This window comes from Reyranella sp. (assembly GCF_052439685.1).
Classification (GTDB): domain Bacteria; phylum Pseudomonadota; class Alphaproteobacteria; order Reyranellales; family Reyranellaceae; genus Reyranella.
Window position 1 is genome coordinate 223,584 of the sequence record NZ_JBQVQG010000001.1, and the last position, 57,671, is coordinate 281,254.

46 protein-coding genes (2 of these 46 cut by a window edge) are annotated in these 57,671 nt (G+C 63.9%); 26 read left to right on the plus strand and 20 right to left on the minus strand.

Going from position 1 to position 57,671, the window contains the following annotated elements:
* Together ACT6UX_RS01105 and ACT6UX_RS01110 are read left to right on the plus strand one after the other, a co-directional pair.
* Positions 1 to 333, plus strand: partial view of an FMN-binding glutamate synthase family protein gene (locus tag ACT6UX_RS01105; RefSeq protein WP_444773290.1) — the end only. 1,290 nt of this gene lie to the left of the window's left edge; the window shows 333 of its 1,623 coding nt (coding positions 1,291-1,623); the start codon falls outside the window, past its left edge; it ends in the stop codon at positions 331 to 333.
* Positions 334 to 402: 69 nt separating this feature from the next.
* Positions 403 to 1,632: an aminotransferase-like domain-containing protein gene (locus ACT6UX_RS01110; RefSeq protein ID WP_444773291.1), complete on the plus strand. Its 1,230-nt coding sequence runs from the start codon at positions 403 to 405 to the stop codon at positions 1,630 to 1,632.
* Between the two features lie 70 nt (positions 1,633 to 1,702).
* On the opposite strand, the gene ACT6UX_RS01115 is transcribed toward ACT6UX_RS01110, so the two are convergent.
* From ACT6UX_RS01115 to ACT6UX_RS01130, 4 genes are all read right to left on the minus strand, one after another.
* Positions 1,703 to 2,122 (minus strand): VOC family protein, encoded by a 420-nt coding sequence (locus ACT6UX_RS01115; protein ID WP_444773292.1) that lies wholly within the window; start codon positions 2,120 to 2,122, stop codon positions 1,703 to 1,705.
* Positions 2,123 to 2,136: 14 nt separating this feature from the next.
* Positions 2,137 to 2,763 (minus strand): YceI family protein, encoded by a 627-nt coding sequence (locus ACT6UX_RS01120; RefSeq protein WP_444773293.1) that lies wholly within the window; start codon positions 2,761 to 2,763, stop codon positions 2,137 to 2,139.
* Positions 2,764 to 2,788: 25 nt separating this feature from the next.
* Positions 2,789 to 3,325 (minus strand): SRPBCC family protein, encoded by a 537-nt coding sequence (locus ACT6UX_RS01125; protein ID WP_444773294.1) that lies wholly within the window; start codon positions 3,323 to 3,325, stop codon positions 2,789 to 2,791.
* Between the two features lie 160 nt (positions 3,326 to 3,485).
* Positions 3,486 to 5,090 carry a flavin-containing monooxygenase gene (locus ACT6UX_RS01130; protein ID WP_444773295.1) on the minus strand — a complete coding sequence of 535 codons (1,605 nt, stop codon included), beginning with the start codon at positions 5,088 to 5,090 and terminating at the stop codon, positions 3,486 to 3,488.
* Between the two features lie 113 nt (positions 5,091 to 5,203).
* On the opposite strand from ACT6UX_RS01130, the gene ACT6UX_RS01135 reads away from it, so the two are divergent.
* The 5 genes from ACT6UX_RS01135 (at position 5,204) to ACT6UX_RS01155 (ending at position 14,017) form a co-directional block, all read left to right on the plus strand.
* Positions 5,204 to 6,517: an NAD(P)/FAD-dependent oxidoreductase gene (locus ACT6UX_RS01135; protein ID WP_444773296.1), complete on the plus strand. Its 1,314-nt coding sequence runs from the start codon at positions 5,204 to 5,206 to the stop codon at positions 6,515 to 6,517.
* A complete protein-coding gene (locus tag ACT6UX_RS01140) occupies positions 6,514 to 8,904 on the plus strand; it encodes a xanthine dehydrogenase family protein molybdopterin-binding subunit (RefSeq protein ID WP_444773297.1) in 2,391 nt (796 codons plus the stop codon). The genes ACT6UX_RS01135 and ACT6UX_RS01140 overlap by 4 nt, the downstream gene beginning before the upstream one ends.
* On the plus strand, positions 8,901 to 9,494 hold the full coding sequence (locus ACT6UX_RS01145; protein WP_444773298.1) for a DUF938 domain-containing protein: 594 nt from the start codon (positions 8,901 to 8,903) through the stop codon (positions 9,492 to 9,494). The genes ACT6UX_RS01140 and ACT6UX_RS01145 overlap by 4 nt, the downstream gene beginning before the upstream one ends.
* A 136-nt stretch (positions 9,495 to 9,630) precedes the next feature.
* Complete coding sequence (locus ACT6UX_RS01150) at positions 9,631 to 10,821, plus strand: efflux RND transporter periplasmic adaptor subunit (RefSeq protein WP_444773299.1); 1,191 nt, start codon at positions 9,631 to 9,633, stop codon at positions 10,819 to 10,821.
* A 19-nt stretch (positions 10,822 to 10,840) separates the two neighbouring features.
* Positions 10,841 to 14,017, plus strand: coding sequence for an efflux RND transporter permease subunit (locus ACT6UX_RS01155; RefSeq protein WP_444773300.1), 3,177 nt, complete (start codon positions 10,841 to 10,843; stop codon positions 14,015 to 14,017).
* Positions 14,018 to 14,038: 21 nt separating this feature from the next.
* On the opposite strand, the gene ACT6UX_RS01160 is transcribed toward ACT6UX_RS01155, so the two are convergent.
* The 4 genes from ACT6UX_RS01160 to ACT6UX_RS01175 form a co-directional block, all read right to left on the minus strand.
* Entirely contained in the window at positions 14,039 to 14,488 is a 450-nt protein-coding gene (locus ACT6UX_RS01160) for a hypothetical protein (protein WP_444773301.1), read from the minus strand.
* A gap of 2 nt (positions 14,489 to 14,490) precedes the next feature.
* Positions 14,491 to 14,985 carry a pyridoxamine 5'-phosphate oxidase family protein gene (locus tag ACT6UX_RS01165; protein ID WP_444773302.1) on the minus strand — a complete coding sequence of 165 codons (495 nt, stop codon included), beginning with the start codon at positions 14,983 to 14,985 and terminating at the stop codon, positions 14,491 to 14,493.
* A gap of 76 nt (positions 14,986 to 15,061) precedes the next feature.
* Positions 15,062 to 16,459 carry a sensor histidine kinase gene (locus tag ACT6UX_RS01170; RefSeq protein ID WP_444773303.1) on the minus strand — a complete coding sequence of 466 codons (1,398 nt, stop codon included), beginning with the start codon at positions 16,457 to 16,459 and terminating at the stop codon, positions 15,062 to 15,064.
* On the minus strand, positions 16,456 to 17,118 hold the full coding sequence (locus tag ACT6UX_RS01175) for a response regulator transcription factor (protein WP_444773304.1): 663 nt from the start codon (positions 17,116 to 17,118) through the stop codon (positions 16,456 to 16,458). Before ACT6UX_RS01175 ends, ACT6UX_RS01170 begins: the two co-directional genes overlap by 4 nt.
* 160 nt (positions 17,119 to 17,278) lie before the next feature.
* Between ACT6UX_RS01175 and ACT6UX_RS01180 the strand changes: the two genes are divergently transcribed.
* The 4 genes from ACT6UX_RS01180 (at position 17,279) to ACT6UX_RS01195 (ending at position 21,527) form a co-directional block, all read left to right on the plus strand.
* On the plus strand, positions 17,279 to 17,677 hold the full coding sequence (locus ACT6UX_RS01180; RefSeq protein ID WP_444773305.1) for a PepSY domain-containing protein: 399 nt from the start codon (positions 17,279 to 17,281) through the stop codon (positions 17,675 to 17,677).
* Between the two features lie 146 nt (positions 17,678 to 17,823).
* Complete coding sequence (locus ACT6UX_RS01185; RefSeq protein WP_444773306.1) at positions 17,824 to 18,294, plus strand: DUF2271 domain-containing protein; 471 nt, start codon at positions 17,824 to 17,826, stop codon at positions 18,292 to 18,294.
* A gap of 25 nt (positions 18,295 to 18,319) precedes the next feature.
* On the plus strand, positions 18,320 to 20,530 hold the full coding sequence (locus tag ACT6UX_RS01190; RefSeq protein ID WP_444773307.1) for a PepSY domain-containing protein: 2,211 nt from the start codon (positions 18,320 to 18,322) through the stop codon (positions 20,528 to 20,530).
* A complete protein-coding gene (locus ACT6UX_RS01195) occupies positions 20,520 to 21,527 on the plus strand; it encodes an FAD:protein FMN transferase (protein WP_444773308.1) in 1,008 nt (335 codons plus the stop codon). The genes ACT6UX_RS01190 and ACT6UX_RS01195 overlap by 11 nt, the downstream gene beginning before the upstream one ends.
* On the opposite strand, the gene ACT6UX_RS01200 is transcribed toward ACT6UX_RS01195, so the two are convergent.
* On the minus strand, positions 21,524 to 21,901 hold the full coding sequence (locus ACT6UX_RS01200; protein WP_444773309.1) for a response regulator: 378 nt from the start codon (positions 21,899 to 21,901) through the stop codon (positions 21,524 to 21,526). The genes ACT6UX_RS01195 and ACT6UX_RS01200 overlap by 4 nt on opposite strands.
* 1,227 nt (positions 21,902 to 23,128) lie before the next feature.
* Here ACT6UX_RS01200 and ACT6UX_RS01205 point away from each other — a divergent pair.
* From ACT6UX_RS01205 to ACT6UX_RS01230, 6 genes are all read left to right on the plus strand, one after another.
* Positions 23,129 to 28,582: a hypothetical protein gene (locus tag ACT6UX_RS01205; RefSeq protein ID WP_444773310.1), complete on the plus strand. Its 5,454-nt coding sequence runs from the start codon at positions 23,129 to 23,131 to the stop codon at positions 28,580 to 28,582.
* 307 nt (positions 28,583 to 28,889) lie between these two features.
* Positions 28,890 to 29,045, plus strand: coding sequence for a hypothetical protein (locus tag ACT6UX_RS01210; protein WP_444773311.1), 156 nt, complete (start codon positions 28,890 to 28,892; stop codon positions 29,043 to 29,045).
* 488 nt (positions 29,046 to 29,533) lie between these two features.
* Complete coding sequence (locus ACT6UX_RS01215; RefSeq protein WP_444773312.1) at positions 29,534 to 29,920, plus strand: hypothetical protein; 387 nt, start codon at positions 29,534 to 29,536, stop codon at positions 29,918 to 29,920.
* Positions 29,921 to 30,106: 186 nt separating this feature from the next.
* Positions 30,107 to 32,083, plus strand: a complete 1,977-nt coding sequence (locus ACT6UX_RS01220) for a DUF4214 domain-containing protein (protein WP_444773313.1) — start codon at positions 30,107 to 30,109, stop codon at positions 32,081 to 32,083.
* 171 nt (positions 32,084 to 32,254) lie between these two features.
* Positions 32,255 to 32,602: a hypothetical protein gene (locus tag ACT6UX_RS01225; RefSeq protein WP_444773314.1), complete on the plus strand. Its 348-nt coding sequence runs from the start codon at positions 32,255 to 32,257 to the stop codon at positions 32,600 to 32,602.
* A 209-nt stretch (positions 32,603 to 32,811) separates the two neighbouring features.
* Positions 32,812 to 33,963: an acyltransferase family protein gene (locus tag ACT6UX_RS01230; protein ID WP_444773315.1), complete on the plus strand. Its 1,152-nt coding sequence runs from the start codon at positions 32,812 to 32,814 to the stop codon at positions 33,961 to 33,963.
* A 26-nt stretch (positions 33,964 to 33,989) separates the two neighbouring features.
* Here the strand turns inward: ACT6UX_RS01230 and ACT6UX_RS01235 are convergent, their stop codons facing one another.
* Together ACT6UX_RS01235 and ACT6UX_RS01240 are read right to left on the minus strand one after the other, a co-directional pair.
* Positions 33,990 to 35,192 (minus strand): methyltransferase domain-containing protein, encoded by a 1,203-nt coding sequence (locus ACT6UX_RS01235; protein ID WP_444773316.1) that lies wholly within the window; start codon positions 35,190 to 35,192, stop codon positions 33,990 to 33,992.
* Between the two features lie 35 nt (positions 35,193 to 35,227).
* Entirely contained in the window at positions 35,228 to 35,668 is a 441-nt protein-coding gene (locus ACT6UX_RS01240) for a hypothetical protein (protein WP_444773317.1), read from the minus strand.
* A 347-nt stretch (positions 35,669 to 36,015) separates the two neighbouring features.
* On the opposite strand from ACT6UX_RS01240, the gene ACT6UX_RS01245 reads away from it, so the two are divergent.
* The 3 genes from ACT6UX_RS01245 (at position 36,016) to ACT6UX_RS01255 (ending at position 37,962) form a co-directional block, all read left to right on the plus strand.
* On the plus strand, positions 36,016 to 36,144 hold the full coding sequence (locus ACT6UX_RS01245; protein WP_444773318.1) for a hypothetical protein: 129 nt from the start codon (positions 36,016 to 36,018) through the stop codon (positions 36,142 to 36,144).
* A 629-nt stretch (positions 36,145 to 36,773) separates the two neighbouring features.
* Positions 36,774 to 37,163, plus strand: a complete 390-nt coding sequence (locus ACT6UX_RS01250) for a hypothetical protein (protein ID WP_444773319.1) — start codon at positions 36,774 to 36,776, stop codon at positions 37,161 to 37,163.
* A gap of 262 nt (positions 37,164 to 37,425) precedes the next feature.
* Positions 37,426 to 37,962 (plus strand): hypothetical protein, encoded by a 537-nt coding sequence (locus tag ACT6UX_RS01255; protein WP_444773320.1) that lies wholly within the window; start codon positions 37,426 to 37,428, stop codon positions 37,960 to 37,962.
* A 259-nt stretch (positions 37,963 to 38,221) separates the two neighbouring features.
* On the opposite strand, the gene ACT6UX_RS01260 is transcribed toward ACT6UX_RS01255, so the two are convergent.
* From ACT6UX_RS01260 to ACT6UX_RS01280, 5 genes are all read right to left on the minus strand, one after another.
* The gene (locus ACT6UX_RS01260; protein WP_444773321.1) at positions 38,222 to 39,214 is read right to left on the minus strand and encodes an HlyD family secretion protein; all 993 of its coding nucleotides are present in this window, start codon (positions 39,212 to 39,214) and stop codon (positions 38,222 to 38,224) included.
* A 129-nt stretch (positions 39,215 to 39,343) separates the two neighbouring features.
* The gene (locus ACT6UX_RS01265; protein WP_444773322.1) at positions 39,344 to 39,553 is read right to left on the minus strand and encodes a hypothetical protein; all 210 of its coding nucleotides are present in this window, start codon (positions 39,551 to 39,553) and stop codon (positions 39,344 to 39,346) included.
* 105 nt (positions 39,554 to 39,658) lie between these two features.
* Positions 39,659 to 40,201 (minus strand): hypothetical protein, encoded by a 543-nt coding sequence (locus tag ACT6UX_RS01270; RefSeq protein ID WP_444773323.1) that lies wholly within the window; start codon positions 40,199 to 40,201, stop codon positions 39,659 to 39,661.
* A 70-nt stretch (positions 40,202 to 40,271) separates the two neighbouring features.
* Complete coding sequence (locus tag ACT6UX_RS01275) at positions 40,272 to 41,042, minus strand: SapC family protein (protein WP_444773324.1); 771 nt, start codon at positions 41,040 to 41,042, stop codon at positions 40,272 to 40,274.
* A gap of 63 nt (positions 41,043 to 41,105) precedes the next feature.
* Positions 41,106 to 44,210 (minus strand): DUF4214 domain-containing protein, encoded by a 3,105-nt coding sequence (locus ACT6UX_RS01280; protein WP_444773325.1) that lies wholly within the window; start codon positions 44,208 to 44,210, stop codon positions 41,106 to 41,108.
* 316 nt (positions 44,211 to 44,526) lie between these two features.
* Between ACT6UX_RS01280 and ACT6UX_RS01285 the strand changes: the two genes are divergently transcribed.
* The 3 genes from ACT6UX_RS01285 to ACT6UX_RS01295 all read left to right on the plus strand — a co-directional run bounded on the left by ACT6UX_RS01285 (position 44,527) and on the right by ACT6UX_RS01295 (position 49,418).
* Positions 44,527 to 45,666: a class I SAM-dependent methyltransferase gene (locus ACT6UX_RS01285; RefSeq protein WP_444773326.1), complete on the plus strand. Its 1,140-nt coding sequence runs from the start codon at positions 44,527 to 44,529 to the stop codon at positions 45,664 to 45,666.
* A complete protein-coding gene (locus ACT6UX_RS01290; protein ID WP_444773327.1) occupies positions 45,666 to 49,163 on the plus strand; it encodes a glycosyltransferase in 3,498 nt (1,165 codons plus the stop codon). Before ACT6UX_RS01285 ends, ACT6UX_RS01290 begins: the two co-directional genes overlap by 1 nt.
* A gap of 63 nt (positions 49,164 to 49,226) precedes the next feature.
* Positions 49,227 to 49,418 carry a hypothetical protein gene (locus ACT6UX_RS01295; RefSeq protein WP_444773328.1) on the plus strand — a complete coding sequence of 64 codons (192 nt, stop codon included), beginning with the start codon at positions 49,227 to 49,229 and terminating at the stop codon, positions 49,416 to 49,418.
* A 15-nt stretch (positions 49,419 to 49,433) separates the two neighbouring features.
* Here the strand turns inward: ACT6UX_RS01295 and ACT6UX_RS01300 are convergent, their stop codons facing one another.
* Positions 49,434 to 50,789: an HlyD family type I secretion periplasmic adaptor subunit gene (locus ACT6UX_RS01300; protein ID WP_444773329.1), complete on the minus strand. Its 1,356-nt coding sequence runs from the start codon at positions 50,787 to 50,789 to the stop codon at positions 49,434 to 49,436.
* 9 nt (positions 50,790 to 50,798) lie between these two features.
* Positions 50,799 to 52,562 (minus strand): type I secretion system permease/ATPase, encoded by a 1,764-nt coding sequence (locus ACT6UX_RS01305; RefSeq protein ID WP_444773330.1) that lies wholly within the window; start codon positions 52,560 to 52,562, stop codon positions 50,799 to 50,801.
* A gap of 240 nt (positions 52,563 to 52,802) precedes the next feature.
* Here ACT6UX_RS01305 and ACT6UX_RS01310 point away from each other — a divergent pair, with 240 nt between their 5' ends.
* The 3 genes from ACT6UX_RS01310 to ACT6UX_RS01320 all read left to right on the plus strand — a co-directional run bounded on the left by ACT6UX_RS01310 (position 52,803) and on the right by ACT6UX_RS01320 (position 56,187).
* The gene (locus ACT6UX_RS01310; RefSeq protein WP_444773331.1) at positions 52,803 to 53,120 is read left to right on the plus strand and encodes a helix-turn-helix domain-containing protein; all 318 of its coding nucleotides are present in this window, start codon (positions 52,803 to 52,805) and stop codon (positions 53,118 to 53,120) included.
* A gap of 23 nt (positions 53,121 to 53,143) precedes the next feature.
* On the plus strand, positions 53,144 to 54,748 hold the full coding sequence (locus ACT6UX_RS01315; RefSeq protein WP_444773332.1) for a hypothetical protein: 1,605 nt from the start codon (positions 53,144 to 53,146) through the stop codon (positions 54,746 to 54,748).
* A gap of 83 nt (positions 54,749 to 54,831) precedes the next feature.
* Entirely contained in the window at positions 54,832 to 56,187 is a 1,356-nt protein-coding gene (locus ACT6UX_RS01320; RefSeq protein WP_444773333.1) for a glycosyltransferase family 4 protein, read from the plus strand.
* Here ACT6UX_RS01320 and ACT6UX_RS01325 read toward each other — a convergent pair.
* Together ACT6UX_RS01325 and ACT6UX_RS01330 are read right to left on the minus strand one after the other, a co-directional pair.
* Positions 56,184 to 57,410 (minus strand): glycosyltransferase, encoded by a 1,227-nt coding sequence (locus tag ACT6UX_RS01325; RefSeq protein ID WP_444773334.1) that lies wholly within the window; start codon positions 57,408 to 57,410, stop codon positions 56,184 to 56,186. The genes ACT6UX_RS01320 and ACT6UX_RS01325 overlap by 4 nt on opposite strands.
* Positions 57,404 to 57,671: the end of a hypothetical protein gene (locus ACT6UX_RS01330; RefSeq protein WP_444773335.1), read on the minus strand. It continues 329 nt past the right edge of the window; only the last 268 of its 597 coding nucleotides appear in the window; the start codon falls outside the window, past its right edge — the gene reads right to left on this strand; it ends in the stop codon at positions 57,404 to 57,406. The genes ACT6UX_RS01325 and ACT6UX_RS01330 overlap by 7 nt, the downstream gene beginning before the upstream one ends.

The following is a 57,671-nucleotide window of genomic DNA, read 5'->3' on the forward strand; positions in this document are numbered from 1 at the left end:
TGCCACACCGACCGCTGCCCCACCGGGGTCGCGACCCAGGACCCGACGCGCCAGCGCGCCCTGGTCGTGCCGGACAAGATGGAGAGGGTGGCGAACTTCCATCGCGCCACCCTGCAGGAGCTGGCCGAGCTCACCGCCGCCGCGGGCCTCGACCATCCCACGGACTTCAAGCCCATCCATATCACCCGCCGCGTCTCGCCGAGCGTCGTGGCGACCTATGCCGATCTCTATCCGGCGCTGGCCGAGAACGAGCTCGTGTCGGGCACGAGCGACAAGAGGTGGCGGCGGGCCTGGGACATGGCCCATGCCGGTTCGTTCCGCGCGACGGCCTGAGCGAGCGCAAACCTGTTGCGAATCCTCTTTGGTTGGCCCAGCAATTGGCCAACCAAAGAGGAAACGACCATGACCGCTCCGTTCGATTTCGCGCCCCTGCTGGCGCCCGGCACACCCGCTCCCGCCGCCAAGTGGAACGGATTCCCGAAGTACAACTTCATCGGCGGCCATAACGACGCAGGCAATGTGCCCGTCCAGGCCCTGATCGATGCCGCGACTTCGGTGCTGAGGCGCGAGGGCGCGACGCTCGCGACCTACGGCCTCAACAGCGGGCCACTGGGCTACAAGCCGCTGCGGGAGTTCCTCTCGGCCAAACTCAAGGACCATGCCGGCATCGAGTGCGCCTCGGACGAGATCCTGATTACTTCGGGATCGATGCAGGGCCTCGACCTGATCAACAGCCTGCTGGTGAGGAAGGGCGACACCGTCATCATCGAGCAGGAGACCTATGGTGGCGCGCTGACCAAGCTGAACAAGCTGGGCGCCAACGTGATCGGCATCCCGCTCGACGACGAGGGCCTGCGGCTCGACGTGCTGAAGCAGAAGCTCGAAGAGCTGAAGCAGAAGGGCATCAAGCCCAAGTACATCTACACGATCCCGACGGTGCAGAATCCGACCGGCGCCATCATGGGCGAGGCGCGGCGTGCCGAACTGCTGAAGATCGCCGCCGAGTACGGCGTCATGATCTTCGAGGATGAGTGCTATTCCGACCTGATCTGGAGCGGCAAGCGCCCGAAATCGCTCTACGCCATGGCCAAGGGCGAGGGCGTCATCTTCGTCGGCTCCTTCTCCAAGTCGATCGCGCCGGCGCTACGGGTCGGCTACATCGTGGCCAAGTGGGACATTCTCGGCCGCATTCTCGGCCTCAAGCAGGATGCGGGCTCCGGCGCGCTCGAACAGATGGTGCTAGCGGAGTTCTGCACGCAGCATTTCGCCAATCACGTGCCGAAGCTCAACAAGACCCTGGCAGCCAAGCTGCAGGTCCTGCGCGAGGCGCTGGCCGAGCAGTTCGGCACCGATGCCGAGTTCGGCGATCCCGAGGGCGGCATCTATCTATGGATCAAGCTGCCCGACAACGTGGACACGACGAAGCTCGCCCAGGCCGCCCTGGCCGCCGGCGTCTCGCTCAATCCCGGCCAGGAATGGTCGACGAACAAGGACTATGCCCGCTCGCGCCTGCGGCTCTGCTTCGCCAATCCCGAGCCCGAGACGATCCGCAAGGGCGTCGAGGTTCTGGCCGAGGTCTGCCGCCGCGAATTCGGCGTGCCGCTGCGCTCGGCCAACATCGAGAAGAAGTAGATATTGCTTCAAGCAGAAAGGCCCGGCGGATCACTCCGCCGGGCCTTTTCGTTTTTCAAGATCGCGACGCTCACATCGGCTGCGGCACCATCACCATCCACGAAACGCCGAACTTGTCGGCGACGCAGCCGAAGCGCGGCGAGAAGAACGTCTTGCCGATCGGCATCTGGATCTGGCCGTCCCTGGCCAGCGCCTCGAAGGCCCTGTCGGCCTCCGCTTCGGTCGCGACATCCAAGGCAAGAGAGAAGCCCTGGAAGTTCGTCCTGCCGTCGCCGCCCATACCGTCGGAACACATGATCATCGCATCGCCGATCCGCAGACTGGCGTGCATGACGGCCTCGGGATTCACCTTCATGTGCTCCATGGCGCCCGCGTCGGGATTCTCCTTGAAGCGCATCATCATCTCGACTTTGGCGCCGAGCCTCTCCTTGTAGAAGGCGAGCGCTTCCTCGCAACGGCCGTTGAAAAACAGATAAGGCTGAACCGCCATTTCATCCTCCCCGGTTACTGGCTTTTCTCGAATTCGGTATCGATCTGGATCTGGATGGGATCGGTAAACGGCGCCGGCAGCCCGTAATCCTGCGGATTGATCGTCGCGACGGCATGGACGCCGATCCGCGGCTTGCCCTCGAACCCCTTGCCCGCGCCGCCGAGTTCGACGTCGAAGGTGACCGGCCTGGTCTTGCCCATCAAGGTGAACTGCCCCTCGACCTTGCCGCGCGTCTTGTCGACCGGCTTGAACGACGTCGAGACGAAGGTGGCTTCGGGAAAGGCCTTCGACTTCAGGAAATTGTCGCCCGCCAGCTCCTCGGCGAAGCCCTTCACGTTGGTCGTGATGGAGGCCGTCTCGACCGAGGCGGAGAGCTTCGACGTCTCGATCGCCGCCGGATTCCAGGTGAGCGATCCCTTGGCGCGATCGAAGCGGAACACGCTCTGCGAATAGCCGATATGGGAGACGCGGACGATCACTGCCGTATGCTGCTCGTCGAGCGTATAGGTGCCGGCCGTCGCCAGCGCGATATCGCGCTCCGCGGCGAAGACTCCCGGCGGCAGGGTTGCAGGCGCCTGGGCCAGCGCCATCACCGGACTCATCGCCAGAACGACGGCGAGCGTGCGCAATGTGCGGTTCATGTGATCCTCCTCGACAAGCGTGATTTCACTTCTCGACGACGGTCTTCAGCTTCGCCAATCCGGCCGCGAAATCCCGGCCGATCATGTCGTCCATGTCCATGAAGGTACCGATCAGCTTGGTCATGAAAGTGCTGGGACCGTACATCGCCCAAGTGACAATCGTCTGGCCGCCCTTCGGTTGCACCGTCAGCTCGGCCGTGTTGTGACCTTCGAAGGGTTTCAGGAAATCGAGCTTGATCACCACCTTGCTGGGCGGCGTCGATTCGACGATCTCCATGCGGCCCTTGCCGACATTGTCGTTGCCGTCCCATTCGTAGACGGCGCCCTTGCCGCTCTCGGCGCCGCCGTAGGTGCGCTTCATCGCCGGATCACGGCCCTCGTAGGGCGACCATTCGGCCCAGCGCTTCAGCCCGTCGATATAAGGGAAGATCTTCTCAGGCGGCGCGTTCATCGCCGTCGAGCGCTCGACGCGAAACGAATCGGGCCGGGTCGAGGCGTAGATCAGGATCGCGGCGACGGCGACCAGCAGGACCGCGCCGACGATCTTCAAAAGCTTCCGCATTCGCTTCGCACCGCTTAAGTTAACCTATCGGTTAACACTAAGATCGCACGCGTGCATCGTCAACGATCCATGACGATACTTCCATATCCAGAGCGCCCTCTCCGCCCGCGTCAACGCGGGGGGAGAGGGCATTTTGGTCTAACGCGGGACTGAAGAGCGGTCAGGCCAGCGCGAAGCCCTCGTAGCCGTTGGCGACCACCTTCTCGCAGGCCTGGATGTAGGCCGGCAGGCCACCGATATAGGGCATGAACACGCGCGGCTTGCCCGGGATGTTGGCGCCGACATACCAGGAGCTGCAGGTCGAGCGCAGGGTGATGTTGGATACGTCGCCGACATGGCCGACCCATTCCTCCTGCGCCTCCGGCACCGGCTCGATCACCGTCTTGCCCTTGGCGCGCAGCGCCTCGAGACAGTCGGCGATGAAATCGACATGCTGTTCGATCGAGGGCAGCATGTTGGTCAACACCGAGGGGCTGCCCGGGCCAGTGATCATGAACAGGTTAGGGAAGTCCACCACGGTCAGGCCGAGATAGGTCTTCGGTCCCTCGTTCCAGCGCTCCTTCAGGGTGACGCCCCCCCGACCCCGGAAGTCGACCTTGAGCAGCGCGCCGGTCATGGCGTCGAAGCCGGTCGCCAGGACCAGGCAGTCGAAGGTGAAATCCTGTCCCTTGGCGCGCAGACCGGTCGGCGTGATGCGTTCGATCGGCTCGTCGCTGATGTCGACGAGCGTCACGTTCGGACGGTTGAAGGTCGCCCAGTAGCCGGTGTCGACGCACAGCCGCTTGCAGCCGATGATGTTCTTCGGCACCAGCGCCGCCGCGGTCATCGGGTCCTTCACCACCTCGCCGATCTTGGCGCGTACGAAATCGGCCGCGGCCTTGTTCGAATCGTCGTTCAGTAGAAGATCGGAGAAGGAGGCCATGAAGCCCAGGCCGCCATAGTCCCACCGTGCCTGGAACTGGCGATTGCGCTCTTCCTCCGGCGTCTCGGCGGCAGAGGCGGGATTGATCGTGAAGTCGATGCCGGCCGGCTTGGTCTTGGCGCGCCTGCGCATCTCGGGATAGTTCGCCTTCACCTCGCGCACATAGTCGGGGTCGAGCGGCTTGTTGTGCGCCGGCACCGTGTAGTTGGCGGTGCGCTGAAACACGGTGAGATGCTTCGCCTGCTCGGCCATCACCGGAATCGACTGGATCGCCGAGGAGCCGGTGCCGATCACGCCCACCGTCTTGCCGGTGAAGTCGACACCCTCGTGGGGCCAGTTGCCGGTGTGATAGGTCGGGCCCTTGAAATCCTCGAGACCGGGGATCTTCGGCGTGTTGGGCGAGGACAGGCAGCCCATCGCGGTGATCACGAAGCGGGCCGTGATCTTGTCGCCAGGGCGGCCGTCGACCTTCTCGGTCTCGACCCGCCACAGGTTGGCCGTCTCGTCGAACGTCGCCTTGCTCACCCGCGTTTCGAAGCGGATGTCGCGGCGCAGGTCATAGCGGTCGGCAACGTGGTTGGCGTAGCGCAGCAGCTCGGGCTGGGTGGCGTAGCGCTCGCTCCACTCCCACTCCTGCTCCAGCTCGGGCGAGAACTGATAGGAATACTGGACACTCTCGACGTCGCAGCGCGCACCGGGATAGCGGTTCCAGTACCAGGTCCCGCCCACGCCCTTGCCGGCCTCGAACACGCGCGCCGTAAAGCCCTTCTGGCGGAGCTTGTGCAGCATGTACATGCCGCCAAACCCTGCGCCGATGATCACCGCATCGAAATCGACCGACATGTATCCTCCGGAATTGCGCAAGCGGGTAGAAAGTCTCCGGCAAAATTAGTGCGGGAGAGGAGGTGGCCGCGCAAGCCTTCCCATGGCACCTCTTCTCGCGGAGAAGAATGCAAATGACCGAATCCGACTATCCGGCCAGCTGGTATGCCGCCACGCGAGACGCGGACACGATGCGCGCGCCGCTCGCCTCACAGGAAGAGGCCGATGTCGCAGTCGTGGGCGGCGGCTTCGCGGGCCTGCACACGGCGCGACTGCTGGCGCAGCAGGGCAAGCGGGTGCTCCTGGTGGAGCGCCAGCGCATCGGCTGGGGCGCCTCGGGCCGCAACGGCGGCTTCGTCGGGCCGGGCTATGCCCAGCGATCCGGCGCATTGATCGACCGGCTGGGACTCGATCATGCCCGCCGCCTCTATGCCCAGTCGCAGCGCGGCGTCGCGATCGTGCGCGACGCGATCGGAGAGCTCGGCCGGCCCGACATCCTGATGGGCAACGGCAAGCTCAGCGTTTCGCGCACCGACCAGGGCGCGGGCTTCGCCGACCGCACACGGAAACTGGCGGAGCAACTTGGCGCTTCGTTCGAACCCTGGCCGACCGAGCGCACACGCAGCGTCCTGGACACGATGCGTTACCATCAGGCGATCCACGACCCGACCTCGTTCCATATCCACCCGCTCAACTTCGCGCTGACGCTGGCGGACGATATCGAACGGATGGACGGCAAGGTCTGCGAGCGGACGGAAGCCGTCGGGCTCACGCGCGACGGCAGCGGCTGGCGACTTCGCGCCCTGCACGGCACCATCAAAGCGCAGCACATCGTACTGGCCGGCAATGCCGATCTCGGCGCCGTGCAGCCGCGGATCGCGCGGGCGGTGCTACCCGTGGCGACCTATGTCGCCGTCACCGCGAAGCTCGGGCCCCGCCTCGGCGAAGCGATCCGCTGGACCGGCGCGATCTCCGACACGCGCCGCGCCGGCGACTATTACCGCGTCGTCGATGGCGACCGCCTGTTGTGGGGCGGCCGCATCACGACCGACACGACGGAGCCGCGGCGGCTGCGCGACATGATGCGGAGCGACATTCTCTCGGTCTATCCGCAGCTCGGCGAGATCGACATCGCCTATGCTTGGCCCGGCATCATGGGATACGCGCCACACAAGATGCCCCAGGTCGGCGAGATCGAGCCCGGGCTCTGGGTCTGCTCGGCCTTCGGCGGTCATGGCGTCGCCCAGACGGCCGCTGGCGCCGATGCGGTCGCGGCGGGCATCCTGGGCGACCCGTCGCGCTGCCGCCTGTTCGCGCCCTTCGGCACCGGCTGGGCCGGGGGGCCCGCCGGCCGTGCGGCGACGCAGCTTGCCTATTGGGGCCTCCAGATGCGTGACTGGTGGGACGAGAAGCGCCAGGCCCAGAACGCGGAGACGCTGCGCACATGACAATCGAACGGATGGGGGACTCGCCCCGGCGGCGCGAGGACGCGCGCTTCGTCACCGGACACGGCGCCTATCTCGACGATCTGAAATTCGAGCGGCTGACCCACGCCGTCGTGCTGCGCTCCCCGCACGCCCATGCGCTCATCCGGTCGATCGACGCTACAGCCGCCCGCGCGGCTCCCGGCGTCCTGACCGTCTTCACCGCCGCCGAGGCAATGGTGGACGGGCTGAAGCCGCTGCGACCCTATGCCGAAGCGAACGTCCAAACGGGCGAGCCCTTCGCCTTCGCAGCCCAGCCGCTGCTGGCCTCCGACAAAGTACGTTTCGCCGGTGAGCCGGTTGCCTTGATCGTGGCGGAGACGCACGCGCAGGCCCTCGATGCGGCGGAGCTGGTGATCGTCGACTACGAGCCACTATCGGCTGTAGCCTCGGCCCATGCCGCCCGTGCACCGGATGCGCCGCAGCTTGCGGACGAGATTCCCGGCAATACCTGCCTCGACTGGCACACCGGCGACACGGCAGGTACCGAAGCCGCCTTCGCCGCGGCGGCGCATGTCGTGTCGCTCGACCTCGACAACCATCGCATCGTGATGAACCCGATGGAGCCGCGGGGCGGCGTCGGCACGTTCGATCCCGCGACCGGCCGCTACACGCTCCACGTCTCCAGCCAGAACATCCACATCAACCGCAATCACGTCGCCCGCTCGCTCGGCGCCGAGCCGAAGGACGTGCGGTTCGTGGCGCCCGACGTGGGCGGCGGCTTCGGCGCCAAGAACTTCGCCTATGTCGAACACGCGCTGATCCTGTGGGCGGCGCGCCGGGTCGGCCGGCCGGTGAAATGGATCGCGAGCCGCAGCGAAGTCTTCCTGTCGGATCATGCCGCTCGCGACATGCAGGCCAGGGCGTCGCTGGCGCTCGATGCCCAGGGCAGGTTCCTCGCCCTCCGGATTTCGAGCCTCGCCAATCTCGGCGCCTACATGGCCGGTGCCGGCGGCGGCGTGCAGACCTTCCAGTACATCCACCTGCAGGGCTCGGTGTACCGCATTCCCTCGATCGCGCTGCATGTCGTGGCGGTCGTCACCAACACCGCACCGATCGGCGTGACGCGCGGGCCAGGCTTCGCCGAGGCGATCAACGTCGTCGAACGGCTGATCGATGCCGCAGCCCGCCAGACCGGCTTCGACCGCGCCGACCTCAGGCGATCGAACATGGTGCCGCCCGAGGCGATGCCGATGACCAATGCGTTCGGCTTCGAGGTCGACAGCGGCCACTTCGCCGAATCGCTCGACCTTGCGCTGGTTCGTGCCGATCGCGCGGGATTCGAGGCGCGGCGGCGCGAGAGCGAGGAACGCGGCCGGCTGCGCGGGCTGGGCTTCGCCTATCACATCAAGGCGACGGGCGGCCCGCCCGACGAGAATGTCGACGTGCGCTTCGAAGCCGACGGCACGATCTCGCTGATCACCGGCACGCAGCATATCGGCCAGGGCCACGAAACGACCTTCCCGCAGATCCTCAGCACACGGCTGGGTGTGCCCAACGCCCGCATCCGCCTCGTGCAGGGCGACACCGACGCGATCCCGTTCGGCGGCGGCCACGGCAGCTCGCGCGCGACCTACATGGGCGGTACGGCGATCTGGCGGGCCTCGGACGAGATCATCGCCAAAGGCACGGTGCTGGCGGCGGATGCGCTCGAAGCGTCGGAAACGGACATCCGTTTCGAGGACGGGCGTTTCGAGGACGGGCGTTTCGAGGACGGGCGTTTCGAGGACGGGCGTTTCGAGGAGGGGCGTTTCGAGGAGGGGCGCTTCGACGAGGGGCGCTTCGTGGTCTCGGGGACCGACCGCGGCATCGGCCTGCTCGAGGTGGCGGCGCTCGGTCGCGAAAAGGGCGCGCCGCTCGACACGTTCCACGCCTGGAAACGCGAACACATGACCTTCCCCAACGGCGCGCACGTGGTCGAGGTCGAGATCGACCGCGACACCGGCAAGGTCGACCTGGCGCGCTATACGGCGGTCGACGATTACGGCGTGCTGGTCAATCCCATGATCGCGACCGGCCAGGCGCACGGCGCCATGGCCCAGGGCGCAGGCCAGGCGCTGATGGAGCTTGCCGCCTATGACAGCGCCTCGGGCCAGATGGTGGCGGCGTCCTTCATGGACTATGCCCTGCCACGCGCCGACGACCTGCCATCGTTCGACCTGGGCTTCAATCCCACGCGCTGCACGACCAATCCGCTGGGCGTGAAGGGTTGCGGCGAGGCCGGCGCCATCGCGGCCTTCCCCGCCATCGCCAACGCCATCCTTGACGCGCTGGCCACGCTGGGCGTGAAAGGCTTCCACGGACCCGCGACCCCCGCGCGGATCTGGCAAGCGATCCAGGAGGCACGATGAAGCGCGAAGCACCGGCGGCAGCCCGCAACCGGCAACCCATTCTCGACGTGCTGCAGCCGCGCCTGCCCAAGGAGGGTCTCGTGCTCGAGATCGCCAGCGGCACCGGCGAACATGTCGTTCACTATGCCGCTGCCCGGCCCGAACTCACCTTTCAGCCGAGCGACCCCGACGCCGGTGCCCGCGCCAGCGTCGACGACTGGGTGCGGACGCTGGGCTTGGCCAACGTGCGCCCGGCGCTCGAGGTCGACGTGACCAGGTCGGCATGGCCCGTCGAGCGGGCCGACGCCGTGCTCTGCTGCAACATGATTCACATCGCGCCCTGGGAGGCCGCGGTTGGACTCATCGCCGGCGCCAGCCGTTTGCTGCCTCCCGGCGGGCTGCTCTTCCTTTACGGACCTTACCGGCGTGGCGGGCGGCACACGGCGCCCAGCAACGAGACGTTCGACTCCGACCTCAAGCGGCGCAATCCCGCATGGGGCGTGCGCGACCTTGAGTCCGTCATCGAACGGACCGACGCGCAGGGCTTTTCCGCGCCCGACATTATCGAGATGCCGGCAAACAATCTGTCGCTGCTCTTCAACCGCCTGTGATGCCCCTGGGCGGTGGCAATCCTGCAGGGGATGCGCTAACGCTGGGCTCTGCGTCGCGGGGAGCATCGTCGGAAACATGTCGAATCGTAGCGATGAAGCCGTAGTTTTTGCAGTCCCAAGACAATTTCGGGCGCTGGTGCCCTTCCTGACGGCGATCGCGCTGACCGGGCTGCTGGCCGGCTGCAAGCAGGAGAACAAGTTCCAGCCCCCGCCCCCGGCCGAGGTCAGCGTCGGCGTGCCCGTGAAGCAGGAGGTGGCGCCCTTCGAGGTGCTCACCGGCAACACGGTGGCCTTCGCGACCGTCGACCTCGTCGCCCGCGTCGAGGGCTTCCTCGTCTCGCAGGATTATGTCGACGGCTCCGTAAAGAAGAAGGACGACAAGCTCTTCGGCATCGAGCAGACGATGTACAAGGCCAAGGTCAAGGAGGCCGAAGCTCAGCTCGACGGCGCCAAGGCCTCGCTCGTGCAGGCCGAAGCCGAGTTCACCCGCCAGGAGACCCTGCTGCGCCAGAACGTCTCGGCGCAGAACACCTTCGATACCGCCAAGGCCAAGCGCGACAATGCGCGGGCCAATGTCGAGAATGCCGAGGGCAACCTCACGATCGCCCAGACCAACCTCGGCTACACGACGGTCCTCGCGCCGTTCGACGGCATCGTCAGCAAGCATCTGATCTCGGTCGGCGAGCTGGTCGGCGCGTCGACCGCCACCAAGCTCGCCACGATCGTGCAGCTGGACCCGATCTACGTCACGTTCACCATGAGCGAACAGAACGTGCTGCAGATCCGTCAGAACCTGAAGGATCGCCGTCTCGACCCCGAGGAACTCAGCAAGGTTCCGCTGGAAATCGGCCTGATGAACGAGGAGGGCTTCCCCCACAAGGGTTTCCTCAACTACGTGTCGCCGGAACTCGACGCGACGACCGGTACGATTCTGGTCCGCGGACTCTTCAACAATCCGACGCGCGCCCTCATTCCCGGCTTCTTCGTGCGCGTGAAGGTGCCTCAAGGGCTGGAGGCGACGGCCTCCCTGCTGGTACCCAACCGCGTGATCGCCGAGGACCAGGCCGGCAAGTACCTGCTGACCGTCAACAAGGACAATGTCGTCGTCCAGACCCGCGTCACCACCGGCCAGCTTCTCGCCAGCGGCCTGCGCGTGATTTCGACGGGCCTCAAGCCGGACGACCAGGTCGTGCTCAGCACCAACGGCGCCGCCATTCCCGGCGGCAAGGTCATTCCCAAGCTGACGACGGTCCAGGCAACGACCGACGGCACTCCTGCCGCGCCCCCCGCCGCGCCCCCAGCCGCCTCCCCAGCCGCGCCCAAGTGACCGGCGGGAGAGCGCAGCCATGATTTCCGCCTTCTTCATCAACCGGCCAGTTCTGGCCAACGTCCTCGCCATCGTCATCGTGCTGATCGGCGGCGTGGCACTGGCCACCTTGCCGATCGCGCAATATCCAAACGTCGTGCCGCCCACGATCCAGGTCACCACGACCTATCCGGGCGCGAGTGCTGCCGTCGTCGTCAACGACGTTGCCCTGCCGGTCGAGTTGCAGGTCAATGGCGTCGAGAAGATGATCTACATGCAGTCCTACAGCACGGACTCCGGCACCTACACGCTCACGGTGACGTTCGAGATCGGCACCGACCTCAATTTCGCGCAGGTGCTGGTGCAGAATCAGGTCAGCGCGGCGCTCGCTTCGCTGCCCATGCCGGTGCAGGCCCAGGGCCTCGTCGTCCAGAAGAAATCGACGTCGATCCTGCAGATCGTCTCCCTGACCTCCCCCGACCAGCGCTACGACAGCCTCTATCTCAGCAACTACGCCACCATCAATCTGGTCAACGAGCTCGCGCGCCTGCCCGGCGTCGGCAACGTCAACGTGCTGGGTGTCGGCCAGTACTCGATGCGCGTCTGGCTCGATCCGCAGAAGCTCTACACGTTCGGCCTCACGCCGGCGGACGTGAGCAAGGTCATCCAGCAGCAGAGCCAGGACGTGACGGCGGGCCAGGTCGGCCAGCCGCCAGCGCCCAAGGGCCTGGATTTCCAGTACACGATCGACGTCGTCGGACGCCTCAGCACGCCCGAGGAATTTGGCAACATCATCGTCAAGGCCGAGCAGGGCAATGGCGGCAGGATCGTGCGGGTGCGCGACGTCGCCCGCGTCGAGCTGGGCGCCCAGACCTACTCCCAGACCTCGCACATCAACGGCAAGCCCAATTCGGGTCTCGCGATCTATCAGCTGCCCGACGCCAATGCGCTCGACGTCGCCAACCGCGTGAAGGCCAAGATGGCCGAACTGGCGAAGTCCTTTCCGCCCGGCCTCGCCTACGAGGTGCCGTTCGACACGACGCTGTTCGTGAAGGCGTCGATCCACGAGGTCTTCATGACCCTGATCGAGGCCGGCATCCTCGTCCTGATCGTGATCGTGATCTTCCTGCAGGACTGGCGCGCCATGCTGGTGCCAGCGACCACGATCCCGGTGACGATCATCGGCGCCTTCGCCGCCATGGCCGCGCTGGGATTCACGATCAACACGACGACCATGTTCGGCATCGTGCTGGCGATCGGCATCGTGGTCGACGACGCGATCGTGATCGTGGAGGGCGTCGCCCATCACATCGAACGGGGCCTGACGCCCCACGACGCCTCGATCAAGGCGATGGACGAGCTGTTCGGACCCGTGATCGGCATCACCCTGGTGCTGATGTCGGTGTTCCTGCCGGCCGCCTTCCTGCCCGGCCTGACCGGCCAGATGTTCGCGCAGTTCGCGCTGGTGATCGCCGCCACGGCCCTGATCAGCGCCGTCAACGCCGCCACCCTGAAGCCCACCCAGTGCGCGATGTGGCTGCGGGCCGCGACCCCGCCCGAGAAGCGCAACGTCTTCTTCCGCGGCTTCAACAAGGTCTACGGCAAGATCGAGGACGCCTATGCCGGGCTGGTCGGCTTCATGGTCCACCGGGCCGGACTGATGGTGCTGCTGGCGCTGGTCGCGGCCGGCATCGGCGGCTGGGGCGTCGCGCGCCTGCCGACGGCCTTCATTCCCAACGAGGACCAGGGCTATCTCATCATCGGCGTGCAGCTGCCGGACGGTGCCTCGCTCGAGCGCACGGGCGTCACGCTGCGACAGGCCGCCGAGATCGCCATGGCGGCACCGGGCGTCGAGAATGTGGTCGCGCTGGGCGGCATGTCGGTGCTCGACAGCAACTCCTCCCTGGCAAACGCCGCGGTGTCCTATGTCATCCTCAAGGATTGGGACACGCGCCTGAAAGCCAAGGACCAGGACCTGCGCTCGATCGTGCTCGGCCTGATGGAGAAGCTCAAGGTCCTGCAGGATGGCCGTGCCTTCGTCATCGTGCCGCCCGCCATCCAGGGTATCGGCAATGCCGGCGGCTTCCAGATGCAGGTCGAGCAGAAGGACGGCAGCTTCGATTATGCCAAGCTGCAGGCCATCACCGACACCATGATCAAGAACGCCAGCACGCAGTCGGCGCTCTCCAACCTCGTCACCTCGTTCCGCTCCGGCGCGCCTCACGTCCGCATCGAGGTCGATCGCGTGAAGGCCGAGTCTCTCCGCGTGCCGGTCGGCGACGTCTTCACGACCCTGTCAAGCTACATGGGCTCGTCCTTCGTCAACCGCTTCAACAAGTTCGGCCTCAGCCTGCAGGTCTACATCCAGGCCGATTCGCAGTACCGCACGCGGCCCGAGGATATCCTGAAGCTGCAGGTCAAGAACCTCGACGGGCAGATGGTGCCGATCGGCGCCATCGCCGAGCTGCAGCCCGCGCTCGGCCCGCCGCTGATCAGCCTCTACAATCTCTACCCGTCGGCCGCGATCGTCGGCTCTCCGGCAACGGGATTCAGTTCGGGCGAAGGTATCGACCTGATGGACCAGATCGCCAAGGCGATCCTGCCGGCCGGCACGGGGTACGAATGGACGGGCATGGCCTACCAGGAAGTGATCGTCGGCAACCAGCTGCTGTACGTGTTCGCGCTGGCCATCCTCCTGGTCTATCTCTGCCTTGCCGGCCAATACGAAAGCTGGATCGCGCCGCTCGCCGTCATCCTTGCCGTGCCGCTGGCGCTGAGCGGCCCTGCCATCGCGCTCAACGCGGTTGGCCTCGCCAACAACATCTACACCCAGATCGGCCTGATGCTGCTGATCGCGCTCGGCGCCAAGAACGCCATCCTGATCGTCGAGGTGGCGCGCGAGCGCCGTGCCGAGGGCAAGGATATCGTCGAGTCCGCCATCGATGCGGCCCGCACTCGCTTTCGGCCGATCCTGATGACGTCCTTTGCCTTCATCCTGGGCGTCGTGCCGCTGGTGACGGCAACCGGCGCGGGCGCCAATTCGCGCATCTCGCTGGGCCTCTGCGTGTTCAGCGGCATGATCGCCTCGACCTGCCTCGCCGTGCTGTTCGTGCCGTCGTTCTTCACGGTCCTTCAGCGGTTCGAGGAACGCGGCAAGGCTAAGAAGGGCAAGACGACACCGCCGCCGGCCGAAGGCGTGGCCGCGGCAGGCGACTGACACGGGCGCGGGTCGCCGTCCTCAGTGGCGGACGACCCGTAACCCGTTGTCAGAAAAGCGACGGCTTCCCAAAGAAGTGGGACGCCGGTCCAGATCGTCCAGCAGAATCCCGAGTGCCACACGCTCGATCTCGATCTCGCGCGAGGTCCGGACGCCCATCCGCCGCAGCAGGGATTCCAGCGGCACCCCCCTCGCGGCAAGCTGCACCAGCGATGCCGTCCAGGAGACGGGCATCGAGGGCAGACGCCGATTGACCACTGCACCCACCATCACACCGAGGGAGGCAACGATGGAGGCATTGCGCTCGAGCAGGCTCTCGAGGTCGACCTCGTCGTCGAGCGCGCGCAACCGCCGCTCGATGCGTGGCCGGTTGCCTGCGCAGCGACGCAATTGAGCGCCGGTCGCCTGTTCGATGCGGAGGTCCATCGCTGTCAGGGTGTCGAGGGGGATACGCCCGATCCTGGTCGTCATCCTCAGCCCCGCAAGCTGACCGTCGCCACCTTGTCCTTGTAATCCTGCTTCGGATCGGCGCCGAGCAGCATCTTGATGCCGGCGACGATGCTCGACGCGTCAAGCCAGATTTCGGCGCGCTCGGGGTCGAGGCGCAGCAGGGCGAGCTTCGGATCGCTCTTGCCGCCTTCGTACCAGGCCGCCACGTAGCGGTTCCACAGCCGGTCGATGACCGCCGGATTGTTGTCCAGCGAGAGGCCGCCATGCACCGTCGCGAACAGGTCATGCCCCTTGGAGGTGAAGGTCGCGATGGCGCGATTGCCCTCGCCGGCGCCGAGCTTCTCGACGATGGCGTTCTCCCGACTCGTGAAAAACCAGATCGGCCCGCGCTCGCCCTCGAGCTGGGCGGTCATCGGCCGGGCATGGCCATCCTCGACGCCGTCGAGACCGAGCATCATGGTCATGTCGGACTTCAGGGCCGACCAGAACTTCTCTTCGATTTCCTTGGGGGTGGGCATCGTCGGCTCCTGTCAGATTGTTTGGACAGAGCGCCCAACGCGCATCGCAACAGCGCGTTGCAACGGTACGCGAGTTCTAACTCGCGCCTTTCACGGCGCCGCTGGCCATGCGGTCCGCCCTCCGCTCTCGGCGCCCCTCGGCGCCGGCAGGCGGGGCCGAGAATTTCGCCTCGAAACCGAATTGTTTTCCCGGCAAGGGCGATGTCAGAACGAACTCACCACCGGTTCCGGCGGCGATGGCGCTGACGATGGCAAGTCCGAGACCGGAGCCCTCCACGACGGTCTGGCCCCGCTCGAAAGGCTGCAGCAGTCGCGACAGCAGATTAGGCGGAACGGGCGGGCCGTCATTGGAAACGGTCAACACGCCGGCCTTTGACAGAACGATCGACACCGGCAGGCCGGGCCGTCCGTGCTTCAGTCCGTTTTCGATGAGGTTTCTCAGTACGATAGCGAATGCGTCGGCATCGATTCCGGCAGGTACCGGTGTTTCAGGAACATCGAGGACGATCCGTGCGGTCGTGCCGGACTTCCGCACCATCTCGTCGACGACCATCTTCGCGACGCCTGCGATGTCGGCCGTCTCCCCGCCCTGGAGGCGGCCGCCCTCCGCTCTCGCCAGTTGCATCAGCTTCTCGGACAAGCGCGAAAGCCGCTGCAACGCCAGCTCGATCTGGTGCGCCCGCTCCCGGGAGGCCGCGTCCTTTGTCTCTGCGATCAGCCTTTGCGTTTGCGCCAGCGCCGCAGCCACCGGTGTGCGCAGTTCATGCGCGGAATTGGCGGTGAAACTTCGTTCGGCCTTCAGAGCGCGGTCCAATCCGAGAAGGAGATGGTTCACGGCGTCCGCGATCGGCGCGATCTCGGAGGGGAGACCCGCGACGGGCACCGGGGTGAGATCACCGCTGCCACGTGTCTCGATCGCGGTTCGCAGGTTCCGGATCGGCGACATCGACAAGCGGACGATCGCCCAGACGAGGAAAAGGCTGGCGGGAACCAGCAGGGCAAGCGGCCAGGCGAGGCCCAGGAGAGCTTCCTTCGCGACCTCGCGCCGATGTGCGAGCGGCTCGGCCACGGCGATCGTGATCGTGCCTTGCAACGCGGCGTCGAAGTAGACCCTGTGGGTCGGCGTATCGACGAATCCCATCTTCGAGAAGGGAGGAAACACGGAATCGTCGGCATGATGCGAGCGCAGGAGCGTGCCTCCGCGCTCATCGCGTACCACGTAGGTGAAATACTCGTCGTGGTCCCTCAGCGTGACGATACGCTGGGAAGTGTCGCCCTTCTCACGGCTCAGGATATCGAGCACGGCGAGCGGGAGAAGACGCTGGGCCGTCTCTTCGAGCGCGCTGTCGAAGACCTTGTCCATCTCGTGGCCAAGTCTTTGTGCCGTCGCCACGGTGGCAATGCCCCAGAACAGCGCAACGCCAACCCCCAGCCACAGCGATATCCGCCATTGCAGGCTGCGCGGCGCCGTCACGCGGCGCGTCCCAGCCGATATCCGACGCCGCGTACGGTTTCAATGATGCCATGTCCGAGCTTCTTGCGCAGGCGACTGACATGCACCTCGGTCGTATTGCTTTCCACCTCCGCCCCGAAGGCATACAGCCTCTCCTCCAGTTGCGCCTTGGACAGGATCTGGCCGGGACGCTGCACGAAAGCCTCGAACAATGCCCATTCGCGAGCGGTCAAATCGATGCTCCGTCCCGCGCGCAGGATCGAGCGCGCGGCAAGATCAATGTCGAGGTCCCCAATGTGAACCAGAGGATTGGGATTGCCGGCATACCGCCGCGCCACCGCATTCAGCCGGGCCGAAAGCTCGGAGAGGTCGAAGGGCTTGACCAGGTAGTCGTCGGCCCCGGCATTGAGTCCCTCTATGCGGTCGGACAGTTGGTCCATCGCCGTCAGGATGATGACGGGCGTAACATTCCCCCTCGCACGAAGGTCGCGCAGGAAGCCTATGCCGCGGCCATCGGGCAGCATCAGGTCCAGCAGAAGAAGATCGTAGGCGGCACTGCCGATATGGTCTCGCGCCGCATCCAGCCGCGTGACCCAATCCACGGAATGGCCCTCGGCGGCGATCTGATCGCGCACGGCCGCGCCAAGAATCGCATCATCCTCGATCAACAGAACCCGCATGATCCCAGTCCGGTCAGTTGCTGAGCCCGCTCGCCGGACCTCGCATGAACTATAGTCGGCGAGCTGACATTGACCTGAAGCAAATGCAGGTGCGCCTTCAGGTCGCCGTCAGGAACCGGGCTCAAGAGAAGACGCGAGACCATTGCCGGGAGGCTGGAACGTGAACAGGCCGATATTGATCGCCGCTATTCTTTCGAGCGCACTGACATCCCCCATGGCGCTGGCCAAAGAGGACGACTGCAAGGTCCCCATGGCCCAATGGCAGCCGCGCGAAGCCGTCGAGCAGATGGCGAAGACCCAGGGTTGGACAGTGCGGCGACTCAAGGTCGATGACGGCTGCTATCAAATCAGGGGAACTGATGCGGACGGTCGCGAGATCGCAGTGAAGGTCGATCCAGGATCGCTCGCCATCGTCCGCTTGAAGCACAGAAGCGGGCGCGGCGATGGTGACGACGGACGACGCGGCGGCGTTCCGGGACAGCCCCTCCCGGGCGCCCCGGCAGCCCCCGCCAACGATCTCCTCAAGGGAACGACGCCTCCCAAGGCGGAGATTCAGTAACCGCCGCCTCGTGTGAACTCGATCGCTTCGCAATTTCCAACCTGACGGCGACCTGAAGCAGAGTCCCGTCGCGCTTCAGCAATGCGTCAGTCTTTGCCTCCAGTGTGGGCTCGCCAACACGATCCGCTGGAGAAGAGACGATGCGAATGAAGACACTGCTTGCCGGCCTCGCCCTGACGACCGCCCTGACCGCCCCGGAATTGGCGATGGCGCGCCCCGTCACACTGACCACCACCCTCAAGAACTACGGCGGCAACGGCGCCTATCTCGCGCTCTACGTGACCGACGCGACGGACGCCTACAAGGGCACGTTGTGGGTGGCCGGCCCCAAGTCGAAATACTACAGCCACCTGAGCGGCTGGGAGCGCGCATCGCGCGGCAACGTCGCCGGGATCAACGGCATCACCGGCGCGAGCGTCGGCGCCGGCCGCACGCTGAAGGTCACCGTGGACCTGGCCGACGCGCTGTTCGATGCAGGCTACAAGCTGCACATCGACGTTGCAGCTGAGGACATGCGCGACAGCCCGTCCGAAGTCGTCGTTCCCTTGACCGCCGCAGGGGCAGGCCGCCCCGTGCCAGGCCGCAGCTACATCCAGACTTTCACCTACGGCATGTAGGCCCAGGCCGCTCGGGAGGCATGTCATGCTGCGCTGGCTTCACAGGGTTCTCGCCCTCTCCGTCGTCATTCCGCTGATGGCGCTCGTCGTCAGCGGCTCGGTGCTGTCGGTGATGCCCGCCCTGGACCGTGCCGGGGCGATCTCACCGCCCGCGGACGGCATCAGTGTTGCCGAGCTGGCCGCGCGGACCGCCGGCACCCTGCCCGGCGTGGAGGAAATCAAGCGGCTGCCCTCGGGCAAGGTCGTTGCGTTCCACGCCGGGACCGACGGACCGGTCGCGACCGTCGTCGATCCTGCCACGGGCGAACCGGTTTCGGCCTACGCCCCCTCGGCATTCGAGCGCTGGACGACCAATCTCCACCGCTCCTTCTTTCTGGGCGATGGCGGGCGCATGGCCGCCGGCGCGGCGGCGCTGGCGTTGCTCGTCCTGACGCTGTCCGGCCTGCAGATGACGGCCCGGCGAATGGGCGGATGGGCCCGCCTTCTCGAGCGCTCGCGCGGCAGTGTCATGGAGCGCCTGCATGCCGATCTGGGCCGGCTGACGACGGCCGGGCTCATCGTATCGACGCTCACCGCCCTCTTCCTGTCGCTGACGACGTTCGGGCTGATCCCGGACGGCCGGGCGCAGGCGCCCGCCTTCCCGACGATGGCGCCGAACGGTCCCGCTCTGCCGGTGGCCGGGATCGATGCGTTGCGCGGCATCGATCTCAGCCAGCTTCGCAAGCTGACGTTTCCCAACCCGGCCGATCCGACCGACGTCTTCCATCTGTCGACCGCCGATGGCGAGGGCTATGTCGACCCGTCCAGTGGAGAGCTGCTGGCCTGGCAAGCTCACACGCTCGGCCGCCGGATCTACGAGTTCATATACAGGATGCATACCGGCCGGGGATTGTGGTGGGTCGGCGTACTGCTCGGGCTGACCGCCCTCGGTGTTCCGGTCCTTGGCGTGAGTGGTACCGCCCTGTGGTGGTGGCGGCGGCGTGCTCGCGTGCCGATCGCCGCCAATGTTCCCGCCCGGACTGCCGATACGGTCATCCTGGTCGGGAGCGAGGGAGGCAGTACCTGGGGCTTCGCCCGGACACTGCATACGGCCCTGACGGCCAGCGGCCACAAGGTCCACACCGTCGCAATGGACCACGTCGCGCCCTCCTATCCGGCGGCGCAGCGCATGTTCCTGCTGACGGCGACCCATGGCGACGGCACGGCCCCGGCGAGCGCCGGCGCATTCCTCGAGCGCCTCGACGGGAACGGGGCGCCATCGCCTGTCCCGTTCGCCGTCCTGGGTTTTGGGGATCGCCAGTTCCCGCAGTTCTGCCGGTTTGCGCGCGATGTCGATGCCACCTTGACGCAAAGAGGCTGGACGTCGTTGCTCCCCCTGGAGACGATCGACCGTCAGTCGCAGCAGGAATTCGCGCGTTGGGGCAAGTCCCTGTCGGCCGTCCTGGGCGAGGATCTGGTGCTGGCGCATGTGCCGGAGCGACCGCGGACTCATGCGCTGACACTCATCGACCGTATCGACTACGGCACGGAGGTGCAGGCGCCCACCTGCGTGCTGCGCTTCGCCTTGCCGCGCAGCAGCGCGTTCGCGCGTTTTGCCGGCGGGGGCTGGCCGCCGTTCTCCGCCGGAGATCTGCTGGCGATCGTGCTGCCGGACGACACCTTGCCGCGCTCCTATTCTCTGGCCAGCTCGACCGACGATGGCTTCGTCGAGATCTGCGTGCGCAAACATCCCGGTGGCCTCTGCTCAGGCCTGCTCCATGGCTTGCGGCCCGGCGACCACATCGAGGCTTTCGTGAAGCCCAACCCGTCCGTCCGTCCGATGCACGGGCGCAAGCCCGTCATCCTGATCGGCGCGGGGACCGGTATTGGTCCCCTGGCGGGATTCATTCGTGCCAATCGTGGACGACGCCCCCTGCACCTCTATTTCGGCGGGCGCGATCCTGAATCGGATTTCCTCTATCGGCGCGAGATCCAGGGATGGCTGGACGACAGGCGGCTGACGAGCCTGTCGACCGTGTTCTCGCGCGTGAGCGGGGGCGGCTACGTGCAGGATCGCCTCCGTGCGGATGCCGATCGCCTGCGCACCCTCATCGGCGCCGGCGCCCAGGTCCTGGTTTGCGGCGGACGCGAGATGGCCGCCGGCGTGAAGGAAGCGCTGGGCGAACTGCTCGGTCCCGCCGGCCTGACGCCCGGCTTTCTCAAGGACGACGGGAGATACCTCGAAGATGTCTACTAGTCTCCGTCGCCACGCATTGAACGGCAAAACCATGGGGACGCGGTGGTCCGCGCTCCTCCATGCCCCACCCGCGATCGACATACCCGCGCTGGACATCGCCCTGGCGCGCGCCGTCGACCGCGTCGATCGCCAGATGTCCACCTGGAAGCCGGACAGCGACCTGATGCGCCTCAATGCCGCCTCTCCCGGTAGCTGGGTGTCGTTGCCTCGGGAACTCATGCAGGTCCTTGCCAACGGGCTGGAGATCGGGCGCCTGTCCGGAGGCGCGTTCGACATCGGTGTCGGGCGCTTGGTCAATGCTTGGGGCTTCGGGGCCGCAGGCACGGTACCCGACAAGGACGCAATCCGGGCGGCCCTTCACGAACGGCGGCCGCCAACCCATACGGTCCTGGAGCTGGATGCGGCGGGCGCACGGGCACGCAAGCATGCACAAGTCGACCTCGACCTTTCGGCTATCGCCAAGGGATTTGCCGTGGACGAAATGATGCGCACCGTGAAGGCGTTCGGCATCTCCGACGGGCTGGTTGGGCTGGATGGCGAACTCGCAGCAAGCGGCGCAAAGCCGGACGGAACGCCGTGGCACGTCGCCGTGGAGAAGCCTGACTACGAGCTTCGCAGTGCGCTCGGCACGATCGAGTTGCGGGATGCCGCCGTCGCCACCTCGGGCGACTACCGGCACTGGATAGAGGTCGGGAAAACACGGCTGTCCCATACGATGGACCGGTTGCGCGGCGGTCCGGTCGACAATGCGGTCGCTTCGGTTTCAGTCGTTGCATCGAGCTGCATGAATGCCGACGCGTGGTCGACCGCACTCATGGTTCTCGGATCGACGGAAGGCAGAGCACTTGCGGAGAAGCACGGCCTCGATGCCTTGCTCGTCGAGCGCAGCGACGGGAAGCTTACCCAGATCGGAATCGGTCGTGTCTTCGAGGCAACCTCGACCGAGACATTCTCTCCTCAATCCCCTTCGATTCGCGCGAGCCTCCAAACGCGCTAGCCGGCGTTCCGTCCGGCCAGCAATTTCGCCAGCGCCTCGACGATCTCTTCCGCGCGGAAGGGCTTGTCGAAGAAGGGTCTGTCGCCGTGCCGCAGCGGCATCAGGGCGGTCGACCGGCCGCTCGCGAAGACATAGGGCACGCGCAACGCCTGAAGGGTGTCGGCGACCGGGAACACCAGCTCGTCCTTGTAGAGGCGGATGTCCAGGATCGCAGCATCGACCGCATGATCGGCAATCAACGCGAAAGCGCTCTCGACACTGTTGGCAGGGCCGACCGGGGTGGCCCCTTCGGCGGCAAGCGTAGCCAGGAGATCCAGCCCTATGGTTGGATCGTTTTCAACGATGAGGATTGTGCGACCATCGAGAAGAGCCAAGACACGCCACTCCTGTGAGCCTCGCGAGAACGTTTGGGCGCCCCCCAAGTTGCATGGTCCAGGCGCAACCTTCAAGGCGTCCAGCCCGTTGCCCGGCACTTGCATCAAGGAGATCATAATATGGGTCGCTCAATTCTGCTTTGGCTTGTCGGCGTGCCGATTCCGATCATCATCCTGCTTGCCTTGTTCTGGCGCTGACAGTCCGCCGACGCCAAGCGAGAGGCAAGGCGCCGCGTTCTCGGTCGATGTTGTGTGTCGGCACATTTGCCGCGCCTTGTCTTCTCATTGGCGGGAATGCGCCATCGACTGGGGGCGTCCTTGAGATGCTTTCCCCGCACGAGATATGCGATCCCGCAATGAAAGAAGATAGCGGGCTGTCGAATCGACGAGGACGCCATCCCTGACGAAATCCGTCCGAAACAGTGCTTCGACTTCGAAGGGGAGCGTTGGCGATTGCAATAAAGAAGTGTCAGGAATTACTGGATCAACTCCGGACCCGCATGTCGATGCAAGAGCCAAGGGAACTAGATTTCGCCCTGGCAATCAGTGAGATCTCGGTGCTTCTCCAGAGAATATTGACCAGGTCGAAAGCATGGTCCTCTCGCAACAAATCCGAGACATGAAGGCAGAGTGGGAGAAGACGCACTCGGTGCTGAATGCTGGGCGCTCTGGCGCTTCGCAAGCGATCGTTCTTCAACGGCGACGCCCCACCAGAGAGGATGGCCGCGACAACGACAACCCGTGCACGCAGGCCGACCGTGCCTATCCGCAAGCGCGAGTTGATCGAGGCAGGGTCGATTTCCACAGGCCAGCTCTGAATCATTTGATCACCGTTCTGCGCAACTGGTCCGGCCCGGCCTCCCGGTCACGGTAGCCGTTGCGTTGCCAGCCGGACCGCGCTCTTCTCGCCGCGGCCAGCACATCGATATCGGGCGTCTTCTTCCACGAGCGTGCGCTGGTTCATCATCACGTTGGTCACCGCGCAAGGCCGCTCCCTCGCTACTGCCAGATACAGCACCACGGGGCACGACCCGCGCGTAGCATGCGAACATCGAGCCCGAAACAGCCGCCCTAGTTTCCACATCGACGGTGCCGAATTATTCTTACTCTATCGCCGGTAGAGTCCACGCATCCCTTTCTAGCATCATATGTACTGAAATTCAGACGCGAAAATGCACCAGGCGATAGCAGCGTCGAGACAGACGGAAGCAAAGATTAGGGGGCGTGATGAGTTTCGACATTATGGGTCTTTCGACACAAGATCAGCTTTCAACCATATATATCGCCTATTTCGGTCGCGCCCCCGACCCAGAGGGCATGGCGTACTGGGAAAATGACTACGCCGTTGCCGTAGCCCAAGGCATGACGGGCAAGGAGATACTCCAGAATATTTCCGAGTCGTTCCGGTTGAGCAATGAGGCGAAAGCATTGTTCCCGGTCCTGGCCGCGCCTGGAGGAGCAAGCGAGGCTGCGGTCCAGGGCCTGATCATTGACATCTACGACAATCTCTTCAATCGCGGCCCTGATGACGAAGGCTTGGCCTATTGGACCCAGCAGTTCCTTGGGCGCCTCAAGGCGGGAATCAATATCGGCGACTTTATCGTCGACATCGTCAGCGGCGCCCAGGTCACCGAAGCTTTTGGCGACGATATCGGCGCCGTGAAGAACAAGGTCGAGGCCGGCAACGCCTATCTCGAGGCATTTGAGAGCTCCGGCGCCATTTGGCGCGAACGCGACAACCTCGACGATGCACGCGCGACCATAGTCGATGTCGGCGCCGATCCGGCAAGCCTCGCCGCGGGCATCGCTTTTGCCCAGAGCGTGGTCGCCAAGCTGGTGACCGATTCAGGCGTCGTCATCGATGGCCTGCTCGCTGGAGCCACTGTTTTCGCCGATTTGAACGAGAACGGCGTGCTGGACGTCGGCGAGCCGACGACAATCACCGACGAACTGGGCCGCTACGAGTTCGACCAAGGCTATGGCGGCCCCATCATCGCCTTTGGCGGCGTGGATGCCGTCACCGGCATTGCCTTCGATGGCACGCTGCGCGCGCCGGACGGCTCCGCGACCGTGAGTCCGTTAACTACACTGATTTCACGCATCCAGGAGACGGGCGGCCTCTCGCCGTCGGTGGCCGAGGCCATTGTGAAGCAGGCGCTCGGATTGCCAGCGGATGTCGAGCTGACAAACTTCAACCCGCTGGGCGTCATCGCCAACCCGAACGCCAGCGCGGCAGAGAAGGCGCTTGCCGTTCAAGTACAGGCCGGCATCACCAAGCTCGTCAACATCGCTTCATTGGCCTCGGCCCTTGGGAGCGGCGTCGCGGACGGGGACAGCGGCGACCTTTTCACCATGTTCCTGGACCAGGTGGGGGATCGCCTGCTGAGTGTGGACACGCTCGATCTCAGCGACCCGGATACCGTGAAGGGCCTGATCGCGGACGCGCTCGCGGCCACGCCCGGCGTCGATGCGCTTGATCCCGAGACGATCGCCGGCATGGTGGACGACGTCGCCCGCATCGCCGTCTCGGCCAACACGACGGTCGATGAAGCCGTGGCCGGCTCGGATCCGGCAGCGAGCATCATCAAGATCAGCCAAGCCCAAACGGTTGCGCAGGGGAACGCCGCCAACGCAGTGCGCGAAGGCGCCGCCGCCGGCGATGTCGGCGCGGCAAGTGAAGCTTTCACCGGCGAGAATTTTGCTGAAGCGGTGGAAGAGGCCGAGGTTGAGGTGCCCGGCATCGAGCCGGAACCAGAGCCAGAACCCGAGCCTGAACCTGCGTTCAGCCTCGTCGTAAACGGGCAAGGCGTCCTGAGTTTCGACGGTGTCGCCACGGGCCCCGTGACGATCACCGGCATTGCGGGTCAGGTGGCGGGCGGCGATGTCGTCCCGGCCGGAGGATCTGTTACGATCTTTGCCGTACGCGCGGGAACTGCCGCCAGCGTCGTCACTGCGAACTGGACCAGCGTCGATCTCACGGGCGTGAACAGCTTGACGATCGCAGCTGGCCTGGTGCCGCTTTCCATCGCTCAAGTTGGTGGTCGGACCGTCCAGGGAGCGGGTCGGGTCGCACTCCATGGGGTCGTCGCGTCGAATGTCGATATGGTCGGCGTTGCCGAAGGCGTGGCCCTGTTGCCCGGGCAAAGCGGCTATCCGGGCGATGTTGTCGGCGTGTTTGGCGCAGCGATAACGATCACGGCAGGCGGGACGTTGGCACTGTCGGCAGCGCAGGTCGGCGGCGCTTCGATCGCAGGCGCAGGCTCGGTCGTGGTGAAGTCGATTGCGGCAGACACGGATCTTGCCGGCCTTGCCGCCAGCCTCTCGGTGACGGCGGTGGTGACGGGGGACGTTGACTTCACGGCTGGCGTCGGCCCAATCGACGCCTTCCAGGTGGCGGCGGGCGGCGTGCTGCGCCTGAACTGGGCACAGGCCGACGGTCTTGTCGTGACAGGTGCAGGCTCGGTCGTGCTGAACGGGCTGGCAGATGAGATCGACCTTGCCGGGATCGCGGTTGCGGGCGGCGTGACGGTCGAGCTCAATGCCGACGTGACCTTGGCGGAAGGGGTCGATCTCGCCGCTCTCGCGGTGAAGATCGCGGCGGGCGTGACTCTGACACTGCCCGCGACGCAGGCGGATGGCGCTTCGCTGTCCGGCGCAGGCAATGTTCGGGTGACGGACCTTGGGGCGGCGACGGACCTGTCGGACCTGGCGGATAGCCTGACCGTAACGGCAACGGTGGTGGCCGATCTCGACGTGACGGCGAACAGCAATCTGGGTTCGGTGGATAGGTTCGAGGTCGCAGCGGGCGCGACTCTGACGCTGACGGCGGAACAGGCTGATGGTCAGGCCGTGACCGGCGCAGGCTCGGTCGTGGTGGTCGGGCTGACGGCGACGACGGACCTGTCGGGCGTTGCGGTGACGGGAGCCGTGACGGCCCTGGTGACGGGCGAGGTTGATCTGTCGGCGACGAGTTTCGGCCCTGTCGACGCGTTCGAGGTCGCGGCGGGCGGCGAGTTGATCCTGACGGCGGCGCAGGCGAACGGAGCGGATATCGATCTGGCCGACGGCGCAAAGCTGACGATCGACGTCAGCTTTGACGAACTTGACGCCGCGAATCCCGCCCTGCCGCCGATCGACATCGCCGGCGTCAGCGTGAATGGCGACAACAGCCCGTCGGCCGTCTGGAGCGCCATCAACGTCCCCAATATCGTCGATAAGTTCAAGTTGTTCTGGGTCACGATGGACCAGAAGTACTACGCGGCCTGGCCGGACGGCGACGTGACCGTCAATGAGGCTTTCGTCCAGCTTGGCAACGAATATGTCGCGTATCTGGCGGCCGGGAATCCGGCGATTCTGGACATCGTGCAGACCAAGGTCGGCGGCATTCCCAATTTCGAAGGCCGCCAGCAATCCCTGCACGACAATATTCTCGGAAATCTACGGGATGGCGTCATCGCCGCCCGCTTCGGCGCGCTCGACCCACGCTCGGAGGAAGCGAAGGATTATGGCGACCGGCCGCTCGCGGAAGGCAACAATCCGGCGGACACGGCTGCTGCCAAGCTGTGGGATGTGGAGAACGGCGTCATCCGCGAAGACGCCAGCCCCCTTGAAGTTCCGGCGGGTGTAACTCTTACAATCACCGCCAGCCAAGCGGACGAATTGGTCGTCACCGGTGCCGGCGCCGTGGTTGTGACGGGTCTTGGCGAGGAAGCCGTCGATCTCAGCCATATTGCGGCGACGGGCGGTCTCACCGCGACGGTCGTCGGGGCGGTCTCCCTTTCGGAGGACACGGATCTCGGCGGCTTCGCGCTGACAGTCGAAGCGGGCGGCGGGCTGTCGATCACCGACGATCAGGCCAACGGCGTCGCGATCAATCTTGTCGGAACAGCCGCCTTGAACATTACCGACGTGGCGTTCGTCGCTCCCGTCGGCAATCAGCCGCTCCTGCCGGTGATCGACATCTCGCGCATCACCAAGGACGGCGACAACAATCCGTCGGCCGTTTGGAACAGCGTGACAGTCGATGGTGCGATGAGTTCGGCCGACAAGTTCATGCTTTTCTGGGCCACGATGGACGGTCAGTACTACCAGAATTGGCCCAACAGCGACGTCTCCACGAACCTGGCGTTCGTGCGATTGGGCGAACTGTACGCCACGCATCTGAAGGATGGTGGCGATCCCTTCCTTGATGTCGTCCAGACCAAAGTCGCCGGGGTTCCGAATTCCGAACTCCGCGAGCAGACGCTGCATGACAATCTTCTGGCCAATATCGGCAATTATGGAATCCGGCAGAAGTTCCTGGGCAATCCGCCCGATTTCGAGAAGGAGCCTCGCACCGAGGTCGGCCTGGAATTTGGCGGGCGTCCGGTGGTGAGCGGCAATGTCGGAACAGAAGCCGAAATCCAGGCAAACGCCAAAGCGTCCCTGGCGGCGGCGGCATGGGACGTCGCTCACGGTATCGATCGCGCCGACATGGATGACGAATTGCATGCGGCCGTCAATACAGTGTGGGTCTTCAACAATGATCTGGCGGCGACCTTCGACGTCTTCGACAGCATCCAGGAGGCCATTGACGCCGCCGGGGCGGGCGCGACCATCGTCGTCGGGCAGGGCATCTATGACGAACGTGTTGTCATAGACGATTCCTTGACCTTGCTATCGGTGTTCGGCAGCACCCTGACCGAGATCAAGAACACGTCGGGCTTGGGAGTCGCCGCCGTTGAAATCGCCGCCAGCGTCGATGACGTCACGGTCGGCGGCGTCGCCGGAAACGGCAATCACGGCTTCACCATCACGGGCGCGGACAATCCCAATCCAGGCATTGAGTGGGCGGCGCTCTACATCAACGGCGGGCCTGCCACCGCCGGGAGCAACGCTTCCGAAGACCTGGCGATCATCGGCAACACTATCGTCGCCGGCGGCGATAGCGGTCTGACGGCGAACTACAACGCAGCGATCGACGGCTTGCTGATCGACGGCAACACCTTCTCGGGAGCAACGTTCGCGGGCGAGGGACCGGCGGCGCAAACATGGGAGGGAAGCTACTTCTCCGCCCAGTTCACAACTCCCGACCTTCCCCGGCAGCTGGTGGTCGTCGGCGGCGGCGCGAGCGTCCAATACACGAAGGACGTGACCTTCACCAATAACGAGGTCACCGGCCGCACCGGCGGACTCGAAGAGGGCGCAGGCGCTGAGAACGTTCTGCAAGGCAATACCCAAGTGACGCTTGATGTCGTCACCGGCCGTGTCGAAGGCAACGTCTTTTCAGGCGACTCCGGCGGCGTCGCGCCGGCGCTGCGCGTGCGTGGTTCCGATACCGATGTGATCGACAACGATTTCAGCGGCAGCAACACAGGCGTGCAGTTCGTTCAGAACGAAGGTGGCGAGTATTCCGGCAACGTCTTCCTCGACGCCGCAGGAAACAGCGTCCTGTCGGGCACGCCCGGCGGCGATCGCTTCGTCTTCGATCTCGCGGCGCATGGTCAGGATCAGATCCTCAGCTTCGGCCAGGGAAGCGACAAGATCGTGTTGCAGAACGGGGTGGCGAACTTCGCTGCTCTCGACATCGTTCAGGTCGGCGGGGATACGATCGTCACGACCTCTGGCGAGCAAACGATCAAGCTTGTCGGTTTTGCCAGCGCGCTCACGGCCGCCGATTTCGAGTTCGGCCTATCCGTGTGACGTCACCGACCCGTTGACCCGGCCAAGCGATCCAGTTTGGCCGGGCGCCGACAGAGATGTTTGAACGGGATTCGAGACGCGCTCGAACCGCATTGGTCCGTTGCATGTCTTGCTCTGATGGCTCTGGTGCTTGCGGGCCCCTTGGTGCGGTTGGACCGCGGGGCCGACGACTACGCAAAACGACATTTCGTCATCTTGGATTGCGGGTCGACGACTGGACGAGGGAGGGTCCTAGCCAAGCCGCCAACGGGCTGCCGGCACTCAAGAGGAGCAGATGCGAAGGGTTGTTGATTGCAGGCGAAATGGGGTGCTGATCAGGATCTACAAGTTTGCCCTCGTCGAGACGAAAGTTCCGATGCGTCAGCCGGACCCGCGGGAGCTCGAGGAGGAATGCAAGTCGCTGCTCACGCGCGATCGGCTGGCCTTTGCACCCTATGACGGGATCACGTTTACCCATCGTTGAGGGCTGATGCACCCGCTGCCGGGTGCACTTGATCGCCCGCCAGGACACCGGGTGGAGGCAACGCGCAAAGTTGGCCCCACTCGACCGATGGTCAATCGAGCAGGGCCTAGCCGCTTGTGAGATCGGGAGACCAAAGCAAGCGGTTCCGGTCAGGTTACTCGCCAGGCATCACGACTCTAGCGAAACTGCCCAAAGATCCTTTTGAGACGTCCTGAGACTTGCGGCGGCCCCGTCTAGGCTGTTGGGCACAGTGAACGGGACCCGGCCTGGACGCCTGGTGGGTCATGTGACGCGGGTGAGGCATGCCAATCTCGATGCAAACCGATCGACGGCCGCTGCCACAAACTTCTTTCGCGGATGCGCCGAACGCGCGCGCTGCCCCCATGTCGACTCACACTGGCCCTTCTTCGAGCGAACTGTCGGTGTCTGACGACAACTCGCCTCAAACACTGGCTCCACCTACACACTGGGCGACGGAAGGAGACTGAATGAATTTCAAGTTTCTGCTGGCCTTCGTGGCGGCAAGCACTGTCGCCAGTCTCTCAGTCGCTCAGCCTCGCATCGTCGAGCGTACCGCCACGGCAAAGGCCGGGCAGCCGACGCAAATCGGAATATTCGGTCGCGTGAAGCCCGACTGCACTTCCGGACCCGTGGTCATTCGCGTCATCGATCAACCCGATCACGGCAAGATGTCGGAACGATCGGCGAAGCTGAAGACAGATAAGATCGCGCGATGCCCGCCAATCGAGACTTCCGTTGCGGTGATCTTCTACCAATCCAATGCTGGCTTTCTGGGCAGAGACGAGTTGATCATCGAGGCGGAAACGGACACCGGGCAGATCGAGCGATATCACTACAAGATCGATGTCGAGTAGCCATCCGCGGCGCACGTCACGGCGTGCTGGCGAACGAGGATACTCCATTCCCGGCGTCACTGCCTCGGGCGTCATGCCGTCGTCGAGTGGATCCTGCGCGTCGGTGCCTGCCCACGCGGGGTGCGCTGCGACGTTGGCAAAAGGGATTGCCAAAGCATCTTCTTATAACGGGAGCTGCACTGGGTGATGTCAGGCAAACTGCTCCAAGCCGAAGCACACCAGGAGCCCGAATTGTCCAGTTTAGACGAGCCAAGCAGCCTCGTGCCCACGAATACCCCCCTGAATTTCAATCTAGGGATCAACTACGAGAGCTGGAGCGGCGGTCGAACGGGCTACGACATCAACGCTGACCTCAATCAGATCACTCAATATTTCAAACTGATCAAAACGTTTCACGATGCGGCGGTCGGCACGATCAACCCGACCGACCCGATCATCGACCCCACGCAGCAGCAGGTCATCTCGTATGTCGTGGCCAATCCCGGGCTGGAGCTGGTCATGGGCACGAATAACAACGCGCTCGCGGCCGGCGGATACGGAACACCATGGTCTGCAGGCCTGATGACGAGTTCCGCCTACACCGACCAATGGGTCCAGATGATCATCGGGGCCTTCGGCAGTGCGGAAGCCGTCAAGGCCCAGCTCAGCATGATCCTCCTGGGAAACGAAGTCGATGCGAACGGTCCGCCGCCCTCCGATCCCGCCTTTGCCAGCTATCAGACCTGGATCAACCAGTCCTTCTCCAATCTGAAGGCCTCGCTCGCGGCCGCCGGTCTTGGGTCGATCCCCATTTCGACGACGATTGCGAACTATGGATCGACCAACGCGATCGCCACCGGAACGACGGACTACATCCAGTCGAACTGGAGCCCGGAATGGAATAACGGATCGCCGATCGTTCTCTTCAACCAGTACACCCCGGCCGACGGCAGTGGTCATGAGGCCGCTACCACCAACTACGCGCCCGTCATCTCCTACTTCAACTCGGTCGATCAGGCGCTGAATGGCAAGGTGGAGCCGTTCGTGGGCGAGACCGGGTACTCGACCTACTACGGCGAGCCGAACCAGGATCTGGTCTACGATCAGATTTTCGCCTGGCTCAATGCCCAGTATGCTCAAGGCGGCAAGACTGTTCCGCTGTTTGCGTTCGATGCCTTCGATCAGCCGGCCAATGCCGATCCGGTCCAGGCCCAGTACGGGATCTTCTCGCAGAATGCTTCCTTCGCGCCGACGGGCCTGAAGGATGGCATCACCATACCGGTATGGAGTTCCACGCCGCTCGATACGATCTTCGGAACCGCCACCGCGGATCGCCTGGTCGGAACCGCCGGGCTGAACCACTTCCTTGGCGGCGGCGGCGACGACACGATCACAGCGGCCGGTGGTCACAACAAGGCTCTCTATTGGGCGCCTTCGGAAAACTACGCCGTCGCCATCGAGGCGGGCTCCCGGCTGATCACCGTTCACGACCGCGTCGGCAGTGACGGAACCGATTCCCTTACAGGCATTCAGACTCTCGGCTTCGCCGACGGATCGCTCGATTTGACGTCGCTGGTAAAGGCCGCCTCCGCGCCCGCAGACACCCTTGCGTCTATCGCGAACCTGTATTCGGCTTATCTTGACCGCGCACCCGACTCGCAGGGCCTGTACTACTGGGCCGCCCGATTTTCGGAAGGCATGTCCATGTCCGACATCGCCCGGAGTTTCTTCGCATCATCCGAGGCGGTGGAACTCGTGACATCGACGAGTGTCGAGGACGCCGTAACGAAGGCCTATCTCAACCTGTTGCATCGAGCTCCCGATGCGATCGGCTTCGACTACTGGGTTGGTGAAGTCGATACCGGGCGCCTCAGTCTCGACCAGCTGCCACTCGCCCTGATTGCCGGCGCCTTCGCACCCTCAGGGGGCTCTGATGATGCCCAGTATCTGCTCAATCGCAGCACTGTCGGCACCTACTTCGCCGTGACACAGGGGCTCGGCAATCTCGAACAAGCGCGACTGGTATCGGATGTCGTCGAGATCTCCCGGGCGAGCGTCGTCAAGGCTGCGGACCTCGTGGACCTCTACGCCGCCGACGCCAGCTCGCCCGACAGTTCCGATTTGGTCGTGCAACTGACCGGCCTGTTTACCCGGCCTGCGTGGGAGGGCGTGGATCACGTCTGACCGATCCCGGGATATCACGCCGGCTCGGCGGCACCCCCTGCTCTCCTGTCTCATCCGTTCTCGGATTCAGTACCGCTGCGGTCTCGCCTCGGCGGTACCATTGAATTATAGCGTAAACTGCCTTGGTTGATTGCTGATCGATAAAGCTCTTCCGGCGTTTACACTTGATGAATGAACGACGATCAATTCGCGGCGGCGATCGAAGACTTGCGTCGATGGAAGCGCACGCACCTCCCAATGCTCGATCGCCCCGCCGGCATTGAGGTCTTCGACTATCTGCTGCGCCGAGACGGCGGCGCGGTGCCGCTGACGCCATTGTATCGGAGCGCCATCCACTCGGAGCCTACCGTACGGGGTATGCTTCAGGAATTCATTGCACGAAAGCTTGCCCAGGTCGAAACGGATCCGGACGACAACCGACGCAAGGCTACCCGGCCTACCGCGCTTATGCTTTCCCTCGCCGAGGAGTATCGCATACGCGTCTGCGCTCTTGGCACTCGCATCACGCACTCCAAGTGAGACGCTGCAATTCTCCAGGCGACGGAACTTCATTGAAGGCGACCGGGAAACCCGAGCAGCAGTCTTGATGGCAGGCGAGGCCCGCCCTTCGTCGATCCAATCCGAATGACAGTCGCGGACCTTCCGCCCGAATCAAGGGACCTCCGCACTCTACACGCGTCACTTTTACAACCTGATCTTTGTCGCGACGTCGAGGATGCCAGCGGACGATGACTGCCCCACAGAGGTTCGCCTACATCGACAGCATGAGAGCCATCGCGGCTCTCATGGTTCTCGTCCTTCACACCGGGCAACTCGCTGTCGCTGTATTCCCGAGCAATGCTATCGACACCTGGATTCTCACTCCGGTGTTCACGCTGGACTTCGGCCGTGCCGGAGTACTCCTGTTTTTCGCCATCAGCGGATACGTCATCCCGGCCAGCCTGCGCGGCCCGACCGACAGGATCAATTTCCCGGTCCGACGCTTCTTCCGCCTTTATCCGGCGTACTGGCTGTCCATTCTCGTATTGGTGTTGATCAGCTTCTGCCTGGGCGGAACCGGGATCGATGGCGCACAGGTCATCGCCAACATATCGATGCTCCAGACCTTCCTGGGCTACGATGACCTCGAGGGTCTGTACTGGACGCTGGCCGTCGAGCTCGTTTTCTACGTCGCGTGCTATGGGCTGTTTCTTGCCGGCCTCATCGGCAAGGGCAACGTGCTTGGCGGGATCGCCCTGGCGCTGGCGAGCGGCTGGTACCTTGCGTTCACGGCAGCGGCCGGCCCGTTTCAAAGCATGCACTTTCTCGTGCCGGATTTCATTTCGGATCGCTTCATGGAATGGCCCGCCTATTTCTCCATCATGTTCTGGAGTGCGGCATGCCGTCAGGTCGCCGACCACCGGGCAACGCCGCTGACCATTTCCATGGTCATCCTGTTGGGAGTCTTCTGGCTGGTCGTGGTGCCGGCAACCGGTCTCTTCGTATACGTGACGCAGCAACACGATGCCGCGATCGCCCGGTGGGCTCTGATGAAATACGGCGCCTTCGCCCTGGGGCTTTACGCATTCGTGGGACTGGCGTTCGTGATCCGCATCCGGAGCCCCGTTCTGGGCTACCTGGGCACGATCAGCTTTTCACTTTATCTCTTCCACCCTGCCATAATGCGTCTGCTCGCCACCGCGCATGCGACGCTGACGCCTGATCTGCCGGTCACGCCGATACTGTTCGTCGGCCTCTGCGCGCTGGCAACGATCGCCTTTTCCGCGATCGTCTATCGCTACATCGAGGCCCCTGCCATATCTCTCGGAACCGTCATCTCGGCCGGCCTCGTGAACCGCAGGAACGCGCGCACGACACTGGATCGCCTGACGGGCACTTGAGCGGCCATCCGGAGCGACCGTCGATCTCAGAAGACCCGGATGGGCGCAGCCCCATTCTGCCCGAACCAGATGACTTGTTCTGCGACGAGGTCTGCGTAGAGTTCGCGCCCTTCGAATTCACTCTTTGCTATCGTAAGAGTGACGGTCGTGACTTCGCCGGGATGCACCTGAGCCGGTATGGAACGGTACCGGCGGAACTCATAGTCCCAGTCGCCTCCAGGTCCGCGAGTGATCAGGCCGACATTGACCGAGCCGGCCGTCTGTCCCGACGGTCTCCAGGTCGTCGTGCCGGTATTCCTGGCAACGAGATCGATTTTCAGAAGCGGCCCGTCACTGAATGTCTTGGCCGTTAGATGGGCGGCCAACCCGTCGCGGAAGCGGCTGTCCCTCGCAGGTTCGTCCTTCATCAGGACGAACTGACGCCCACCCGTGGGAAGCGAGGAATAGACGTCGGTGAATAGCTTGTTCATCGTCGCCTTCGCCCTGGCGCGCGACCGCAGGTCGTCGAACTCTTGCAGGCTCAAGAGCGGGGGGACTGCATATGGCGCGACTTTCAGCTCCTTGAATCCCGCCCGCTGCGCCAGGGGCCAGATGTCGGCCAGGACGATATCGTTTTCGATCACGCCGAATGTCCGCATCGCATGCTGGGACTCCGCAGACCGCGAATGATTCTCGCCCGGCTCGGAGAAGACAGCCCGCCCGTCATTGGCCAGCACTCGCCCGAACTCACGAAGGATCACGTCCGGATTGGGGACATGATGAAACGAATCCATGCACACAACTCGATCGATCTGCCCGTCCTCGACGTCGAGATGCTCTCCGTCGAATTCGCAATAGCGGATCCTCCCCTTCAATTCGGGGTATCGCGAAAGAGTGTTCGCCTCTGCGAGGCGCAGTGCGGTGGCCGAGGGGTCCACGGCAACGACCTCGGCGCCCATCAAAGCCAGTGATTGCGAGAGCCACCCCGTCCCGCATCCGAAGTCGAGAATGCGCACGCCACTATGGAATCGAAGGTGCGACAGCATCACGCCGAGAAGGGGCACCAGCTGGACCGCCTCGGCGCCCATGAACGGCTTGCGAAACTCGCCGCTCGCCAGGGACATGTTCTGGAAGTACGCCTCGGCAAGCCGCAGGTGCGACGGCAAGGTGCTGGCGGCAATCAGTGCCCTGACATCGATCAGGCCCTCGGGCGCCTGGGTAACGGGCTTCTTCTTGAACACGGAAAACATTCGTTCCCCTGGGCCTGTTCCTGGCGCCGTGCCTGCTACTGGAGACTCCCGGCGCCCTGCAGGATCGAGCAGCTCTGGATTCGAGAGACATACTCGTCGAGTATCTGAACCAACTTCCTGGTCGGTTGGATCAAGCGAACTCTCTGATCGCTCTCATCACAGTGAAATACCACAAGTTTGCGATCGACCAGAGACTGTATGACGATCCTGATCGTGGGTTCCGAGAAGCGGCTGTTCGCGTAAAGATCCTTCAGCGGGCGTGGCGGGTAGCCGGGCCGCATCAACCAGGTAACGACTTCTTCGCCCTGAGGCATCATCAGGAGCGGAAGCGTCTTCTTCTTCCAGTTTTGAAGCGATTCCAGGTGGTTCAGGAATGCCTGATCGGCAATGACATCGATTTCGCGACTCACCTGCATGATGATCCTTTCCTCCAGTTCCTGCTTATCGGTGCGCGTTGGGATGGCGATTGTGATCACGAACGCACGATCAAAAGAAGAAGATGGGGAAGAATAAATACGAAAAGTCCTTTCTGTATATTCCAACTTCTCCCCATTTAGGCCTCATGATGCGGATGTGACGTGGCAATCGACGGCTCCTCGGTTGCCAAAACAGGATTCCGGAGACCGTGGCTTGAAAGGAGGAAGCGACCCGTCGATTTCTTCGCGCTCGGGAACCGACACAAGACAATTTCGTAATCGAGGCTTCCGGCTCCTCTTCATCGTCCTTACTTCCGTCGCAGGTTGATAGGTGGAATATGCTGCAGCTTGTTTGTCGATGGTCACTGCTGGGAGCGGCGCTCGGTACTGTGGTTGCGGTTGGCTCGATGGTTTTCGGAGCGGCTCCCGCGGATTTCTCGGCCGTCGTGTCGCGCGCCCTGTCCCTGGCGTTCTCAGGCGCGGTCGGCGGCTGCGTCGCGGCTCTGCTGCGGGCCTTCATCATCTGGTCTCGCTGAGGCGCGGCAAGCGGGCGAGAATCGGCGTTGGCAGCGGGTCCGCGTTCGACCGAGCGAGGGATCACCTGCGCGGGGTGCAAGCCCGGTCACCACGGGTATTGTCCGCAGGGATCGTTGATAACGCGTTCTTGATTCAAGGTGGTGTGGCGTCCCCGTCCCATCATCCTAGCGTTTGGGTCATCTTTCGAATGCGGTGATTGCCTCCTCTCCGAGGAACGCATGTTTGTCTGCACGTTTGTCCGGATCTCTGTCCCACGTCCGCCACGCGACACCGGGCGTACCGCATCTGAGCCTGTGTAATTTGCCGAACGACTGAGCCGCGTACCAGTAGAAGAGCGTTTGTAATTCGCATCCGCGGTCGTGCGGCGGATCTCGACCGTGGTTGCATTTGCGAATGCAAACTTCGCATCATTCCTCATTCCGTCCACCTGGCGCGCGCACTCTCTGTGATTTTTCAACCGACGGATGCGGGCAATTTTCAGTCGAATACTGGTTTTTCCTTCTACCCTTCGGGAAGCCCGTGATAGGCTGAACCGAATTGCGTAGTTAACTTCTGTGATTTGTTGCTGGCTTCCAAACTATGCATTTTCTGATTGCGATGACTCAGTACGGGTGGTGTGGAGACGGGGATGTTTTGGCGCGCGTTGGAACAATTGCATCTTTGGGAGCGTGAGAATTTGCCGGGGGCCGATACGGCCGTCGGCAATGAGGTTCTCGTGTGGCTCCTGAAATCCAAGAGCAAGCCACGCCCCCTGAAGGACCTCTACCGTTCGAGCCGCTTCTCCGAGCCGACGATCCGCAACTGTCTGAAAGAGTTTGCCACGTTGGGCTTCGCGTCGATCGTCTCGAACGGAAGCGACATGAGGAGCCGGTTCGCCCGCGCAACACCGAAGCTCGAGCTCACCGTTGCCGAGTATCGCCGACGTTTCCAAGAGGTGGCAGAGCTCGCCAGAGCGGAAGCCGCGACGAGACCCTCCACGTCGTTGCCCCCTTCGAACTCCGACACCCAAGGCAGCTGATTTTCGCTGCTGCCAGCGTGACTGGCTTTCCTCTGCGGGTGCAACCTGCAGTGCAGCAAGCGCTGCCTCCGGCTGGCGATGCCGTAATGATTTTTGGGAACCGGTGTTCCAACCAGTGTTCATCGTGAGCAGCGGAAGCCCGCGACGGGTCAGATGATGTTCTGACTCCGTCGAGGCGCGGAAGTATTGCAGAAAATCGGTATTGCGATCCCGTCCGCATTCCGCCTGCCGCCCCTACAGTGCTTTCACTGGAGGAGCGATATTGGCCCAGAAGATGGATATCCTGTTGTCGGACTGGATGCCGATCGGCTCCGTCGTCGACGGCTTGCCATCCGCCGGTGAGTCCAGCGGCCTTCATGGCGCGCTCCTGGATCACCTGACGGGTGGTACTGTACGAGCAATATGCACGTCGTCTAGACATACCTATCGGACGACGACCTACTCCGACACGGGCGTCTCGGCGATTCCGCCCGAGGAATGGCTACACTATCAAGCCAGTGAGTCGGCGCTCGAGAGCGGCATGGTACGCATGCAGTGGACGTCTCAGGTGTCCCTTCCCATTCTGGGGCTCTGTCAGATCGTGGCGCAGTATTCCGGCGTTCACCTTTGCCTCGAGGATCTGGCGCGGGAGTTTCCGGAACTCGCCCTGTTTCGGGCAAGGGCGAAGGGCGCCGCGCAGCCCTCCACATCGGCGGACGCACCTGCCGTCAGCAACCGGCCAGACGCCTTGATCGACCTGGCTGCCGCCGGTCGATCCGTCAAACCGGCGGTCAGGCGGCGCTCAGCGCCCTGCAAGTGATGCGGGCGTGAATCCGGAGCCTACACGCCAAGGCTGCGGATCCATTCCTTCCTAGAGTCTTTCCGCTTCAAGTTCACCCACACACCCACCTCATCCTGAGGAGCCGCGCCTGCGCGGCGTCTCGAAGGATGGGCGACAAAGGTGGTGCTCGTGCCCATGCTTCGAGACGGCCCGGAGTTTACCCCGAGGTACTCGAGGGGGGGGGCTTCCTCAGCATGAGGCTGGGGATGACGGTGATCCGATCTCGATCGGAAAGACCCTAGTGAAAGGTGATCCTCGTCTCGCGGCCGATCAACCTGGCCATCGCGGCATCACCAACCGGCTCGATCTCCACTTCGGCAAGTCTGGCCGTCGATTCACCGAAATCGGCATCGCTCATCTTGGTGCGCTTCACGGTGCTCGGCAGTCTCGCGATACGGCCGGCATAGACGTTCGTGTCTCCGCGCACGGTGAATTCTACCTTGCCGTGCTTCTTCAACTTGCCAAGGTGAACCTCATCGACGTCGGCGTAGATGCGCATTCGCCCGAGATCGACGATGCGCAGGATTCCGCGCGGAAAGACGAACTCGCCGGTATGAGCAAAGACATCCGTGACCACACCATCGAGTGGCGCACGCACCAGCGTCTGCTCCCTGGCAAGTTCCGCCTCCGCGAGACGGTCTTTGAGGATAGCCAGTTCCGTCTGCAGGCCGGCGAGATCGTAGTCCAGCCGCTGCCGTTTGACGGCCAGCTTGGCTTTCTCTTCATCGACCTTCTGCAGCAGGAGACCCATGCGCAGCTCGCGCTCATCCGGCGCGAGCGTCGTTCGCGCCAGCTCGAGCTCCTTCAGCCGATAGTTGGTTTCGGCCAGTCGAACCGAAGCCTCCTGCATTTCGACCTCGCTCCGGCGAAAGCCCGACTGCATCGACTGCTCCTGCGAGCGCGCCCGTTCGAGATTGGCCTTGGCCGTCACGACGTCCAGCTCCGCCGCTGCCGCGTTGCTGAGCAGCGCAAGGACCTGGCCCTTGCGCACGTCATCGCCCGCCCGCACTTTCAGATCGGCGATCAGCTCGCCGCCCGCGGGATCCCCCGCCACGAGCGCGGACTCCGCCCTCACATCCGTATAGCCGCGTGAGATGAGCGGTCCCGAGACTTCAATGGGACCGCGCGTGTTTGCGTCCTTGCCCCAGATCGCAATCGCGGGGACCAGTACGATCGCCGCGCAAGCAATCGATACGCCGCAAACCCACTTGAGATGCCGCCAACCGGTCACCTTGATCCCTCACCCCCGCTCCCTCGGCCGCTCACGCGGAGCAATCAGCAGGCCTGTGTCGGGCCCCTGCACGGCTTCGATCGCTATTGCTGGTTTGCAGCCGTCGCAGGCCTCGAGTTCCGCAGCGAGTTACTGGACTTCGACCTTCTGCAGTTCGCCGCGAAGCGCCTGGGAGTATGCGGCCTTCGCCGTCTTGGCGATCGCAGTCAAAGTCTCCAGGCGGGCGAGTTCCTGGTCGACGACCCGGATATTCGCGATCTGCTTCTTGGCAGCGTCCGACAGGCTTTCGACGGCATGATTCTTACCATCGATCGAAATCGTCTTCGGCAGATCACTCATATGTCACCCTCTCCATTCGTTGGCTGGACCTTCAGCCTCACGGGCCTGTATGCCGCAATTCGCCGAACCCGGGGAAAGAAGGAACAATCATTTTACGCTTTCGCGTTAATTAATGACGATGTCGCTCTGTTCGGACTGCAACCACGTGGACTCCATGACGAGGTTCCAGCTGGCTGCTTCCGCATGTCCCCGGAACAGTTCGAGAAAGCGATGCAGTTCCTCGCGATTCATGCGGGCCTGGAGCAACGGCCCCGACCGGCCAAAGAGGATCAAATGAAAGCCCGGCGGGCTCGGCGCGATCGTCACCTTCACCGCCAGATGCGCGCTCTTGGTGCGCGCCGGAGCGCCGGCGGCGGCCCGGGCGGCATCCGTCTGGGGGGCAACCTGCTTCTGTGCCTTTGAAGCGCGCCCCAGCGCCTGAATATGCTCCAGCAGGATCACGTCGTCGCGTAGGGCCGCCGGGACCTTGCCGACCACCTCGTTCGATCGCTCCAGTACGTGGGCCAGGGCATTGACCAACTTCGATGTGAGCCGCCGCGTGAAATGAATCGATCGGCTCGCCTCGTTGTCGCTCACGGTGAGAACGAGGCGATCTTCCTGGGGACTATAGCCGCAGGCCAGGGACGGACGCGGGGCGGGGGTCGACATGCTGCTGGCACTCCTCACGGTTCATTCCTGGCGAGACACCGACCGACCGGAAGCCCCGGGGGTGGAATTTCTAGCTCAGGAACGAGAAGTCAATGGTCGACTGCTCAAGCGAGAGGGACTGGGATCGTTCCGTCTCCCTGCCGAGATCCGGATACATCTTCACCAGGGGCCCCCGCCACAGATTCGGCCACGACAGGAGTTGCGCATAGGCCAGCGGCAGTGCGCCGCGGCGAAGATTCGTGAAATCGACGTCGGAAAGGGCCGCGAGCTTCTGATCGTCGACGCCCTGGAGGCCGGAAATCCGTTGCCCCGGTTCACCCTGTCGCCGGATCGTGATGGTCCTGTCGGCAAGCACGCCGGCGGCGCGAAGCTGCTGGACCAGCTGCCGGGTCGCAGCCGCTTCCGACTGAACCCGCTTCAGGAGATTCACCCGGCGTTCCACGGCCGGCGACAACTTTCCGTCGATGGAGAACACAGGTTGGCCCTCGTCGCCGCTGAAATGAGGCGCGTCGGGATCGAAGGCCAGCATCAGATCCGCCCGGCCGGCGACGCTCCCGAACCGGAACGGATACCGACGCAGGTGCGCCGGCACATAGGTTCCGAGCCATCGTCCATCCTCGCCCACATAGGCGTTCTGCCCCGGCTCGAGGCCGACGAGGGCGCAGGGCATGTCCTGGCCATTGTTCGGGAAGATGATCGGAAACTCGCGCGTCGCTTCCGGAATCTCGTGCAGCACCAGCGGGATCAACGCCTCGGTCGCGGCGTAGGAGTACCCTTCGCTCTCCGTGAAACGGAGGTCCTTGTGCTTACCCGGCTGTAGAAACTCGAACCGCTTGAACATCGTTCACCCATGAAAAAGGCGGGGGAGCCGAAGCTCCCCCGCCAAATTCAACGTCCAGCCCGATTAGGCGTAGACGATGTTGAAGGTCGCCACGTTGTTGGTCTGACCGGCGAGGCCCGTCAGCGTGATCGAGCCGGTGAAGTCATCGGCACCCAGGTCGCTGATCACGAGATCGGCGCCGACATCGGTGAAGATCAGCTGACCCGCACCCGTGATGCCGAACGACGACAGGTCGAGACGGTCGCCGGCCGACGGATCCGCACCCGCATTGAACCCATCGATCGTCACGACACCGATGTTGGTTCCGACGAAGTCGAAGACTTCGCGAGCGACGTTGGCATCCGACGTCACCGTATCGGCGGCGCCGATCTTGTAGGTGACGAACTCGCCGGCGGCCAGATCGTAGTCGGCGTCGCTGACATTGAGCGTCAGGGACGACACGTCGCTCGCGGCGACGTCCTGAACACCGGAGGCATCGAGCACGGTGAAGTCCCGGAGATCGTCTTCCAGGGTGACCACCGCGGTCACACCAGAGACAGTCGCCGTCTCCAGGTTCCAGTTGCCGATCGTGCCATTCGCCTCGTCACCGATATCCAGGTCGACGTGATGGCCGGCCACGGTAACGTTGATGACGTTCGTGTTGCTCAGGTCGACCCAGGCGTTGTCGCCGGCACCGCTGCCAGCAACCACGTTGAGGGCGAAAAAGCCGTACACGTCCGTCAGTTCGACGTCAGCATTACCGGTCGTGGCTTCGACGGAGACGAGCTCCAGATCATCGAAACCTTCACCCGGCACCATATCGACCGGAGTGACGCCAGCAACGATAGTCGTGAAGTCCCACGGCCCATTGTTGATGGTTCCCGACGTTGCGCCAGTCCCGGGCGCCTGCAGAAGCGGCGACATCGGACCGAAATCCTGCCACTCAACAGTGATCGTGCTCGTGGGGAAAATGCCCACGAAGTTCGTTGCATCGATTTCACTCAATGCATCGAGCTGGTTCGCGATGTCGAAGGCAGTGCCGATGTCGTAGGCAGCACCCGGAGTGAGGAAGTTTCCGATGGTGCTGTAGGTCGTGGCCACCACACCCGCGTCAAGGTCGCCGCTGGAGAAAACGGCGTTTCCGGACGCGTTATACGTCGGGAAGCCGCTCGAACTCACGTCGACCGTGAGCTGATCGATCTGCTGCACACCGAGCACTTGCATTGTGCCCGCCATGCCCGTCATGACCAGCTCGGCATTCACCGCGGCTACCACGGAAACGGTACGCAGAGCGTCCATCCCCTCACCAGTTGCCGTATCGTCGAGTTCGACATCGACATCGCCGGCGCCGGTAGCAGTCAGTATCTCCAGTGCGCCGACATTGTCGGTGCCGAAGACGTCGAGGTAGATGTCACCGCCGGCAGCGGTCTGCACCAGATCCAGCGTCTCCAGCACGGCCGGGCCGACGATCGGGCCAAACAGCCCGTCGAGGTCCAGCTCCATGCCATCGACCGTGATGTCGAGATTGACGACATTGCCGGTGTTCAGCTCGAGCCAGTCGAGGCTGCCTTCCACGTGCATCATCAGATCGATCGGCGCATCGGCCAGCGTCAGCAGCCAGCCATTGCCGTCGAGCTCCTGGTCGAAGGCGATCGTGGTCAGATCGGCATCGAAGCCAGACAGATCGAGCGTAGCGTTGCCGTCGAGGCGGACATCGTCATCGAAGGCCAGGGTCTGGACGTTCGCGATACCGCCCGTGAAGTTGAGGCCGCTGATGTCGCTGCTGTCGAGATCCCACCAGCCGCCGGAGTCGATGGCCAGGATGTTGACGCCGTCGCCGAGGTCGGCCGAGAAGCCGCCGTCGACCGCCGCATGGTTGACTTCGATGCGATCGTCGCCGATGCCCGTGATCACGCTCGACAGGACGGTGCTGCCGCCGAGGTCGAGGTTGAGGTCGCCGGTGTAGTTGGCCGCATTCAGCGTCTGGAGGTTGACGAAGTCGTCTTCACCCTCGAGCTCGAGAATGCCCGAACCTGCGATGATCAGGTTCTCGATGTCCGCCGCCTCGTCGTCGAGGAAGAGGTACACGCCGTTGGAGACGTTCAGCTGGAGCGTGCCGATGTTGCCAACGACGCCGTCGATGTCGAGTTCGACCTGCGAGAACTCGGTGCCGACACGGTCGGCGACGACCAGCTGGTTCTCGATCTCGAGCGTGTCGTAGTCGATGTTGTAGGTCGAGTCGCGAACGTTATCCATGCCGAGGATCGGCGCGTTGCCGCCGGCGTCGACGCCCCGCACGTTGATCAGGGTCAGGTCGGCGCGCGAGTCGCGGTTCCACAGCTGCTCGTAGCCCGACGCGCGGTCGAGATCGAGGTTGCCGCTGCCGAAGATCGGGCCCGCGAAGGAGGTCAGGTTGTAGACCTCGATGCCGGTGATCGTCGGGTTCTGCGTCGTGCCCGTGTTGTTGAGCTCGGCGTTCAGCGTGTCCTCGAGACCACCGCCGGTCAGCGTGTCCGCGCCCTGAAGCGTCTGGACGGCCACGAGACCATCGATGCCGACCGCGAGGGCCGCGTTGAAGACGTTGATGCCCGGGCCACCGGTGTAGTTGTCGACACCGGTCGTCAGCTCGAACACCGTGTCGAAGGACTCAGCCACCAGCACGTCGACATGCGCCTTGGCGTCGGTCACGGCATTGGCCGACAGCCAGAAAGCGCGATCGCCGTCGAGGGCATCGGCCGCATTGCCCAGATCCTTCTCGACGGTCCAGGGCGTATCGCCGCTCAGCGCGAACTTGTCGGCGTAGTAGGCGGAAACCTCGGTCTTGCGGTCGAGGATGATCTTGTCGTCGCCCTGGGCGCCGCTCTCGATGTCGACGACGACCCGGCCCGGCGCCTTGCCGTTCAGGATCTCGTTGCGCCAGAACTCGAGGCCGGCCTGGTCGGGCGCGCGCTCGAAGACGTTCTGATAGACTTCGGTGATGAACTGGTCGATCGCGGGGACCGACTGCAGGTTCGGGGTGGCGAGGAACGCGTAGGTCGCCTTGGCTTCCGGCTGGACCGCGAAGCTATTGGCGATCTCGACGACGGACATCTGGGTCTGGCTGAGCCAGTAGTTCAGGCCCTCCGGGTCGGCACCCCGGTTGAAATACCCAACGTAAAGGGCGGCGATTTGCGCCTTGGTAGCAGCCATTTTGCGTATCTCCTCGTTTAAGTAAGCGCTGGATTTCTGGTCGAGCCGAGCAGTTCCGGGCCCCTGGCAAGCGGTCTCGAGGTATCACGGCATCAGGATTCGCCCGCTGCCGCGGCACCCACCATCCCCAAGAGGACCTTTGGACCTTTAAGAAGGTAGAGGCAGTCTTTTATACCAGCACGGTATGCGAGTCGCTTTACTCAACAGCGTAAAGATGTTTCGGGATCGCGTGCCAACCGACCGTCGTCGCGACAAACAAGCTGTGACCACCCCCGGTTCGCGAAGCGCGCCGTTTGACGTCAGCAAGGACGAGGGCATGTTTACGAACAAGATCAAAGACGTGGACATGGAAGCACTTGCCGAGCGCTCTTCGAGCTTCGTGGCGACGGCTCCGCTGGCAAATCCTTCTCCGCGGGCACCCGACGGCATCCCCGCCCCCGACGCGATCGCCGCGCGGCCCCTTCCGGACACCGCCCCGCCGGGCCTGCTGCGGCGCATCCTGAATCACCTCGATCCCTGGCGCGGAAAGAAGATGTGGGAGGCGGAGAAGGCCTTGCTCTGGGAACGGCTGGAAGGGCTCGCCGGGGATGTCCGGATGATGGGGTACCGGTATGTCGAGGAGAGCCGGGCCCGGGATGCGACCATCGCGGCGCTGAACGAGGACCTGGCGAAGCGCGACAGGGTGATCGTCCGACTGCGCGGGGATCTTCAGTTTCAACGCCGGCGCCTGAACCGCTTCGACCGCGACGAGAACCTCCCCCTCCCGCCAGACCCGCCGGCCCTCCGGCCGCGTCCCGGCGAGGACATCTACCTGGCGTTCGAGGACCGCTTCCGGGGCTCGATCGAAGACATCAAGGGCCGGCTGCGTCCCTACCTCGACAGGGTTCGGGCGCATCTGCCGGCGGTTCCGGGTCGCCCGCTGCTCGATGTCGGCTGCGGCCGCGGAGAATGGCTCGAGCTGCTGGCGGAAGCCGGTCTCGAAGCGTACGGCGTGGATACCAACGAGCATGCCGTGGCGTTCTGCGCGGAACGGGGACTGCAGGCGCGCCGCGCCGACGTCCTCACGCATCTCGGCACACTGCCCGAAGGCGCATTGGGCGCCATATCGGCCTTCCATGTGATCGAGCATCTGCCTCTCGAGGCGTTGCGCGCGTTCCTGGAGGAAGCGCGGCGCACGCTGGTCCCGGGCGGCATCCTGATGCTCGAATCTCCCAATCCGGAGAGCATCAAGGTGGGCGCCACCACGTTCCACTACGATCCGACGCACCTGCGTCCGATCCCGCCGCAGCTGGCCGACTTCTTCGCCGAACAGGCCGGCTTCGTGGATATCGAGATTCTGCGACTGAATCCCTATCCCGCCTCTTCGCTGGTCACCGAGCAGTCCGAGACGGCGTCCAAGCTGAACGAACTGATGTTCGGGCCACAGGACTACGCCGTGATTGCCCGGAAGCAGTGATGAAGTTCAAGCCGACGGCCATTCATCAGTTCCATGGCGGCTCGGCCCAGGGCGATGCCATTACCAACGGCCTGCTCTACACCCGGCAGCTCGTCCTGGAGCTGGGCTTTCCGTCGGAGATTTTCTGCCAGGACGTGGCCCCGGAACTGGCTGGCACGATCCGGTCCGCGCCCACGTTCCAGGACGATCCCGGTATCCTGCTGCTGGTGCATTTCTCCTGGGCGATCCGGTTCTTCGACTGGCTGGACGGCCTGCAATGCCGAAAGATCCTGATCTTTCACAACATAACGCCCGGGGAATACTTCTCCGAGGGCGGCGAGCTGGCCCACCTCGCAGACGTTTCCTGGCAGCAGCTCGCCACCCTCCGCCCCCGGATGACCGCGAGCCTGGCGAATTCCCGGTACAGCGCCGCCCAGCTCGGGCGGCTCGGCTACGAACGCCCCACGGCGCTGCCGCTTCTGATCGATCCCGACACGCTCGCCCGCGGCGGCGTCGACGAGGTGACCGAGAAGGCACTTCAGGCGGACGACGCCGTGAAGATTCTGTTCGTCGGCCGCATCGTCACCAACAAGAGGCAGGACCAGCTGCTGGAAGTCGTTCGGCACCTGAAGCGGGACGGTCATCCGCGCGCGCCTCATCTCTTTCTCGCCGGCGGCGTCGGCGCGGGCGACCCCTTTGGCGACGAACTCGCCGCGCGCGCCCGCGACCTGGGCATTGCCGACTGCGTCAGCTTTCTCGGCAAGGTCTCCGATGCGGAACTCCGCGCCCTCTATCGGGGATGCGACGTTTTCCTTTCGCTGAGCGAACATGAGGGCTTCTGTGTCCCCCTGATCGAAGCCATGGCGTCCGACCTGCCCGTCGTTGCGCTGGCGAGTTCGGCCGTTTCCGAGACAGTGGGTTGCGGCGGACTGCTGCTCGAGAACGACGATCCGGCGACGGTCGCGGGTGTCGTCAGGACGATTGCGGACGAACCCGAACTTCGCCGCCGTCTCATCCTGGCAGGTCGAGAGAACATCGCGCGCTTCCGGCGCGATCTCACCCTGGAGGCTCTGGCCCGCTTCCTGCGGGACGAGGGCGGCATCGACGTGACAGTGCCGATCTCGTCGCCACCGGCAGAAGCGCCGCGCTCCTGGCGACTCGAAGGTCCGTTCGACAGTTCCTACAGCCTGGCGGCCGTCAATCGCGCGCTGGCGCGGGCGCTGGACCACCAGGGCGTCGACATCGGGCTCCTCTCGACCGAGGGGCCCGGCGATTTTCCGCCCGACCCGGCCTTCCTGGAACGTGCCCCCGACATCGCGACCCTGTGGCGCCACGGGGAAGGAATGGCCCGTCCGTCCATCGGCCTTCGAAACCTCTATCCGCCGCGCGTCACGGGAATGTCCTCGGCGACGCGCGTGCTGGCGAGCTGGGGTTGGGAAGAGTCGGGCTTGCGGGCCGACTGGGTCAACGAATTCAATCGCGAGCTGAACCTCATTACGACCGTCTCCCGCTACGTTGCGGACGTGCTCCGCGGCAATGGGGTTCGCGTGCCGATCGCCGTCGTCGGCAACGGCGCCGATACCGATGCCCTCACACCGCGCCAGGAAGATCCTCGCGAGCGCGGCGCGGAGCCGTTCCGGTTCCTGCACATCTCGTCCGGCTTTCCCCGAAAGGGCATCGATGTCCTGCTGCGGGCCTGGGGGCGGGCGTTCCGCGCCGAAGACCCGGTATGCCTGGTCATCAAGACCTTCCCCAATCCCCACAACGAGACGGAGCGATGGCTGCAGGAGCTCGCGGACCGCTTTCCCGGACATGCGGCCGTCGAGTTCATCAATGACGACCTCGGCGACGATGCGATCGAGGCGCTCTACCGAGGCAGCGATGCCCTGGTCGCCCCTTCCCGCGGCGAGGGCTTCGGCCTGCCGCTCGCCGAAGCCATGCGCCATGGCCTCCCCGTCATCACGACGCGCCACGGCGGGGCTCTCGACTTCTGCTCCGATGACACGGCGTGGCTGATCGACTTCCACTACGCCTATGCCGAGAGCCATCTCGGCCTTTTCAATTCAGCCTGGGCGGAGCCTGACGAAACCGACCTCGTGCGGGCGCTGAAGGAGGTTCATGCGAGCGGAACGGCCGTTCGTGCGGCCAGGTCCGAGCGGGCGAGGCGCCTCATGGAAGGCCCCTTCACCTGGGCCAGGGTCGCGGCGCGCACCCGCGAGGCGGTCGACAGGCTCGACCAGCTGCCGGCCATAGGCAAACGCCCCCGCGTCGTTCTCGTCAGCACATGGAACGTGCGGTGCGGCATCGCCTCCTATGCGAGACATCAGACATCCGTCCTTCCTCGCGGCAGTCTCCAGGTCATGGCGAGCCATGCCGACGCCCCCCTCCAGCCGGACGAGCCTTTCGTGCAGCGCTGCTGGCGGCAGGGATGGAACGACGATCTCGCCGAACTGCAGGATGCCATCCATCGCGCCAGGCCGGACCTGGTCGTCGTGCAGTTCAATTTCGGGTTCTTCGACATCGAGGCGTTCGGACGGTTGCTCGACGGCCTGGCGGCGGACGGCATCCCCTATCATGTGGTCCTGCATTCGACGATGGACGTGGCCAAGCCCGAGCGTCGGATTTCGCTTCGCCAGATCCAGCCGTCGCTCGCCCGGGCGGCCCGGCTGCTCGTCCACGGTGTCGCCGACCTGAACCGGCTCAAGAGCCTGCAGCTCGACCCGGTGGCGACGATCATTCCTCACGGCACGCCCAGCTTCGGCATCGACGAGCGCGCCAACGTCCGGCGGAGTCTCGGTATCACCGGCAAGCGGGTGCTCGCCTGCTTCGGGTATCTTCTTCCGGACAAAGGCTTCGGCGTGCTTCTGGACGCCTTCTTTCGCCTGCGTCAGCGCCACCCGGACCTCCATCTGCTTCTCGTTACCTCTCTGTATCCCGATCCCGTCTCCGAGACGGAGGCGGACCGGTGCCGCGCCCGGATTGCGGGGCATCCGCATGGTGGGTCCGTGACGATGATGACGTCGCACCTGCAGGAGGCGCAGGCCCATGCGATGCTCCAGGCGGCGGATCTGCTGGTCTTTCCCTATCAGACGACCCAGGAGTCCTCGAGCGGTGCGGTCCGGTTCGGCCTCGCCTCCCTCAAGCCCGTCGCCTGTACGCCTCTCCCCATATTCGACGACGTTGCGTCGGTCGTGCACCGGCTGCCGGGAACCTCTGCCGATGACATCGAGCGGGGAATCGAATCGCTGCTGAACGATGGCGATCGCCTCGGCCGCCATGCCGATCGACAGGCCCGTTGGCTTGCGGAGCATGCGTGGCCGGCCGCGTCGCGTCGTTTCTGGGACATGCTGCGGGCACCGCCGGTCCATGATCTGGTGGCACGCGACCGGGGCGCCCTGTCGGGTTCAGACGGGAATGCGATAGCGCAACAAGCTTCCGCTTGTTCACCCTCTTCGCTTGAGCGAAGCGAAGTGGGCAGGCGTATGATCACCAACGCCGAGACGGACGATGATGTCTGAGGCCCCGACCGGACCCGAGGATTCCCAATGATTCGCGCTATACGCTGGTGTGGCTACGCTTGGTTGGCCAGCGTCGTCGTCCTTGGATCCGCCCTTCTGTTCATCGAATGGCTCTCGGGCGGGGCCGCGCAACTACGACAATGGCTCACTATCGAGTTCTTCGCGATATTCTGTGCGAGCCTCATACCCGGCATTGCGATGATCTTGCTGGAGGTCATCTTCGAACGCCGCCACGGGATCGACGAGGATCGTTGATCGCTCTCGCCGACGCTATCGCTCCTTGAAGGCGCGGGCGAAGTTGTTGGACAGAGGCGCCATCACATATTGAAGGACGGTGCGCTCGCCGCGTGTGATCAACACCTCGACGGGCATGCCGGCATGCAGCTTGATCTTGTCGAGCTTGTTCAGCTCGTCGGGCGCCACGACAATCCGCCCGGAATAGTAGGCGTTGGGTGACAGGGCCGGCGCGCTCGAACTCGTCACGCCCGGCTTCTGCTCCGTGACAAGACGATCCGGCGAGACATATTCGAGAGTGCCCACGACGACGGGAACCTGCTTGGCGGCGGCCGTCGTGAAACGAATATGCACCTGCTGGCCGGGGTGAACGGAGTCGACGTCCGCCGGCGAGATCTGTGCCTGGACCACCAGCCTGTCGTCCGTGGGCACGATCGTGGCGACCGTCGCCCCCGGCCCAACGACGCCTCCGACCGTTACATAAGCCAGGTTCATGACCACGCCATCGACGGGCGCCAGGATCTCGAGACGGCGGGTCTGGTCCTCCGTCATATGCAGCTTCTCGGCGGATTCGAAGAGCTTGCCCTGGACCTCGCGCAGCTCCTTCGTGATCTCCTGCTGCCGGTCGTTGACCAGCTGCATGATCTGAAGCCGCGTTTCTCCGATCTGCTGCCGCGCCTTGGCAATTGCAGAAACATGGTCGGCCGCCTCGCCATCCAACCGCGCCTGTTCGCGCTGCAGGGCAAGCAGGCGCTGCCGCGTGACGTGGCCCGCCTTGACGAGGCCTTCGATCATCTTCAGCTCGTCGACGATATAGCCGGACTGCCGCAGCTTCGACTTCTGCAACGCTTCCAGACCGACGATCTGCTCTTCGAGCTGTTGCACCCGTTGCTGCAGTATCTGGCGCTGCCCCTCGATGGCTGCCCGGCGCGCCTCGAACTGAGACTGCTGCAGCGCCATGATTTCCTGCAGCTTCCTGTCCGAGCGCCGCTCCTGCAGAACATCCGGAAACTCGATCGTCGAGCGGTCCTCGCGCTCCGCCAGCAATCGGGCCTCTATGGCCAGCTGCGCGTAACGCTCGGCGCGGATGACTTCGTCCTGCGCCTTCACGCGCGTGTCATCGAGCCGGATGAGCGGCTGCCCCTGCTTGACCGGCATGCCGTCTCGCACGGCTATCTCGGCAACGATTCCACCTTCGAGATGCTGAATCGTCCTGCGCTCGCTCTCGACCGCGATGACGCCCGGCGCGACCACGGCGCTGTCGATCGGAGCGGTGGCCGACCATGCCCCCACCCCGCCGAATACGACGATGACGATGACTGCCGCCGTCGCCAGAGGGCGCAGGGGGTTGCGTGGAGCCTGCTTCTCGGATTCGGATGCTTTTGCGGTCAAATTCTGTCCCTAGCGAATGGCCGTCGAAGGCGCCGGTACGGCCGGGCGCTGCGCGGTCGCCGCGACCGGCCGCAGAATCGCGGCCATTACTTCTTCCCGCGGACCGAAGCGCTCCATGGCGCCGTTGTTCAGGACCAGGATCTTGTCCATTCCGGTCAGGATGCTCGGACGATGCGTCACGACCACGATCGTCGCGCCGGTCTTGCGCAGGGCCGTCATGGCCTCGGCAAGCGCCGCTTCACCGGCATGATCGAGATTGGAGTTCGGCTCATCCAGGACGACCAGGCGCGGGTCGCCATACACCGCCCGCGCCAGGCCGATGCGCTGGCGCTGGCCACCGGACAGGCTCTGGCCTCCCTGACCGATGCGGGTATCGTAGCCGTCCGGGAGCTGCAGGACGAGATCATGGACCCCCGCCAGGCGCGCCGCCCTAACGACCGCCGCCGAATCCACGACGTTCATACGCGCGATGTTCTCAGCGATCGTCCCGTCGAACAGCTCCACATCCTGCGGCAGATATCCGAGATGTTTGCCCAGTTCGACACGGTCATATTGGGAAATGTCGGCGCCATCGAGCCGGACGATGCCCCGGAGGAGCGGCCAGACCCCGATCAAGGCGCGAACCAGCGTGGACTTTCCAGACGCACTCGGACCGACAATCGCCAGGGATTCTCCGGGCGCGAGTTCGAACGTCATGCCCCGGACGACATCCCTGGTAACGCCCGGCGGCGCCACGGCGACATTCGAAACGCTCACGCGTCCCATCGGCGTTGGAAGCGACATCCGCTCCATCTCTACCGGCGCAGCCTTCAGCAGCTGGTCGAGTCGTCCCCAGGCCGACCGGGCGTTCACGAACCCCTGCCAGACCGAGACAGACTGCGCGACCGGCGCGAGCGCACGCCCCATCAAGATGTTGGCCGCAAAGATCGCGCCGCCGGTTACGCTTCCCTCGATGACCAGATAAGCGCCGAGCCCGAGCACCCCGAGCTGGGCGGCACCCTGCAGAAACTTGGTTGACGCCACCACGCCACCCGCCCAGTCGCTTGCCTCTGCTTGCAGCGAAAGGGCGCGCGCGTGCTTCTGCTCCCAGCGCTTGAGCATTTCCTTGCGCATGCCCATCGCCTCGACGGCTTCGTTGTTGCGAAGATTGGCGTCGACGAAATGATGCGCATCGATGCTGTGGGTCGTTGCCGCGGCGATGTCCTTGCGGGTGCCGAATTCCTGGAGGGTGGCCAACGCAAACAGGATCACGGCGGCGGTGGAGGCGTAAATTGCGTACCAGGGATGAAGCAGAAAGAGCGCGAACAGGAAGATCGGGGTCCACGGCACATCAATGAGCGTAAGGAACCCGCTGCCCGTCGCAAACTGGCGGACGGTGTCGAGGTCCCGCAGGGGCTGCGCCGAATTCAGCTGCATCGAATGGAGGCTGCCTTTCGGCAAGCTCAGCGACACCCGGAAGACGGCGTCGAACACCCGCGGTCCCAGCCGGTCGTCGAGCAGAACCCCCACTCGCACCATCGTTCGCGAGCGCATGGCTTCCAGCGAAGCGTACACGACATACAGCATCACCGCGGCTGCCGTGATCATCCAAAGCGTCGTCTCGCTCCGGCTCGACAGCACGCGATCATACACCTGCATCATGTATATCGGAGACACGAGCATCAGAAGATTGATGAACACAGTCACCAGTGCGACACCGATGAACACACTCCGGTAAGCATGAAAGCCCGCCCAGAGTTCTGATTTTTCGGATCGAGCGGTCTTGACGGCCATGACCTTTTGGTTTTCCACAGGAAGGGCTCGGACGCCGCGCGTCGCAGCCTAGACCCTACTCCTATAGCCGTCTTTTAAGGCTTCTTTGTCGTTCGCACCGAGATTAAGCCGCAAATGTCTTTCGGCATACCGGATCGACGACGGTCCCGGGCGCGGTCAGTATTATAGTTGCTATAGTCGATACGCCACCGGCGCGGCTCACTGCCATTGCCGATGGGGTCGCTTGCAGGAGCCCAGCCCATGTACACCCACCCCCAGCACAGCGCCTCATATGACGTGAAGCAGCTCCGGCAGAATGCGGGGCGATGGCTGAAACAGCTTCGGGAAGCGCGCGGCCTGACGCAGCGCGAGCTCGCATCCATGGTCGGGCTGCACTTCTATACCTTCATCTCGCAATTGGAGTCGGGACGGGGACGCATTCCGCCCGATCGATATCAGGCCTGGGCCGAAGCGCTCGGCATTGATTCCCAGGAATTCGTCCGCGAGCTGCTGCGCTACTACGATCCAATCACCTATCGCCATCTGTTCGAGGCGCCCGCTCCTTCGCCTACGCACTAAAAGTCGAACATCCGGGTCGCTCCATGGCGATGATCATCCCGTTCTCGAAGCCAGCCCAGAAGTGCTGGTCTCAATCGGAACAGTCCGAGTTCTTGCGTGCGGTGAGCATTCTCCGCAACGCCGGCCTGCCAATCGTCACGGAAGGCGGCCTTTCCGACGAAGGTGACCCGTGGACCGTTTTCCTCCGGGAGGATACGGGCGATGTCGTCGTTCATATCTGCCGGATTGAAGGACAGGTCATAGCGGCGAGTGCGGCCAGCCCCGATATCGTTTCCGGCTCGAGCTTTCGGGTGGTGATAGACCGCATCCTGAAGAGTCAGCCACTCGTCCTGCCGACGGCTCAATCATCCGGAACCCTGTTTCTCCATCCCAGTGCCGTCATCACGGCCTTCATTGCCACCGCTTTTTCGTGGTCCTGCAGCGAAGAAGCCGGGCTCAAGCAATACGCCTGGAGTATCGACAAACATGGGCAGCTTGATCCGGTTTTGAGTGTAGCGCGCGGCGGTCCGCACCGATCGATTCTTGCCGATGCGATCGCCTCCAAGTCCGAAGCGAGCTCGACGGCGGAGGCCATCAACGCCATCTCCGGTCGCTGGGCACTCGCTGCCAGCATCGCGGCCGTCGCGTTGGCCGCAGACCTCGTGACAAAGGTGTTGCCCAACGCACCGTGGCAAGACCTGACAACGCAGTTGTCGGAAGCAGCCGCGCCGGAGTCGCAGGCCAGCACGGCAGGCGGGCTCGGGCTCCCGCCGTTCCTTCTGGCAGATGAGGGAGATCCGCTCGCAGCGTTGAGCCAGTCGTCACAAGGCACGATCGACGTGGCGGATGCCGCCGACCTGGCCATTGCTTCCCTGTCATCCCAGCGCGATTCACTTTCGATGGCGCACAATGCGATGGGGCCCGTCGACCTTCTGCGGCAGGGCGAAGCGGACCCAGAGTCGGCTCATCCGATCCCAGGCAATCCGCTGCAACCGAGTGGAGTTGACGCTCCGGCAATCATCAAGCCCGCCGGTGACGGGTCTGCCCCCGCCTACTCCGCCGGCGGACAATCCGGAGATTCCGTCCACGTCGGCTCTCCAGCGGCATCGCAATTGTCCTCCAGCCACGAGCTTCTCACGGAGGCTCACGAGTTCCTGAGTTATCTGCTCGGCCAGAGAATGGGCGTCACCCTGCCGGTGGTGCAAGACCTGTCGATGGCCGCCAATGCCCTGGCCGCAGGTCACTTGAACGGACAGGTCGGCGGCGTTGGTGATGCCGTGGCATCGTCGGACCAAAGCCATGCAACGCAGAACGACGGCGGTTACAAGCTCGTCGACGACATACTCACCTTCGCGTTCGATCACTCGAACGAATTGTCGCCATCCATGGTGGATTGGCTGTCATTCTCGCGCGGCCTGAAATCCAATGCTTTCCTGCCGCAGGCGGACCGAGTGCTGATTATCGACCTCCCCGATCTCCAGGCTGAGGCGTTCAAGTTCACGGACGGCCTCGTGATGGTCTCTCAGGAGTTCGCGGCTCGCTATTTGCCCGCAACCTCGCTGACGCCGCAGTCGCAGATCGATGTTTCCGATGGCGTTGTGCTGAAACTCATCGGCGTCATAGACATGGCTTCCGGACTTCATACGTAGCCAGACAATTCGGGCAAAAGAGGGCGAAGCATTTTTCGCTACACTTTGTTGTCCCCCTCCGTTGGGTATCGCAAACGGAGGGCATGAAGTTGTGGCTGGACGTTGACGACCTCTTCTATTTTGCCGAACGCAGCGCGCGACCTACCGGCATTCAGAGGCTAACCGGAGAAGTCTATACGGCGCTCAACTCACTTGCCGGCGACGCCATTGGCTTCGTTCGGCATGATAGCGAAGGCGGTTTCGCCATCGTAAGCTGGGCGGAAGTGGCACAGACCTATGAGAAGCTGGTCGGCGACAGCGAACCTCCTGCCACAGCCGTACGCGAGACGACGACTTACGAGGACCGGCCGTCCTGGCTGGATCGACTGGCGATTGCCTTGGGTCTTCGCCCCGCAAAACCTCCGTCGGGCGAATTTCGGACGGTCTCTTTGCCGCCAACCCTCAAGCAGTTCGCGCGGCCCGGCGACATGCTGTGCGCTCTGGGCGCGCCTTGGCACGACCCGCTGTACAAGGAGCGCGTGGAGCGTTGCAAGACCGAGACCGGCGTCCGCTTTTCGGTCTTGATCCACGATCTCATCCCGCTGATACGGCCCGAGTTCTTCGAAAAGGGACGCGCACCTCACTTCGAAGCCGTCATCGGCGGGATTCTGCCGTTGACGGATCAGGTCCTGACCAACTCCCGGGCGACGGCTGCCGACGTGACAAAGTGGTCGGCCGAGAGAGGTATCGCCTTGAAGGCGGCGCCGGAACCATTGCCCATCGGGACCGGCTTCAGCTCGCGGCGCTCGGCCGACCAGGCTGGTGTCGGGGCACTTCCTTCTTCCTTGAAGGAAGGCGATTTCGTCCTGTTTGTTTCGACCATCGAGGTCCGCAAGAACCATACCCAGGCCTTTCGAATCTGGTGCCAATTGCTTCGGGACCTGCCTGAGGCCCAAGTCCCGACGCTCGTCTTCGCCGGCAGCTGGGGCTGGATGGTGGAAGACCTGCGCAAAGCCATCGAAGCCACAAACCATCTGAACGGGAAGCTGCAGATCATCTTGTCTCCCGATGATGCGACCCTGGCGTCCCTCTACAAAGGCTGTCGGTTCTCGTTGTACCTGTCGCACTATGAGGGCTGGGGGCTGCCCGTCTCCGACAGCCTGGCATACGGCAAGCCGTGCGTTGCTTCCGATCGCGCATCCATACCCGAAGCCGGTGGTCGCTTTTGCGTGTACGTCGATCCCGACAATACGACGGGCGCTACGGGGGTCGTGCGGTCTCTCCTGACCGATCCGGCTCTTCTTGCGCGTCTGGAAGCCGATCTCAAGGCCGAGTTCGTGCCGACAAGTTGGACAGACACAGCCCGATCCCTTCTCGACCTCGTATCACCTCGCCAATGCCGGGCGAGCGCCGATTCCAGCACTGGGCATTCCGCCGGCCAGAAGTACGCGGGCGACTAAAGCTTGATCGCGCAAGGGCCCGGGACGGCCTTCAAAAGGCGAGACAGCAAGGGCTGCAATCCATCCAATTGCCGTTTGCGCGCGTGCATTGCAGCTCGCTCTTCGAGCTGAGAGAGACCACTTATAGCCGCTGCAATGGCATCAGCGATCCCGCGCGGATCCAAGCGCTCGATCGGTACAGCGCGCCCCTCCGCGAACGCGTCTTCCGCAAACGTGCATTCACGAGGTGCAATGACAGGCTTACCAAGCTGCTCGGCTTCATTGAATACTCCGGATCCGCGCGACCGGTACACCTCCGGCGCATAGGGCAGCAGGAGAATATCCGCGGCAGCAATGAATTCCTGGTATCCTTGTGTACTCAGAACCCCGTTGTGCACGCTTACGCCGGGGCCCATGGCCGACAATCTTCGAAAAGTTTCATGATCCTGCACGGTATCTCGCCGATCAATGAAGCCGTGGACCCGGAACACCACACTGTCATCACTGGTCGTTGCCAGAGAAAGCGCATCCGGCAGCAAGGCGTATCCTTTGCCGATGTTGGCATGTCCAACGCACGCAACGATGGCACCACGCGAACGAGCAACGTGGTCGCGCCTGGCCGGCGCGATTGCATTAGCCAATGCGCTCGGGCCCGGCCGGCGTTCGAGCGGAAAAGGCAAGCAACTCTCGAGCAACCTCTTGGCAGCCATCGTTTCGCAACACGCGTGCACTTGGCCGCGAGAGCTCAGAACCGCCTCCAGCGAGGCACCAGCCACTCGGAACTCTGCCTGGGCCTGCTCGCTGTCAGGTGGATAGAGAAACCATGCCAGGATGTTCGGTTGCCAGCCGCCGATGCTCTTGATGCAAAGGGAAGTCGCGTACAGCAGGACCTGATCGCAAGTCGGAAGTATCAAGAGGTCTGGGCGGGTCCAGCGCACCATCCGGTAGAGGTCCTTTGAGATGGCCCTCGCCCGTCGCTCGAACTCGGGCATCCCCGTGTCCGTTCTGCCATAGATGGACTCGGAGAAGCAGCGTTCGCCTTTCAAGGCGCCTATGACGTTCGAATCCGCCTTCGCAGAGCATAGAATTCTGCAGTCTACCCCGGCCGCGGCAATCTCCGCCGCAAGCCGCTCGGCCGCGGAATAGTGATGCCCTCCAATTCCCTGCAGGGCCGGATCTATGATCGTCGCCGTCCGCTTCGGTCTCCATCTGGTAGCCAGCGCCAGCAAGTCCGCGACTAACACGCGTACCTCCTCGCGATACCCAGATCTCCTATCGACACCGCCAGTTTGAGCCAGGCGCTTGCATGGGTCGGATTGAACAGGTGCTCTTGAGGAGCTCGGACGACAAGGGACGGAAGGATGAAGAGGCGCGCGCCTTGCTCGATGATGTTTTCGTTGAACGCGACATGTTCCGCTCGTTCTCGGCCGATCGCATCCTCGCCGCTATAAAGAGCTGTCTTCGTGAAGCACATCTTATAGATCGCAAGCCCGCCAAATGCCGAG

Coding starts and splice junctions, on each gene's coding strand:
- ACT6UX_RS01175 (WP_444773304.1), bottom strand. CDS start 17,118: ATGCGGGTTCTGTTGATCGAGGATGATGCGATTCTTGGCGCGGCCGTG.
- ACT6UX_RS01220 (WP_444773313.1), top strand. CDS start 30,107: ATGTCAGGCAAACTGCTCCAAGCCGAAGCACACCAGGAGCCCGAATTG.
- ACT6UX_RS01280 (WP_444773325.1), bottom strand. CDS start 44,210: ATGGCTGCTACCAAGGCGCAAATCGCCGCCCTTTACGTTGGGTATTTC.
- ACT6UX_RS01230 (WP_444773315.1), top strand. CDS start 32,812: ATGACTGCCCCACAGAGGTTCGCCTACATCGACAGCATGAGAGCCATC.
- ACT6UX_RS01165 (WP_444773302.1), bottom strand. CDS start 14,985: ATGCCCACCCCCAAGGAAATCGAAGAGAAGTTCTGGTCGGCCCTGAAG.
- ACT6UX_RS01135 (WP_444773296.1), top strand. CDS start 5,204: ATGACCGAATCCGACTATCCGGCCAGCTGGTATGCCGCCACGCGAGAC.
- ACT6UX_RS01225 (WP_444773314.1), top strand. CDS start 32,255: ATGAACGACGATCAATTCGCGGCGGCGATCGAAGACTTGCGTCGATGG.
- ACT6UX_RS01130 (WP_444773295.1), bottom strand. CDS start 5,090: ATGTCGGTCGATTTCGATGCGGTGATCATCGGCGCAGGGTTTGGCGGC.
- ACT6UX_RS01120 (WP_444773293.1), bottom strand. CDS start 2,763: ATGAACCGCACATTGCGCACGCTCGCCGTCGTTCTGGCGATGAGTCCG.
- ACT6UX_RS01290 (WP_444773327.1), top strand. CDS start 45,666: ATGAAGTTCAAGCCGACGGCCATTCATCAGTTCCATGGCGGCTCGGCC.
- ACT6UX_RS01275 (WP_444773324.1), bottom strand. CDS start 41,042: ATGTTCAAGCGGTTCGAGTTTCTACAGCCGGGTAAGCACAAGGACCTC.
- ACT6UX_RS01265 (WP_444773322.1), bottom strand. CDS start 39,553: ATGAGTGATCTGCCGAAGACGATTTCGATCGATGGTAAGAATCATGCC.
- ACT6UX_RS01190 (WP_444773307.1), top strand. CDS start 18,320: ATGCTGCGCTGGCTTCACAGGGTTCTCGCCCTCTCCGTCGTCATTCCG.
- ACT6UX_RS01195 (WP_444773308.1), top strand. CDS start 20,520: ATGTCTACTAGTCTCCGTCGCCACGCATTGAACGGCAAAACCATGGGG.
- ACT6UX_RS01185 (WP_444773306.1), top strand. CDS start 17,824: ATGAAGACACTGCTTGCCGGCCTCGCCCTGACGACCGCCCTGACCGCC.
- ACT6UX_RS01205 (WP_444773310.1), top strand. CDS start 23,129: ATGAGTTTCGACATTATGGGTCTTTCGACACAAGATCAGCTTTCAACC.
- ACT6UX_RS01145 (WP_444773298.1), top strand. CDS start 8,901: ATGAAGCGCGAAGCACCGGCGGCAGCCCGCAACCGGCAACCCATTCTC.
- ACT6UX_RS01155 (WP_444773300.1), top strand. CDS start 10,841: ATGATTTCCGCCTTCTTCATCAACCGGCCAGTTCTGGCCAACGTCCTC.
- ACT6UX_RS01320 (WP_444773333.1), top strand. CDS start 54,832: ATGAAGTTGTGGCTGGACGTTGACGACCTCTTCTATTTTGCCGAACGC.
- ACT6UX_RS01235 (WP_444773316.1), bottom strand. CDS start 35,192: ATGTTTTCCGTGTTCAAGAAGAAGCCCGTTACCCAGGCGCCCGAGGGC.
- ACT6UX_RS01215 (WP_444773312.1), top strand. CDS start 29,534: ATGAATTTCAAGTTTCTGCTGGCCTTCGTGGCGGCAAGCACTGTCGCC.
- ACT6UX_RS01125 (WP_444773294.1), bottom strand. CDS start 3,325: ATGCGGAAGCTTTTGAAGATCGTCGGCGCGGTCCTGCTGGTCGCCGTC.
- ACT6UX_RS01310 (WP_444773331.1), top strand. CDS start 52,803: ATGTACACCCACCCCCAGCACAGCGCCTCATATGACGTGAAGCAGCTC.
- ACT6UX_RS01270 (WP_444773323.1), bottom strand. CDS start 40,201: ATGTCGACCCCCGCCCCGCGTCCGTCCCTGGCCTGCGGCTATAGTCCC.
- ACT6UX_RS01115 (WP_444773292.1), bottom strand. CDS start 2,122: ATGGCGGTTCAGCCTTATCTGTTTTTCAACGGCCGTTGCGAGGAAGCG.
- ACT6UX_RS01110 (WP_444773291.1), top strand. CDS start 403: ATGACCGCTCCGTTCGATTTCGCGCCCCTGCTGGCGCCCGGCACACCC.
- ACT6UX_RS01315 (WP_444773332.1), top strand. CDS start 53,144: ATGGCGATGATCATCCCGTTCTCGAAGCCAGCCCAGAAGTGCTGGTCT.
- ACT6UX_RS01285 (WP_444773326.1), top strand. CDS start 44,527: ATGTTTACGAACAAGATCAAAGACGTGGACATGGAAGCACTTGCCGAG.
- ACT6UX_RS01140 (WP_444773297.1), top strand. CDS start 6,514: ATGACAATCGAACGGATGGGGGACTCGCCCCGGCGGCGCGAGGACGCG.
- ACT6UX_RS01245 (WP_444773318.1), top strand. CDS start 36,016: ATGGTTTTCGGAGCGGCTCCCGCGGATTTCTCGGCCGTCGTGTCGCGC.
- ACT6UX_RS01305 (WP_444773330.1), bottom strand. CDS start 52,562: ATGGCCGTCAAGACCGCTCGATCCGAAAAATCAGAACTCTGGGCGGGC.
- ACT6UX_RS01250 (WP_444773319.1), top strand. CDS start 36,774: ATGTTTTGGCGCGCGTTGGAACAATTGCATCTTTGGGAGCGTGAGAAT.
- ACT6UX_RS01160 (WP_444773301.1), bottom strand. CDS start 14,488: ATGACGACCAGGATCGGGCGTATCCCCCTCGACACCCTGACAGCGATG.